Raw genomic sequence first — 52462 nt, 5'->3', positions numbered from 1 at the left:
AGCGCCACCCAGCCGCGCTGCTCCAGCGGTTTCAGCGCGCGGTACAGCGTGGTGCGGTCCATCACCAGCTTTTCCGCCAGCCGCATCAGCTCCGGCTGCCCCTCGCGGGCGATGTGGCGCAGCACGGAAAACTGCACGATGGACATGAAGCTCCCCGCCAGCGCCTCGTCATAAAGCCGGGTGACGGCGCGCGAGGCCTTGCGCAAAGCGGTGCAGGCGCAGATCGGGTCGAGGATCAGCTCGTCGGTATGATGCATATGCATCAATTACCATATTCGCCCGCCGCGTCAATTTTTTCACCGGACATGAAAAAGGCGGCGGGAGCTGGAGGCCCCCCGCCGCCTGCACCGCATGCGCGACCTTACGCGGAGCGGTAGAGCTTGGTCATCACGAACTCACGATGGCCCAGCGCCTCGGCCGCCGTCAGCCGCCCATTCGCCACCCGCCCGATCATCCCGATCAGCGCATCGCCCGCCTGGTCGATGGTCATCTCCCGGCGCAGAATCCCCGACACGTCGAGATCCACATGCTCGGACATGGTGCGCACCGTGCGCGGGTTGCCGGTAATCTTGATGACAGGCACGATGGGATTGCCGATGACATTGCCCTGCCCGGTCGGGAAGGTATGGATCACGTAACCACCCGCCGCCATCAGCGTGATGCATTCCGCCGCCGCCGAGGAGGTATCCATATAATACAGCCCCGGGCCTTTCGCCGGTGCTTCCGCCGGCTGCAGCGCGTCGATGAACTTGCACTCATGGCCGATCTTTTCCAGATTGCCGAGCGCCTTTTCCTCGATGGTGGTGAGGCCACCGAGAATATTGCCCTTGGTCGGCTGGCTGTCAGAGAGGTCGTCGGTCTTGTGCGCCTCGATCACCTCCTCCTGGTAGGCTTTCCACATCTTGTACCATTTTTCCTCGATCTCCGGGGAGATGGCCCGCTTGCGCGCCAGATGCTCCGCCCCGGTGATCTCGGAGGTTTCGCCGAACACGCCGTAAATCCCTTGCGGGATCAGCTTGTCATACATATTGCCGACGGTCGGGCAGGAAGCCAGGCCGGTGGTGGTGTCGCTCTCACCGCATTTGGTGGAGACCCAGAGATCCTTCACCTCCACCGGCTCGCGCTGCAATTCCGAGGCCCATTGCACGAACTCCTTGGCCTTGCGGGAGACGGCGGCGATGGTGTTGATATCGCCATGCTGCTCGATCCAGTAGCCTTCCACCGGCTTGCCGGTCTTGGCGATGCCGTCGACCACCACCTTGGTCCAGGACGGCTCGATGCCGACGACGATCACCGCGGCGACATTCGGGTTGCTCCCGGTGCCGATCAGCGTGCGAAAATGCACCGCCAGATCCTCGCCAAACTGCAAACGCCCATAGGCATGCGGGATCGCCAGCGTGCCTTTGATATTGTTCGCCACCGCTTCGCAGACGGCGTTGGAGAGATCATCCAGCGGCAGGATCACGACATGGTTGCGCACGCCCACGCGGCCATTCTCACGGCGCCAGCCGGTCAGTTTCATTTCGCTCATCACAATATTCCTTACCAGCGCTTGGTCTTCAGATTCTGCGTATGCACATGCCCGCCCTTTTTGGCCGGGCCGATCATCTTGCCGATATCCTCGCCATATTTGATCGCGGTATCGCCGGCGCTGAGATCCTTCAGCGCCACCTTGTGCCCGATCGGCACATCGTCGATCGCGGTCAGACGAAAGGAGGAATTATCCAGCGTCACCACGCACAGCATATCCGTGCCGGCCTTCAGATCCTCCACTACCACAACGCCGACATTATCCTCCGGATTGTGAACCAGTAACTGCGGTATGCTCATCAGCCTGTTTCCTCTTTTTTGGTAATTCTTCTATCTTATACAAGACTCAGCCTGTCAAGCCTTTGGCGTGACGCCGCCAGCGCGCACCGGCCCTGCGCCGCCGGAATAATTGTATCTTTATACATATAGCTTTATTCTGCGCCTCTGACCTCATCTTGACGGACCCCATGGCGACACTCCCGGCGAAGGCCGAACAAAGCACCTCCTTCCAGCCGCTCTACGCGCAGGTCTACGCGCTGATGACCGAGCGCATCGGCTCCGGCCAATGGCAGCCCGGCGCGCTGCTGCCCAACGAGTTCCAGCTCGCCGCCGAATTCAAGGTCAGCCAGGGCACGGTGCGCAAGGCGCTGATGGCGCTAGAAGCGAACAAACTGATCGTCCGCCGCCAGGGCCACGGCACCTATGTGGCCCGGCACACCGCCCAGCAGGCCTTATTCCAGTTCTTCCGCATCGTCGATCTCGACGGCACCCGCCTCACCCCGGCCAGCCGCGCCTTCGCGCAGAAGAGCGCCAAGGCGACGCGCGCCCAGGCGCAGGCGCTGGGGCTGAAACCCGGCGCCGCCCTGCACAGCATCACCCGTGTGCGCTCCTTCGAGGAGGATGCGGCGATTTTCGAAACCATCATGGTGCCGGCGGCATTGATGCCGGGGCTCTCGGTGATCCTGAACCAGGAAATGCCGGAGGAAATGTATGTGATCTACCAGCAGCATTTCGGCATCACCATCACCCGCGCGGACGAAACATTGGCGGCGGTGGCGGCCGACGCGCAGGATGCGGCGCATCTGCAGGTGCCGGAGGGCACGCCGCTGCTGGAAATCACCCGCATCGCCTCGGACCTCAACGGCAAGAAGGTGGAGCTGCGCGTCAGCCGCTGCAAAACCAGCGCCTACCGTTACGCGGCGGAGATCACCTGAGGCCGACGCCGATAATTTTTGCTAAACCCCGGCCAGCTCTTTCCGGCGCCGTTCCAGCTCCTCGCTATAGCGGCGCAGCGCATATTGCTCCGAAAGCACGCCGATGACCTTGCGGCTCGCCGCATTCTCCAGCACCACCAGCGCATCGGCCTCCGCGCGCTCAAACAGCGCCAGCGCCTCCTTCACGCTCATCCCCGGCAGCAGATACGCATCGCGGTGATGCAGAAACCCCTCCAGCCCCGCCCCGTCCAGATTGGCCGCATGCAGCTCCGCCGGCAGCACGATGCCGCTATATTTGCCCTGCGCATCCAGCACCACCAGCCGCTTCACCTCGCCGGGGGCGGCCTCCCGGCGCAGCACCTCCGGCTCCGCCTCATGCACCATCCGCACATCGCCGCTGCGCATCAGCCGGCCCACCGTGAGGCTGGCGATCCAGCCAATATCCGCGCCGCTGCGGATCGGCGTGCCGCGCAGATGGAACCGCCAGGTGGAGAAGGAATAGCCGAACACACGCTTGACCGTGATCGAGGCCGCGATCGCCGCCGCCAGCACGCAGATGGTGATGGAAAACTGCCCGGTGCTCTCCAGCGCCAGGAAGGTCATCGTCATCGGCCCGCCGACGATGGCCACCGCCATCGCGCTCATCCCCACCACCGCGTAGAACCCCACCGGCATCGCCGCCAGCCCGGGCACCACCAGCGCCACATCGGCAAACAACTTCCCGAACAGCGAACCCAGAAACAGCGAGGCGAAGAACAAGCCGCCGCGAAACCCGGCGCCGATGGAAATCGAGGACGCCACCGCCTTGCCCAGAAACAGCACCAGCGCCGTCAGCAATGGCAACGACAGCCCGATCTGCGCATGCAGCGCCGCATGGCCGGAACTCAGCGTCGCCGGCGAGACCATGCCCAGCGGCCCGAGCAGCAGCCCGCCCACCACCGGGCGCAGCCAGACCGGCATTTTCGAGCGCCGGAACCCGGCCTCGATCGCCGTCACCCCGCGCATGATCGCAATCGCCACCATCCCGGCGGAAATCCCGACCAGGATCGCCATCGGGTAGGCGGAAAGCGGCAGCATTTGCGGCAGCGCCACATTCAGCGGGGCTGAGCCGGCATGCAGCTGCCCAGTTACCAGCGTGCCGGCCAGCGCCGCGATGATGATGAACGGCAGTGTTGCCAGCGAATAATTCGCCAGGATCAGCTCCACCCCGTAAAACACCCCGCAAAGCGGCGCGCTGAAGGCCCCGCCGATCGCCGCCGCCGCCCCGCACCCCACCAGCAGCCGCAAATCCGAGCGCCGCAGCCGCAGCTTCGCCCCGCCCCATGAGGCAAGGCCAGCGCCCAGCTGCGCATAGCCCGCCTCCAGCCCCACCGAGCCGCCAATACCGTTGGACCAGACCGTCTGCACCGCGACGATGACGCTATCGCGCAGCGACATCCGCCCGCCATAAAGCGCGTTCGCCTCGACCGGATCGATGATGCCTTTCGGGCGGAATTTCGCCACCAGCCAGGCGCCAAGCCCCAGCACCAGCCCGCCGAGCACCGGTACCGCCAGCAGCCGCGCCGTCTCCACATAGGGCGCATCGGACAGCCCCTGCCCCGCCGGCAGGTTGAACAGCAGGCGATGCAGCGCATGGGTGACGCCGTTCATCGCCGCCACCCCGGCCCCGGCTAGCCCGCCGACCAGCGCCGCGAACCCCGCCAGCCATAATTCATCCACCCGCACCAGCAGCCGCACACGCTGCCAGGCAGCGTCCAGCCTGGGAAAATGCGCGGTCTTAACGTCCGTAATAGAGGGTTGCGACATGGGTGGCTTCGGCAAAGAACAGCCAGCGCTCTATGAACAGCCCCATGGCCGTCAGCAGCGTGGCGAGGATGATGAGCGGCGCCGGCACCAGCCCCAGCCCGGCCAGCAGCGCCAGCAAGGAAGGCAGCAGGAAGGCGGTGGCAAGGGTGATGCGGCGCAGCTTGGCGGCATGTTTGCGGGCGATCTGATAGCCCATCTCACGCAGCACGTAGTTTTCGGTGAAATGCGGCGCATCCAGCGGCCGCACCTCGCCATATCGGGTCAGCCCGGTGGCGCTGGCCAGCGTGGCCAGCGGTTTCTGGGTGTCGATGAAGCGCCAATAGGCCAGCTTGGCCGCCGCCGCGAGCAGCCCGGCCAGCAGCACCAGCAGCCCGGCCAACCCGGCCTGCCCAGTCCAGCAGGCCAGCAGCAGCGCCATCAGCATGGCGCCGGAGAACAAGGCCAGCAGCATATAGTTCGGCGCGGTATGCTTGTTGTTCCACTGCCGGATCGGCTTCAGGCTGGCATAGATCATCGCCGTGCAATAGACCGTGACCAGCCCCAGCGCCCCGGCGATTAGGCCGATGATCACCGTCACCGGCCCCGGCCCCATCACCCACCACAAAACCGCAAAGCCAAGAGCCGGCGGAAAGGTGACCAGCGACGCCACCCCCTCGCGCGACAGCCAGGAGGAGCGCCATTGGCTGAAAGCCCGCCAGGCCCGCTCCGGCCGCCCGAGATGCAGCATGGAGGCGATGAGCCCCGACGCCGCGAAGCCGAGCGCCACCACCACTCCCACCGGCATGAACCAGCGCGAGCCCGGCAGCAGCCCGAGCAGCGCGAATACCGCGAGCCAGGCCAGCAGCCCATAGCCAAAGCCGGTCAAGGTGGTGAGCAGCAGAACCGAAGCGGCAGGCTTCATCGGGAGAGCACCTTGTCCAGCAGTCGCAACAGCTTGTTGCCGCCCTCGGCGGCGCGCTCGCGCGGCGCGGTTTGGATCTGCGCCTGGCGCGGCGGCAGATATCTGTTCACCGGCTTATAGCCCAGCTCCGGCATCAGCTCGACGCCGCCGCGCTGCGCCACCAGCTTGGAAACCTTGCTCTCCGGGTCATTGAAATCGCCAAAATGCCGGGCCCGCGAGGGGCAGGTGGCGACACAGGCCGGCTCGCGCTCTTCCGCGGGCAAGGTCTCGTTATAGATGCGGTCGATGCAGAGCGTGCATTTTTTCATCACCCCGGCCAGCTCATCGAATTCCCGCGCCCCGTAGGGGCAGGCCCAGGAGCACAGCTTGCAGCCGATGCATTTATCCATATCCACCAGCACGATGCCGTCTTCCACCCGCTTATAGGAGGCGCCGGTGGGGCAGACGGTGACGCATTGCGGATTTTCACAATGCAGGCAGGAGCGCGGAAAATTCACCGTGCGGCTGGCCTCGCCACACCCCGCCTCGTAGGAATGGATGCGATTGAACCAGACGCCATCAGGCTCCTTGCCGTAGGGGTCGTAATCGGGCAGCGGCGCGGCATGGCCGCCGGTATTCCATTCCTTGCAATTCACCGCGCAGGCATGGCAGCCGACACAAGTATCCAGATCGATCACCAGGCCGAGCTTCTTTGCCGCCGGATCCGGGGTGGGTAGGCTGGTCATTCGGCGGCCTCCATCTTGGCGCCGTAGCGCAGATTTTCGGGGTTATGTACGGCAAAAGGGGCGTGCACTGTGCCGGGATGCGGCGCGGTCTGCCCTGCCTCGGCGGCGCTGGCCTTGCGCACCCGCACGGTGAGATCGAACCAAGCTGCCTGGCCGGTGACCGGGTCCGAGTTGGAGGCGCGATGCCCGCTTTCGTCCGCCGGCAGATATTCCGAAATCAGATGGTTGAGCAGAAATCCCCTCTCGGATTCAGGGGCTTTCTGATCCAGCGTCCAGGCGCCGGAGCGCTTGCCGATCGCATTCCAGGTCCACACAGAGTTCGGGTTCAGCCCCTCCATCAGCCGCGCCTGGCAGGTGAGCGCGCCGTTGCGGCTTTCCACCACCACCCAGTCCTCATCCGCGATCCCCAGCGCCCCGGCGGTCTCCCGGTTCATATAGAGCCGGTTTTCAGACATGATCTGCCGCAGCCAGGCATTTTGCGAACCCCAGGAATGGTACATCGCCATCGGCCGCTGGGTGAGCGCGTGCAGCGGGTACTCTTGCCGGTTCACCATCGTCGCCTCAATCGGCTCATACCAGATCGGCAACGGGTCCATCACCGCCTCCAGCCGGGCGCGCAGCCGCTCAGGGGGCTGATGCGCCCCGTGCCCCTGTGCGGCCAGACGGAATGTCTGCAGGATTTCGCAGTAGAGATGCAGCGTGATCTGTTCGTCCTTGTCGATCAGCCCCATCGCCTTGGCGGTGCTGAGATAGGCCTGGTTGGAATGTTTGAAGTAAAGCTGCTCATCGGGCAAATGATGCCGCCAGAAGCTGCCATTCTCGATATAGCGCTTGAGCTGGTCGCCATTCACCTCGCCCTTGCCGATGGCCTGCCCATCCGCGCCGCGGAATCCGGCCAGCGGGCCGATACCGGGCTTGCGCTGATGCCTCACCATGTAGTCAGCGTACGATGCATAAAGCGGCGCGCCGCCTTCATCAGCGAAATTCGGCAATTTCAGCCGTCCTGCAATGTCGATCAGCACATCCTGGAAGGGGCGCACATCGCGGTCGGGCTTGAGCACTGGAATCCGGATCGCATCCGCCGGCCCATGCGCCGAGCCAATCGGCCGGTCCAGCAGCGAGATGCAGTCATAGCGCTCAAGATAGGTCGTGTCCGGCAATACGATGTCCGCATAGGGCACGGTTTCGGAGAAGAACGCATCGGCCAGGATGAAAAATGGAATCCTGTAGCTGCCATCGGCGTTCTTGTCGGTGAGCATGCGCATCGCCTCACCCGGATTCATCGCCGAATTCCAGGCGACATTGGCCATATAGACCATCAGCGTGTCGATCGGATAACGATCCTGCTTATGCGCCTCGGCGATGGACATATGCATCATCCCGTGCACGCCCAGCGGCGCCTCCCAGGAAAACGCCCGGTCCAGCCGCAGCGCCTCGCCATTGTCATCCACCAGAAAATCCTGCGGCCCGGCGGGGAATCCCAAAGGCAGCCCGGCCAGCGCGCCGTTTTCCAAAAACGCCTTGCCCCCCGGCGCCGGCCCCGCCGGAATCGGCTTCGGGTAGGGCGATTTATAGCGCCAGGAGCCCGGCGTATCGACCGCGCCCAGCAGCATCTGCAGCATATGAACGGCGCGGCAGGTCTGAAACCCGTTGGAATGAGCGGAGATGCCGCGCATCGCATGGATCGCGACCGGACGCCCCAGCATCGTTTCATGCCGGCGGCCGGATGTATCCGTCCAGGGCACGTTCAGCGTCACTGGCTGGTTGAAGGCAATCTCCGCCAGCTCCGCCGCCAGCCTACGTATGGTGGCAGCCGGCACCCCGCAGCGCGCCGCCACCGCCTCCGGCGCGTAGGCGGCATCGCTATAGCGCGCCGCCAGCAGCGCGAAGGCGGGGCGCGCCGCGCGCCCCATCCGGCAATGTCACGCTGCCCAGCAAGGCCGGGTCCGCCCCCAGCGTCGAGGCTGGTTTGATCTGATGATCGGCCCGGTCCAGGCAGAGCGGCGCGCCGCTTTCATCACGCGCGAACAGCCCATCCTCCGCCGTGCCCGGCGCATCGATCACCAGATAATGCGCATTGGTATGGCGGATGAGAAACTCGGTATCAATCGCCCCTTCTTCCAACAGGCAATGCACCAAGGCCAACACGAACAGCCCATCCGTGCCCGGCGTGATGGCGACGAACTCATCCGCAATCGCCCCATAGCCGGTGCGCACCGGATTGATGGCGACGATCTTCGCCCCCCGCTCCTTCAACCTGCCAAGCCCCAGCTTGATCGGGTTGGAATCATGGTCCTCGGCGACGCCGATCAGCAGGAAGATTTTCGCATGCTCCCAATCCGGCTCGCCAAACTCCCAGAACGCGCCGCCAACGGAATAAAGCCCCGCCGCCGCCATGTTGACGGTGCAGAACCCGCCATGCGCCGCGAAATTCAGCGTGCCAAACATCTGCGCGAAATAGCCGGTGAGGGATTGCGACTGATCCCGCCCGGTGAAGAACGCGAACTGCTTGGGATCATTGGCGCGGATTTTGGCGAGGCGCGCGGTGATGATGGACAGCGCTTCCTCCCACTCGATCTCCTCGAACTCGCCCGCCCCGCGCTCGCCTACACGCTTCAGCGGTTTGCGCAGCCGCGCCGGGGAGAGCACATTCATGATCCCCGCCGAGCCCTTGGCGCAGAGCACGCCGCGATTGACCGGATGCGCGCGATTGCCCTCAATATAACGAAGCTTGCCGTCCTTCAGATGCACTTTGATGCCGCAGCGGCAGGCGCACATATAGCAGGTCGTCTGCGCCACGCTGTCGCCAACCGGCGCGGAATACTCGATGGTTTCTTGCTTCGACACCACTCACTCCCAACGGCCTACCCAACAAGAAGGCCCGCCACGCCAGGGGCGCAGCCGATTCAATACGCGATGATAGGTCAGCTTCCTTGTATTGAATAACAGATTATTTTTGCCAAACTCATAAAACGAATTTATGAATCAAGCCGCAAACCAGCCCTCCTGCACCACCAGCCCCTCGGCCTCGGCACGGCGGCGGTTTTCGCTGCGGCGTGCCCCCGGCAGGCGCACCCCATCCGTCAGCGCCTCGGCAAAAAGCCGCTCCATATGTGAGATGTTGCCGCCAAAGCTGATCGGGTTCAGCGCGATCAGCAGCTGCCCGGTGCCCGGCGGCGGGCCTTGCGCGTCCAGAAAAGAGCTGGCCTCATAGGCATAATGGCTGCCGGTCAGCCCGGCGGCCAGCGCCTCCACCATCAGCGCCAAGGCCGCGCCCTTGGCCCCGCCCAAAGGCAGCATCGAGCCCGCCAGCGCCACCGCCGGGTCCTCGGTTTCCTGCCCCTGCGCATCCAACGCCCAATCTTTGGGAATTTTCGTGCCCTTCTGCTTCGCCGCGACGATCTGCCCGCGCGCGACCTTGGAGAGGGAGAGATCGATCACCACCGGCGCGCCGCGCGGGCGCGGGAAGGCACAGGCGATCGGGTTGGTGCCAAGCAACGGCCGCCGCCCGCCCCACACCGCCATCGCCGCCGGGGTATTGGCAAACATCAAGGCCACAAGCCCGTGATTGGCCAAACGCTCAACCACCAGCCCCATCGCCCCGCAATGGCTGGAACGGGTGATCGAGGCCGCCGCGACGCCTTGACGGAAGGTGAGCGCCAGTAACTCGTCGATCGCCATGTCGATCGCCGGGTAGGCAAAGCCGTTCGCGGCATCGAGGCTCACCCCGCTGCCGGTGCGCTGCTTCACCGCCGGGCGGGCCTGGCCGTCGATCTTGCCGCATTTCGCCTGCGCCGCGTAAAACGGCAAACGCATCAGCCCATGCCCGGCCAGCCCGTCCGCCTCCGCCAGCACCAAGGCATTGGCGACAGAACCCGCATTTTCCGGTGCGGTATCATTCGCCACCAGCATGGCCTCGGCCTTCTGCTTGGCCTCGGTGATGGAGAGTTTCAACATGCGTCAACCAATCTTCAAAGCGTTGAGAACAATCTCGGCAATCTTCCCGGAGACGCGGACATTTGATTCCATCGTCACCCCGGCAATATGCGGTGTTAGAATCAGATTCGGCACGCCAGCGAACAAGGCGCCATGGGGGCCATCCAGCGGCTCATGCTCGAACACATCCAGAGCCGCCCCGCCCAGCGCGCCGGCTTTCAACGCCGCCACCAGGGCCGCCTCATCCACCACCCCGCCCCGGGCCGCGTTGATCAGCACGGCATGGCTCTGCATCAAAGCGAGTTTTCCGGCATCGATCATATGGCGCGTCTGCGGTGTCAGCGGCACATGCAAGCTCACCACGTCACAGCTTGCGAACAAGTCCTCCAGGCTCATGCGCTGCGCCGTCCCCCAGGCCGCATGCCCCTCCGGCAATAACGGATCGTAAGCGGCGATGCGCATCCCCAAAGCCGCCAGCCGCGCCGCCGCCTGCCGCGCCGTGCCGCCGAACCCCACCATGCCCGCGCGCCGGCCGGAAATCTCCCGGCCGATCATCGCCTCACGCGGCCACAGCCCGGCCGCCACCTCGACACTGCGCAGAAAGCCGCGCCGCAACAGGCTCAGCGTGGCGCAGGCGACATATTCGGCGACGGCATCGTCATTCGCCCCCGTCGCCGGATAGACCGCGATCTTGCGCGCCTTGCAGGCCTCAAGATCGATATTATCGAGCCCGACGCCCAGCCGCCCGACCAGCTCCAGCTTCGGCGCCTGCGCCAACAGCGCGCCGCGCACCTGGGTGCGGTTTCTCACAATCAGCGCCTGGCAATCTTCCAACGCCGCCGCCAGCGCCTCGGGCTGATCGACCAGGTCAGGGCGATACAGCACCTGCCCCCGCGCCGCCAAGGCGCGCACCGCCTCGTCATCCATGAATTCGGTTATGACAATCTGCGCCATGCCGCCTACGCGCTCCAGTCCATGATCAATCTCCTCATTTAAGACACAGGGTTTTTCAGGCTATCCGGCAAATCCCGGGCCAGCGCGCCGCGCGGGGCGGCAATGACCTGGCGCCGGCGCCGGTGGTAGGCCGCGCCGAAGAACTCATCCAGAAAGCTGGAGGGCACTGGCTGCGTCGTCAGGCTGACGATGAAGAAGGTGACGCAATTGGCCAGCAAGGCGACGAAGCCGGCATTATAGCCCAGCACCGGATCATGGTGGGAGAGCAGGAAATACAAGCTCAACCCCCAGCCGACCACCAATCCCGCCGCCACCCCCGCCCCGGTGGCGCGCCGCCAGAGCAGCCCACCAATGATCACCGCCGGCACCAGCTGGGCGATGAAATCATAGGCCACCAGCAGCACCGTGACGATCAACGAGTGCGCCACCACCGCCAGAATCAACGCCGCGAAGGTGACGACGAACACCAGCCAGCGGGTCATGTTGAACATCTGCCGGTCGGTCGTCTGCGGCACCAGCTTGGCATAGACGTTGCGCGCCAGCATGGTGCAGCTCATCATGATGATCGGTCCGGCCGGGACGATGGCGGAAAGCACCGCCGCCAGCGCAAAGATCGCCAGCGCCCAGGGCGGGAAGATCTGCTGGGCCAGGCGCAGCACCACCTCATTGCCGCCCACCTTCTGTGTGGCGAAAATCAGCACCGCGGCAAAGCCGATGGTGATCACGGCAACTTTCACCAGCTGGTAGAAGGGCATGAACACCGCCTGCAGCTTCAGCGTGCGCGGCCCCTTGGCGGAAAAGGCGACATTGAACCATTGCGGCCACATCCACTGACCAAAGCCGGTCAGGATCACCGTGGTCCAGAACCAGGACAGGGTCAGCTTATGCGTCGGCCCCGGCATGGTGAGATGCGATGGAATCTTCTGCATCATCTGGCTGAACATATCGCCGAAGCCGCCAAAATAGCGGTAGGGAATGGTGAAGAACAGCACCGCGATGGCGCCGAACATCAGCAGATCCTTGATCACCGACTGCCAGGCATTGCCCCTGATGCCGCCAAAGAACACCGCCAGCGACAGCACCGAGAAGCCGATAATGTCGGCGGAGAGAATGTTGAGCCGGTGATTTGTCAGCACGCTGAGCACCGCCCCCAGCCCCTCGATATTCAGATCGATATAGGCGATCATGATGATCGCGGCGCAGAAGGAGACGATGATGCCCAGCCACTCATTCTGGTAGCGCCCGGCGATGAAGTCGGACTGCGTGACATAGCCGAATTTGCGCCCCAGCAGACCGATCGCCGGCAGCAGCATGAAGCCCAGCGCGTAGCCGACATCGTTGGTGGCGACATTATAGAACACGCCACCACCTTTGCTGTAGGCAAAGCCGGCGAGGCCGAGGAAGGTGAAGGCGGTGTAGATTTCCGTGCCGAGCAGAAACCAGGTGAGCCAGGGGCCCATCTGCCGGTCATTGACCAGCCAGCCTTCCATGGTGGTGGAGGCCTGGCGCCCGCCGCGAATGCCAACCCAGGTGACCAGCAGCACGCCGAGCCCGACGATACCGAGGATGAAAACCATATCGGACATCGCGCTCACTCCGTCAAATTGGAAAGTTCGTCGTCATCGCCAGGGTTTTCCGCCCGGTCGATCAGATAAAGCGCACCCAGGATCACCGGATTCAACAGCGGCACCAGGACGAACCAGAAATAAAGCGGCGGCATCCCCAGGATGGCGGGTGAGGCCGCGTTGAAGCCGAAGGCCGGGCCCAGCGTATACAGGCCGATAATCACCAGGACCGCAACAACCCATGCCAGCATCGACATTCGCATTGTTTCCCCCGAAATTTGTGTTCGATTTTTATATCTTATATAAGACTATACGGAGCCCGCGCCGCTTTTGTCAAGCGCGCGACCCGCGGGCGGCAAAATCGCAGGAAAAATGGGGGATGGGATGAAGTCTGGCCAATCTGGCGCGGATCTGCTGGTGAAAACATTACAGCTGGCGGGCGTGGAAAAAATTGTCTCGCTGTCAGGCAATCATATCATGCCGATCTATGACGCGCTGCGCGATACCGATATCGCGCTCTACCATGTTCGCCATGAAGGCGCGGCGGTGCATATGGCCGAGGGCTATGCGCGGCTTTCCGGCAAAATCGGGGTGGCGATGGTGACCGGCGGGCCGGGCCATGCCAACGCCATCGGCGCGCTCTACACCGCGCGGCAGAGCGAGACGCCGCTGCTGCTGCTCTCCGGCCATGCGCCGCTGCGTGAACTGGGGCGCGGGGCGTTCCAGGAAATGGACCAGGCCGGGCTGGCCGCGCCTTTATGCAAGGCCTCCTGGATGGTCGGCTCCGCTGAGGCGCTGGCGCAGGATGTGGGCCGCGCCATCGCCATCGCCCAATCCGGCCGGCCGGGGCCGGTGCATCTCAGCCTGCCCAGCGATGTGCTGGAAGCCACCGCCGCCACCGCCCCGCAGGTCCCCGCTCTGCCGACGCCAACCGGATTGAGCGAGACCGCGCTGGCGGCGCTGCGCGCGGCGCTGGCCAGCGCCCGCCGGCCGCTTTTCCTGCTGCCCCCAGCCCTCTGCACCCCGGCCGGGCAGGCGATGACGGCGCAGCTGCGCGCGCAGGGCTTCATCTGCCTACCGATGGAAAGCCCGCGCGGCGTCAACGACCCCGCCTTGGGCGCGGTGCAGGCTTTGCTGGCGGCCGCGGACTGCATCGTCTCGCTCGGAAAATTGGTCGATTTCACCTTGAAATTCGGCAATCTCGGCGCGGCGGAGTGGATCGTGATCGACCCTGACGAAGCGATGCTGGCCCGCGCCCGCGCGGCGCTGGGCGAGCGGCTGCGTCTGGGCGTGGTCGCGGATATACCGGCCGTGCTGGGCCAGCTCGCGCGGATCAAGCCGCAAAGCGCGCCAGGCTGGGTGGAGCGCGCGCACAGCGCCCTCACCCGCCGCGCCGCGCCGCCGCCCGCAACCGGCCTGAATAGTTTCTCGATGTGCCAGGCGCTGGCCGCCTTCATGCGGACCTTGGACAACCCGGTTTTCATCTGCGATGGCGGTGAGATCGGCCAATGGGCGCAGGCGGCGATCGACGTGCCGGCGCGGATCATCAACGGCGTCGCCGGGGCCATCGGCAGCGCCCTGCCCTTCGCCCTCGGCGCCAAGGCCGCCGCACCGGAACGGCCCGTGCTGGCGGTGATGGGCGATGGCACCTTCGGCTTTCACATGGCGGAGTTCGAAACCGCGCTGCGGCACAAACTGCCCTTCATCGCGGTGATCGGCAATGATGCGCGCTGGAATGCGGAATATCAGATCCAGGCGCGCGATTACGGGGCGGGGCGCGCCCATGGCTGCGACTTGCTGCCGGGCACGCGCTATGATGCGGCGGTGGCGGCTTTGGGCGGGCATGGGGAGCTGGTGACACGGGAAGAGGAGATCGCCCCGGCGCTGGCGCGGGCTTTTGCCAGCAACAAGCCGGCTTGCGTGAATATCATCATCGCCGGGCTGGCCGCGCCGATGCTGCATTAATCGTAGCGCTATTATTTTTTGAAACACTTACATAAAGCTACCTAAAAAGCGCATGGAGCCATGCTGCACCGCGACATTGACCGGCTAAAATCGTAACGCTACGAGACGGCAGCCTCTAACCCGCCTGGTTCCATGCCGCATCTCCAGCTTGCCCTTGTCGCGTTCTCCGCCTTCCTCGGCGCCACCACCCAGCGCGTCACCGGGCTGGGTTTTGCGCTGGTCGCCTCGCCGCTGCTGATTCTGGTGCTGGGGCCGTTCCAGGGGGTGCTGCTGGCCAACCTGCTGACGCTGGTGCTCAATGCCGTAGTACTGGCCGGCACCTGGCGGGCGGCGGAGCCGCGCCGGCTGGCGCTGCTGGTGCCGGCGGCTTTGGTCGCGGTGCAGCTGGGCGCGCCGGTGGCGCGGCTCATCCCCGCCGCCTGGCTGCTCACCATCATCGGCACGCTGGTGTTTCTGGCGCTGCTGAGCGTGCTGCTGCTCAAGAACGTGGCGCTGTTCAAGGGCAAGGCCGGGGCGCTGGCGGCAGGCGCGCTGAGCGGCTTCATGAATGTCACCGCCGGGGTCGGCGGGCCGGCGATCACGCTCTACGCCGTCGGCACCGCCTGGGACCAGGCGAAGTTCGTCGCCTCGATGCAGGTCTATTTCGGGGCCCTCAACCTGGCCTCGGTGGCGGAGAAAGGCCTGCCGCATCTGCCGCTGGCGGCGGTGCCGCTGCTGGGCGTGGCGCTGCTCACCGGGCTGGGGCTCGGGCAGATCCTGAACCGTCGCATCCCGGCCAGGCAGGCGCGCCAGGGCGTGTTGTTTCTCGCTTTGGCCGGTTCCGGCGCCACCATCGTCAAAGGCGCGCTGCTGCTCGCTCACTAACCCCGCGTTCCAACCGTAGGCCCAAACGCCTCTCAGCTGGTGCCGCGTCGCACCAGCTCGAACCCGACATCCACGGTTTTCTGCGCCACCGTCTCGCCATTCAGCGCCGCCAGCGCGAGCCGCGCCACCTCCTGGCCGATCCGCTCGCCCGGCGGACGGATGGTGGAGAGCGCCGGATAGGTTGCCGCGGCAAAAGGCAAATCCCCGAAGCCGATGATCTTCAGCCGCTCCGGCACCGCGATGCCGCGCTTCTGGCACTCGAACAGCACGCCGAGCGCGATCCAGTCATTCGAGCAGACCACCCCGTCGATTTTCGGGTCGCGCTCCAGCAGCTCCGCCAGCAACGCCTCGCCCACCGCCACCGAGGCCGGCTGCGGGGCGATCGCCTGGCGGGCACTCGCCCCCTCCTGCTGCAAGGCGGCGATGACTCCGCTGCCGCGCTGGGCGGCGCGCCGGTCCTCCTGCAGCCGGGCGCCGATGAAGGCGACATTCTTGCACCCGGCCGCGCGCAGATGCCGCGCCGCCGCCGCCCCCACGGCGCGATGGTCGAACCCCACCAGCATGTCCAGCGGGTTGGCGCCCAGCTCCCACATCTCGATCACCGGGGTGCCGCGCGAGAGCGCCATCTGCCGGGTGCCCCGGCTATGCTCCAGCCCGGTGAGCACCAACGCCGCCGGCGACCAGGCGAGCGAGGCGCGCACCAGCGCCTCCTCCCGCGCCGGATCATATTCATTATGGCCGAGCAGCAGCTGCACCCCGGCCTGCGCCAGCGCCGCCTGCAGCGCATCCGCGGTGGCGGCGAAGAAGGCGTTGCGCAGCGAGGGCACGATCAAACTGACCACCCGCGTCGCCGCCGCCGCCGCCAGCCCCCCAGCCATCATGTTCGGCACATAGCCCAGCCGCTCGATGGCGGCGGTGATCTTGGCGCCGGTCTTGCCCTTCACCAGATCCGGCTTGCGCAGGAACAGCGAGACGGTGGAGGTGGCGCAACCCGCCAGCCGCGCCACATCCTGCATGGTGACGCTGTCGGTCTTGCGGCGAAGGCGGGGGGCGGATTTGTCTGTCGGTGAGGCCATACGCAACACATATCATCGGAAACCGGATGGCAGGCAACCATGCCGAATGGTTGACAATCCCGGAATCGTAGCGCTACGATTTTGTGGAATAGAGGATAACGCCAATATGACTTCCCCCTATGAAGACGTCACATACCGCTCCCTGCGCGGGGCGGGGGTGCTGATCACCGGCGGCGCTTCGGGCATCGGCGCCGCGATGGTCGAGGCTTTCACCGCCCAAGGGGCGCGGGTGGCGTTTCTCGATATTGACGAGGCGGCCGGTACGAAGCTGGCCCAGAGCCAGGCCGGCAGCGCCTTCCACGCCGTCGATCTGACTGATATCGCAGCGCTACGGAATTGCATCGACAGCATCGAGGCGACGCGCGGGCCGATCGATGTGCTGATCAACAACGCCGCGCGCGATAAAAGGCAGGATTTCTGGTCCTACGAGCCGCAGGATTGGAAGGACGCGCTCGCGGTCAATCTGGACCATCAATTCTTCGCCACCCAGGCCGTCGCCCGGCATATGCGCGCGCGTGGCCAGGGGGCGGTGATCATGACCGGCTCGGTCTCCTGGATGCGCGGGCGGCCGGGCATGGCCGGCTATACCTCCTCGAAAGCCGCGATCAACGGCCTCACCCGCACCCTGGCGCGCGAGCTGGGGCCGGCGGGGATCCGGGTGAACTGCATCGTCCCCGGCGCGATTTTGACCGAGCGCCAGCAGGCGCTCTGGCTCACCCCGGAGCTGGACCAGCAATTCAAGGATCTGCAGGCGCTGAAATTCCGGCTGGATGCGACGCATGTGGCGCGCATGGCGCTGTTTCTGGCCTCGGCCGAATCCGGCGGCTGCACGGGGGCGAATTTCCTGGTCGATGCCGGGCTGACGGCGAATTGAGGGGGCGCGGATGACCGAGACAAAATTGCGATCCGCCCGCTGGTATGAGGGCACCGACATACGCGGCTTCGCGCACCGCCAGCGCAGCCAGCAGATGGGGCTGCGCCGCGAGGAGTTTTTAGGCAAGCCGGTGATTGCCATCATCAACACCTGGAGCGAGCTGAGCCCCTGCCATATCCATCTGCGTGAGCGCGCCGAGGCGGTGAAGCGCGGCGTCTGGCAGGCCGGAGGCTATCCGGTGGAGCTGCCGGCCCTCTCGCTCGGCGAGGTGCTGGTGAAGCCGACCACCATGCTCTACCGCAACATGCTGGCGATGGAGGTGGAGGAGCTGCTGCGCTCGCTGCCGGTGGATGGCGCGGTGCTGATGGGCGGCTGCGACAAGACCACGCCGGGGCTGCTGATGGGGGCGATCTCGATGGATCTGCCGGCGATCTATTGCCCGGCCGGATTCATGTCCAACGGGCGCTGGCGGGGGCAGAGTGTCGGGGCCGGCACCCATACCAAGACCTTCTGGGACGAGAAGCGCGTCGGCAAGATCACCGAGGATGACTGGATCGAGCTGGAATCGAAGATGACCCGCTCGATCGGCACCTGCAACACGATGGGCACGGCGAGCACGATGACCGCCATCGCCGAGGCGATGGGCATGACGCTGCCCGGCGCCTCCTCCCTCCCCGCCGCGGATTCCGGCCATACCCGCATGGCGGCCGAATGCGGAGCGCGGGCGGTGGAGATGGTGCGCGAGGATTTGCGGCCCTCGCAGATCATCACCGCGGATGCGGTGATGAACGGGGTGAGCGCCTGCATGGCGCTGGGCGGCTCGACCAATGCGGCGATCCATACCATCGCCATGGCCAGGCGGGCCGGGGTGGCGCTGACGCTCGATGACCTCGGCGCGGTGGCGGCGAAAATCCCTGTCTGCGCCAACATCTTTCCATCGGGTGGTTATCTGATGGAGGATTTCTTCTTCGCCGGCGGGCTGCCGGCACTGCTGGCCAAGCTGGGCGATGCGATCATCCCCGGCTGCATGACTGTGAACGGGCGCACGCTGGATGAAAATATCGCAGGTGCCCGCTGCTGGGATGATGATGTGATCCGCGATCTGGACAAGGCCGTGGTGCCGCTTGCGAAAGGCTCCAGCCTGGCGGTGCTGCGCGGCAATCTCTGCCCGGATGGGGCGGTGATGAAAAGTTCCGCGGCCAGCCCGCATCTTCTGCAGCATACCGGCCCGGCCGTGGTGTTCGACAACCCGGCCGAGATGGCGGCGAAGCTGGATGATCCGGCGGTGGAGATCACCAAGGACAGCGTGCTGGTGCTGCGCAATGCCGGGCCGATCGGCGCGCCGGGGATGCCGGAATGGGGCAATCTGCCGATGCCCAAGCGGCTGCTGGAGCAAGGGGTGAAGGACATGGTGCGCATCTGCGACGGGCGGATGAGCGGCACCCATTACGGCACCTGCGTGCTGCATGTGGCGCCGGAATCCGCTGTTGGCGGGCCGCTGGCGCTGCTGAAAACCGGCGACATGGTGGCGCTGGATGTGCCAGCCGGGACGCTGAACATGCTGGTGGACGAGGCGGAGATTGCGGCAAGGCGCGCGGCCTGGGTGAAGCCGCCGGAACGCTTCGCGCGTTCTTATGCCCGGCTTTATGAACGCAGCGTCAGCCAGGCGCCGGAGGGGTGTGATTTCGATTTTCTGAGTGGAACCGAGAAGATTCCGGAACCGCCGATTTTCTGAAGGAGAGATCTATGGAAAACCAGTTTCGCGCGGCGCTTTCGCGCGGCGTGCCGTTGGGAACCTGGCTGATGAGCGGTACCCCCGCCACCGCCGAGGCGCTGGGCCATGCCGGGTTCGATTTTCTGGTGCTGGATCTGGAGCATGTGCCGGTGGATGCGCCGCAGGCGATCGAGCATTTGCGCGCCATCGGTAACACCAAGGCGGCCCCGGTGGTGCGGCTGCCCTGGAATGATCTGGTCTGGATCAAGCGGATTCTGGATGCGGGCGGGCAGACCATCATGGTGCCGTTCGTGCAGAATGCCGAGGAAGCGAAGCGGGCGGTGGCGGCGGCGCGCTATGCGCCGGAGGGGATACGCGGTGTGGCCGCCGTGCATCGCGCCAGCCAGTATGGGGCGGATGCGACGTATCTGCGCAACGCCAATGCGCAAACCTACGTGATCGTGCAGTTGGAAACGCCGGAGGCGGTGGCGGCGGCGCCTGAGATTGCGGCGGTGAAGGGGGTGGATGCGCTGTTCCTGGGGCCGGGGGATCTCTCGGCGGCGATGGGGCATATGGGGCAGATCGGCCATGAGGCGGTGCAGGCGAAAATCGCCGCGGCGGCGCGGGCGGCGAAGCAGGCCGGCAAGCCGATTGGCATTGTCGGGCCGAACCCGGAGATGGTGCAAAAATTTCTGAGCTATGGCTATGATTACGCCGCGATCGCTTCGGATATGGGGATGATGACCGGGCGGGCGAATGAGTTTCTCGGCGCGCTGAGAGGGCACGCCAAGCGCGAGACCACAGGCCCTTATTGATAAAAGTTTTTGGGGGTGTGGGGGCTTTTTTCAAAAAGCTCCCACGTCTTTCGCCGCTTTTTTGAAAAAAAGCGGCGCCAAAAAACTTTTATAACTTCGCGCAGGTGCCGAAGAGCGGTTCGTGCGCGCTGCCCGCGCGGTAATAGACCGGCGGCTCGCCGTAGGGTGTGGCGACGCTGACGGTTTGCCCCCCCACATGGCGGCTGCCGGACCAGAGATGCACCCAGTCCGCGCCCTTCGGCAGATAGACATCCATCGTGAAACTCTGCGCGCTGATCACCGGGGCCACCAACAGATCCTCACCCAGCAGATAGCTGGTCTGGCTTTCATAATAGGCCGGGTCATCCTCGAAATGCAGGAAGAGCGGACGCTGCATCGGCAGCCCTGCCTCGGCCGCGACGGCGCGGCGATAAGGCGCCAATGCGGCGAAGATCCGCGTCATCCGGACGAAATGCGCCAGCACCTGCGCGTCTTCGTCAATCTGTAGATTTTCTCGCGGACGGTTGCCCTCATGGCTGCGCATCACCGCGGTGAAGGCCGCCATTTCGCTCCAGCGCATCAGCAGATCCGCATCGCGCACATTGCCGAACAGGCTGGTATAGCCACCAATATCGCTGTGATGATACGGGTTGCCGAGCAGGCCAGAGGAGAGCGCGCCGCAGATCACCGTCTGCAGCCCGTCATGCCGGGAGAAATCCACGCATTGATCGCCCGCCCAGAGCAGCCGGTTATGCGCCTGGATGCCGGTGAAGCCGGCACGCATGAAGAACAGCACCTCATCGGTTTTGCCGCGCAGGGCAAGGGCTTTTTCATTCACCTGCGCCCATAGCACCGGCCAGAGATTATGCGCCTCCAACCCCGGCAGGCCACTGGCCAGCACCGCATCCGTCGGCAGATATTCGCCGAAATCCGCCATCCAGCCGCCAAGACCGAGATCCAGCATCTCATTGCCGATCACCTTGTCGGCGAACCAGTCCGCCGCCTGCGGATTGGTGAAATCCAGGATGCCGCAATCGAATTCGCCGAAATCCATGACATACACGGCGCCTTCGGCGTTGCGCACGAGATAGTTATGCGCCTTCGCCTCGGGATAGAGCATGCCATCCACGGCGAGGTAGGGGTTGATATAGCCGAGGAAGCGCACGCCCTGCTCGCGCAGCGCCGCGATTTTTTCGCGCAGGCCGGGATAGCGCTTGTCATTCGCCCGCCAGTCCCAGAACAGCCGGGTGCCGAAGCTGGTTTCGCGCACGCCGCACCAATCCTCGCACCAGAGCCCGACGATCTTGGCGCCGGCCTCGGCAAACGCATTCATCCGGGTGAAGCTTTTCTCGCCCTCTTTCAGGCCGAGAATGGCGCCGTCATGCACCCAGTCCGGCAGGGCGGGCGGCTGGCCGAAGCGCTGCGCCATCTGGCGGACCAGACCGATATAGGTCGGGCTTTCGAAAAACTCCACGCTCTCGGGAATCGCCCAGGCTTCCAGCTCGTGGAACTCCGCGTGCCGGAAATCGAAGGCGCAATAGGCGGTGGTCTGCAGATGCGCGGCGTAGCGGCGCGAGGAGAGAAAAGTTGGCTGCGGGTAGTTGGTGTTGTAGTAATCCCCGCCGGCCTGGCCGGTGACATCGGCCTGGAAGGTGATCGGGCTGGTCTTGTCGCGGCCGACGCCGGGTTCGGAGGTGAAGAGCGGGAAATGCCGGCCCTTCATGTCGAAATAGGACATCTGCTCGCCCCCACCCCAGAGCTTTTCGCCGAGCCGCGCCGGCAGGCGGAGCCAGATGCGGTTCAGCGTTTCGTCATGCGCGGTGAAGGCGATGCGGGCCTGGTCCTTGGTGATTTCGAAGCTGAGCGAGAGCAGTGCGGCGGCGTGGGCGCCTGGGGCGAAATCCGCGACGATGCGGCCCGAAACTTCGCGCACGACACAATGGCTCAGCGCCTGACGTTCGCTGACATAATCCTCGATCTTGAAATTGCCGCGATAGCAGGCGATCTCCGGCTGGCCGCGCCCGACGAACAGGCAAGGCGCCCCCGGCCGGTGGGCGAACAGCAGGCCCGCCGCGCCAGAAAGCGAAAATCCAGAGGCGTCATGGTCAAGTTTCAGCAAAACAAATATCCTTCAGCCGTTCAATGATGCGCGATGCTGGGGATCGCCTCGCCCAGCAACTCATCCTCCATCTCGATGCGCTCGAGGCTCTTGCGCGCGGTCTCCTTCAGAATGAAGATGGTGAACAGCAGGGCCAGCACGCAGCCGCCGATGAACACGCCGAACACCAGCAGCGAACTCGTCGCCAGCAGCAGCGGAAAGGAGAAGGAGACAGCGAAATTCGAGGCCCAGTTGCAGAGCGTGGAAACCCCCATGCCAGCCCCGCGGGCACGCAGCGGCAGCACTTCCGGCATGATCACCCAGACCAGCGGGCCCCAGCTGAAGGAGAAGGCCATCTTGTACACCGCCAGCGCGGTGACGGCGATGACATGGCCGGCGAGCGTGAAGGCGAGCGCGGTTTGCATGATGATGCCAATGGCGGCCAGGCTCATCCCCATCACGATGGCGCCGGCGATGAGCAGCGGCCGCCGGCCAGCCTTGTCCACCAGGCGCGAGGCGGTGAGGGTTGCCAGGATCGCCAAAAATTGCAGGCAGGCGGTGGTGAGAATGGCGCTTGAGGCGCCGAAGCCGATATTCTTCAAAATCGTCGGGGCGTAATAGATCACGGTGTTGATGCCGACGATCTGCTGCAGCACCGCCAGCGCGCAGGCCACCGCCAGCGGGCCGAGCAAGGCGCGGTCAGAGAACAAAGCCGCCAGCCCGACATGGCTGCTGGTGTGGGCCACTTTGCGGATCTCGGCCAGCTCCTGCGCGGCGCGCTCGGGCGGGCGGGATTGGCGCAGCACCGCCAGCGCTTCATCAAAGCGGCCACGATGGGCAAGCCAGCGCGGCGAATCCGGCGCGAAACACATGCCGATGATCAGCAGCAGCGACGGGATCACCGCGACGCCGAACATCCAGCGCCAGGCGCCATCGGCGGAAAAGCCATAATCGACGAAATAGGAGATCAGGATGCCGGTGGTGCCGGTCATCGGCGCCAGCGTGGCGAGCTGGCCGCGCGCCTCCGCCGGGGCGATTTCGCTGACATAGAGCATCACCTGCGCCGAGGCCGCGCCGACCGCGAGGCCGATGAAAAACCGTGCCGCCACCAGCATTTCAAAGCCGGTGCTGAGTGCCGCGCCCAGCGCGCCGAAGGTGAACAACACCCCCGCCGCGATCAGCAACCGGCGATGGCCGAAGCGTTCCACCAGCATGCCGGAGCCGATCGCCCCCAGCGTGGCACCGGCGAGCAGGATGCTGACCACCCAGGCGGTCATCGCCGGGGTCAGCGCCATTTCCTTTTTGATGAACAGCAACGCCCCGGCGATGACGCCGGTATCGTAGCCGAACAGCAGGAATCCCAACGCGCCGAGCGCGATGGCGTAGCGGATCATTTTCCGGTGCGAGGCCGCCATCCCGGCCATCTCTGTCTGAGTCATTATGTTTCCCCCTCAGCCTGCCGGCACAGCCTGTCCTGGCCAGCAAGCCGTTTGTTCTGGGCAACTTCGTAGCGCTATTATTTTTGCTCGTCAAACCAAATCGACGTCGGGGAAACGCCGGAATACGTCAGAGTCTTGTCTGTTTTTTTCATATATTTTTGTCAATCTTCTTCGCTGGACAGGCCGTTTTGAAAGTGATAGCCAATTTCGTAGCGCTACGAATTAAGCGCCCCGCGCGATGGCGCGACGAAAAACGATCCGAGGGAGCAGACAAGATGAAACGCGTTTCACGCAAAGCCTTGAAGGCGGGTACGCTGGCCGCCTGGGCGCTCACCGCCGCCAGTGCCGCGGCCCAGGTGCCGGGGCCGGGTAATTTCACCCCCGCCAACCCCAACAGCACGCTGGCGAAGCTCGGGCAGAGATTGCTGAATAACGGCATTTATCTGCGCTCGAACTACACGGGCGACGCGGCGGGGAATGTCAGCGGCGGCCATAAGCAAGGGGCGGATTATGCCGATGAGCTCAATCTCGGCGCGGATATCAATATGCAGACGCTGGCGGGGATTCCCGGCGGGGCGCTGCATGTCACCGTCACCGGGCGCACCGGGCGGGATATTTCCATCGACACGGTGGGCAACAACGTGCTCGCCAACCAGATTTATGGCGGCCAGGGGATCAGGCTTTCCGAACTGACCTGGGACCAGAGCCTGCTGCAGGGGCGGCTGGATATCATCGCCGGGCGGATGAATGATGCGATTTTCGGCACCTCGCCGATCAACTGCAATTTCATGACCAACGCTTTTTGCGGCCATGTCGATTCGATGTTCCGCGCCGTCGGGCTGGTCGCCTACCCGTACGCGACCTGGGGGCAGCGCACCACGATCAAGCTCAACCGCACGCTCAACCTGATGATCGGCACCTCCGAGGTGAATCCGAAACAATCCGCCTATGGCCGGAATGATCTGAATTTCACCTTGCAGAACGATACCGGCGTGGTGGTGCCGGTGGAGCTGGATTACACGACGAATTTCCAGCAGAGCGCCTACCCCACCGCGATTCAGTTGGGCGGCTACTGGGACAGCTCGAAATATAACGACCCCGCCTACAATACAGCCGGCCAGCCTTTGGCCAGCGCCGGCGGCAAGGCGGCGACGCATTGGGGCCGCACCGGGGTCTATGCCTTCTTCAACCAGGTGGTCTATCGGCCGGATCTCTCCAGCACCCGCAATCTGCGGATTTTCGGCGGCTTCACCCATAGCCTGGATACGCCTGAGGAAATCCAGTGGGGCGGGGATGTCGGCGCGCTCTATACCGGGCCCTTCGCCAGCCGGCCTTATGATACGATCGGCCTGCTTGGCACGGTAATGCATTTCGGCGGGCGCGAGCTGACCTACCTGAAGCAGGAGCGCGCCCTGGCCGGCGGCAGCGGCACCCCGGCGGCGAATGAATATATTTTCGAGGTCAATTACGGCATCCAGGCGAATGACTGGCTGCGGGTGCTGCCGAATGTGCAATATGTGCTAAACCCGGATAACCTCGCTCATCCGAAACAGGCCAGCGCCACACCCAATGCGTTGATTTTCGGTGTGCAGCTATCCGTCAATCTGGTCCGGCTCGCCGGGCTACCGCAAAAGGTGTTCTCGCATTGATTTCACGCTTCGCCCCCCTGCCCGGCACACAAGGCACGCTCACGGAAAGCCCGGTCTGGGATGCGCGGCGCCAGGCGCTGCTCTGGTGCGACATTCCGGAAGGGTTGATCCATGAGCTGACGCTGGGCAGCGGGGCGCGGCGGGTTTGGCAATTGCCGGGGCCGGTGGGGAGTTTCGGCCTGGCGCAAGGCGAGGCGCTGGTGGTGGCCTGCCGGCACGACATCATTCTGCTGGAGCGCGATAGCGGCGCGCAAAGCGTGCTGGCGCGGCTGCCGCCAGACCCGCGCACCCGCGCCAATGACGGCAAGATCGGCCCGGATGGCGCTTTCTGGGTCGGCACCATGGATGACACGCCGGCGAAGGAGCCGATTGGCGCCCTGTATCGCGTCACGCCGGAGGGGCGGGTGGAATGCCGGGTGGAAGGGCTCGTCACCTCCAACGGGCTGGCCTGGTCCGCGGATGGGCGGGTGCTGTTCCATTCCGATTCGCGCGCCCGCAAGCTGGATGTTTATGATTTCGATCCGGCGGACGGGGCGCTGCGCAATGGCGTCCGGCTGCGGGAGTTCGAAGACGAGACCGGCCGACCCGATGGCGCGGCGATGGATGTGCAGGGGCATTATTGGAGCGCCGGGGTTTCGGCCGGGCGGCTGAATGTGCTGACGCGTGAGGGGGGGCTGGTGCAGAGCCTAGCCGCCCCCGTCCCCGCCCCCACCATGCCCTGCTTCGGCGGGCCGGATATGAAAACCTTGTTCCTCACCTCGCTGCGCCATGGATTGTCCGAGGCGCAGCTGGCGGCGGCTCCGGGCGCGGGCGGGCTGTTCCAGGCCCAGGCGGAGGTGGCGGGCGTGCCGGTGGGGCGCTTCGGCGGCTGACCCCTCGACATACTCACCCGGAGTATATTAGGGTAGCGCGCCATGCCGCACCACCCTGAGGAAAAGCGCAAAATTCTCGCCCGCATCCGCCGCGTTCAGGGGCAGATGACGGCGCTGGCGGGCGCGCTGGAGGAGGGGGCGGAGTGCGCGCCCATCCTGCAACAGCTCGCCGCCGTGCGCGGGGCGGTGAATGGCATCATGGTGAGCGTGCTGGAGAGCCATCTGCGCGAGGAATTCGCGGCCCTTGGCGACCCGCCGCCTGAACCGCCGGAGCCCGTGATGGCCCTGCTGCGCTCTTATCTCCGCTAGAAACCCGGAAGGATCCCCGCCGATGAAATCCCGCGCCGCCGTCGCCTTTGCCGCCGGACAGCCTCTGCAGATCGTGGAAATCGACGTCGCCCCGCCCAAGGCCGGCGAGGTGCTGGTGAAGATCACCCATACCGGCGTCTGCCATACCGATGCCTTCACCCTCTCCGGCGAAGATCCGGAAGGGCTGTTTCCGGCCGTGCTGGGGCATGAGGGGGCGGGGATTGTGGTCGAGGTCGGCGAAGGTGTGACCAGCGTGGCGCCGGGCGACCATGTGATCCCGCTTTACACCGCTGAATGTGGGGAGTGCCTGTTTTGCAAGAGCGGCAAGACCAATCTCTGCACCGCGGTGCGCGCCACCCAGGGCAAGGGGGTGATGCCGGATGGCACCACGCGCTTCAGCTATAATGGCCAGCCGATCTATCATTATATGGGCTGCTCGACCTTCAGCGAATATACCGTCGTCGCCGAGGTTTCACTGGCCAAGATCAACCCCGGCGCCAATCCCGAGCAGGTCTGCCTGCTGGGCTGCGGTGTCACCACCGGGCTGGGGGCGGTGAAGAATACCGCCAAGGTGCAGGAGGGCGATTCTGTCGCGGTGTTCGGGCTGGGCGGCATCGGGCTGGCGGTGATCCAGGGCGCGAAGCTGGCCAAGGCCGGGCGCATCATCGCCATCGACATGAATCCCGGCAAGTTCGAGCTGGCGAAACAGTTCGGCGCCACTGACTGCGTGAACCCGAAGGATCATGACAAGCCGATCCAGCAGGTGATCATCGAGATGACCGGCTGGGGGGTGGATCACAGCTTCGAGTGCATCGGCAATGTGAATGTGATGCGGGCGGCGCTGGAATGCGCGCATCGCGGCTGGGGGCAGTCGGTGATCATCGGCGTGGCCGGGGCCGGACAGGAGATTTCCACCCGGCCCTTCCAGCTCGTCACCGGGCGGCGCTGGCTGGGCACGGCCTTTGGCGGGGTGAAGGGGCGCTCGCAGCTGCCGGGAATGGTGGAGGAGGCGATGGAAGGCAAGATCCAGCTGGCGCCGTTTGTGACGCATAGGATGGGGCTGGCGGAGATCAATCAGGCGTTCGATCTCATGCATGAGGGGAAGTCGATCCGGTCGGTGGTGCGCTTCTCCTGCGAGGAAGTTTGACGGGTTTTGTGGGGACTTTTTGAAAAAAGTCCCCACAAACCCAAAAACTTATGCGATTCAGGCGGCGGTGAGGCCGGAGCCCATCATGCCGCCATCGATGGCGAGCACATGGCCGGTGACGTAGCCGGCATCGTCCGAGCACAGGAAGACCGCGCCGCCGGTCATTTCCTCCGGGCTGGCATAGCGCGCCATCGGGGTGCGCTCGATCCAGCGCTTGCGGATGAAATCATTATGCATCTTGGCCACCAGCGGGGTTTCCACCGGGCCGGGGGAGAGCACGTTGACGCGCACATTCTGCGCCGCCAGATCCACCGCCATCACCTTGCTCAACACCACCACGCCGCCTTTCGAGGCGCCGTAGGCGGAGCGGCCGACATTGCCGGTCATGCCCGAGACGCTGGCAATGTTGCAGATGGCACCACCGCCAGTTTTCACCATCGCCCGCGCCGCCGCCTGGCCGACGATGAAGGTGCCGCGCAGATTGACCGCGATGATCTTGTCAAACAGCTCCAGCGGGGTGTCGAGGAAGGGAATGTCATTGCCAATGCCGGCGGAGTTCACCACGCAATCCAGCCGGCCATATTTGGCGATGATCTTGTCGATGCCGCTTTGCGTGCTGGCCTCATCCGCGACATTCATCTGCAGCGGCGCCATGTTCGAGTCATCGAGTTCGGTGGCCTCCGTGCTGAGATCAGCGGCGATGACCTGCGCGCCTTCGCGCACGAAACGCTCGGCGATGGCAAGGCCGATGCCCGAGAGCCCGCCCGTGACCAGCGCGATTTTTCCTTGCAACATTCCAGCCATATTCAATTTGCTCCGATGAGACAGGTGGTCAACCATGGCACCATGGCGACGATGACGATGCCGACGAGCAGCGCGCCCATATAAGGCCAGATGCGCCGCAGCCCGGCGTCAGGATTGATTTTTCCGATGGCGCAGGCGGCATAATAGCCAACGCCGAAGGGCGGGGAGAACAGCCCCAGCCCCATCGCCAGCACGATGGTGATGGCGTAATGCACCTCATTCACGCCGATGGATTGCGCGACGGGAAACAGCAGCGGCCCGAACAGCACCACGGCGGGAATCCCCTCCAGCACGCTGCCCAGCACCAGGAAGGCGAGGATGGAGACGACCATGAAGCCAACGCGCCCACCCGGCACCGCCTGCATCGCCACTGTCAAACTCTGCGAGAAACCCGATTGCGTCAGCGCCCAGCCCATCGCGCTGGCGGCGCCGATGATGAACAGGATGGCGCCGCTGAGCGAGGCGGTTTCGATCAGCAGCGGATAGATGCGCCGCCAGTCGAAACTGCGATAGACGAAGATCCCGACCAGCACCGCGTAGGCGATGCCGATGGTGGAAACCTCCGTTGCCGTGGCAACACCATCCACCACCGCGAAACGGATGACGAAGGGCAGAGCGAGTGCCGGCAGCGCCACCCAGAAGCGGCGGAGCTTTTCCTTGTTGGGGATTTTTTCGGCCATCTCCGGCTTGTCGCCGCCTGAGCGCCACCAGGCGATGACGCCGAGCGCCAGGGCCAGCACGAGTGCGGGGATGAGGCCGCCGGCGAACAAGGCCGCGATGGAAACGCCCGTGGCGGAGCCTATGGCGATGAGAACGATTGAGGGCGGCACGGTCTCGCTCATCGCCGCCGCGCTGGCCAGAACTGAGACCATCTCGCCCTCATTCATGCCGCGCTTTTTCATCTCCGGAAACAAGACCGGCGCCACCGCCGCCATGTCCGCCGCCTTGGCGCCGGAAATGCCGGAGACGAGATAGATGGCGCCGAGCAGAACATAGCTCAGCCCGCCGCGCACGGAGCCGAGAATGGCGGTGAGGAAGGCGATCATCGCCCGCGCCATTCCGGACATTTCCAAAAGTCCGCCCAGGAAGACGAACAAAGGCACCGCGAGCAGGATGAGCGAACTCATGCCCTGATCCATGGTGCTGAGCATGACACTGGGCGGGGCGGCGTTGGTGGTGAGCAGGAAGCTGATCGTCGCCATGCCGAAGGAGAAGCCGACCGGCACACCCGCCAGCACGCCAAGCCCGAGCAAGCCAACGAAAAACAAGACAAGATTCCAGTTGCCGATGCCGATGATCAATGACTGCCCGGCCCATAGCAAGACGGCGATGGCGCCTAACAGCACCACCGCCAGCCCCAACGCGCGTAGGCTACCGCGCCCCAGGCGGATGACCGCCTGCAGCAGCATCAACATCGCGGCGACAGGGATGGCGCTGGTGCGGATCATGTCCGACAGGCCGAGTGCCGGCGAGAGGATCGGCGCCTGGTTGTTGGCGTAGCTCCAGGAGGGCGGGATCATCAGCAACAGGAACAAGGACGTGGCCGCCAGCGCGAAGCCTTCGAGGAAGGCGGCGACGCGGGGCGGGGCGCGATTGACGATCGCGGTCATGCGCATATGCTGGCCGCGCTGCAACGCGATGACCGCGCCCAGCATCGCCAGCCAGAGAAACAAAATGCCCGCCAGCTCATCGGCCCAGACCAGCGGGCTGTCGAGCACGAAGCGATAAAAGACGCTGGCCGAGAGAATGAGAATCTCGACCAGGGCGAGGATGGCGGCGGGAATTTCCACCGCCACCCGCAGCCAGCGTTCCGCCATCTTCCAGACGGAATGCCCGCTATCTTCCAGCGCGCGCGCCTGCATATGCGACAGGCCGCTCATCCCAACGGTCCGGTGTAGCTTTCCAGCAGCGACCAGGGCTGAGCGCCGAACTGGCCTTTCCAGTATTTATAGAAACCGGCCTGCGCGAGCGCGTCACGGAAGGCGGCGGGATCGGTATTGTTGAAGACCAGCCCTTGCTTGGCGAGGCTGCTCTGCAGGCTGGAATTCAGCGCCGCCACATCCACACGCTGGCGCAAGGCCGCCGCGTTGAGCTCCTTGCGCACGATCGCCTGGAAATCCGCCGGCAGCTTGTTGAAGGCCGCCGGGTTGGCGAGCAGCCAGAAACCGTCCCACATATGATTGGTGAGGGAGCAATATTTTTGCACCTCATAAAGCTTCGCGGAATTGATGATAGCGAGCGGGTTTTCCTGCGCATCGACAATCTTGGTCTGCAGCGAGGTATAGACCTCGTTGAAGCTGATCGTCGTCGGCGCGGCGTCGAAATCCTTGAACATCGAGGTCCAGAGGGCGGCGGGCGGAACCCGGATGCGCAGCGCTTTCAGATCCGCCGGGGTGTTGATGGGGCGGTTGCTGGTGGTGATCTGGCGGAAGCCGTTATCGAAGATGTTTTCGAAGGCAATCAGGCCGCGCTTGGAAATTTCACCGCGCACATACTCGCCCAGCTTGCCATCCATCGCGGCGAAGGCGGTTTTCTCGTCCTTGAAGGCAAAACCTACGCCGTTGATGGCGGAGGCGGGCACCAGCGTGGATAGGATCAGTGGCGACAGGGTAAAAAACTGGATGGCGCCGGAGCGCACTTCGGAGAGCATCACCGGATCAGTGCCCAGCGTGCTGTTGGGAAACAGAGTGATGTCCAGCTTGCCGGCGGTCTGTTGCTTGATATTCGCCAGGGCTTCGCTGATTCGCACATTCAGCGGATGGGTCGGCGGCAGGTTGGTGGCCAGCTTATAGGAAAAATCCGCGGCGCGCGCCGGGCGCGACATCACCGAGACCAGCGGCAGAGCGGCGGCACCGGCAACAGCGGCGCGGCGCGACAATTTTATCATTCTCATTTCCTCCATTTATTTTTTGAAAGATCGTGTCGTCAGATCACCATGACGAAATTTAATGCGCCAACCAACCCTGGCGCCGAGACATTTTCGCTCAAAGGTTCATATTGTGAAACTTAAAATCTCCCGTGTGTATTATTTGGCGGAAACATAAGACATAGACATTATAAAAGCAAATATCTAAAATCAGATTCAGGGAAAGGTCCACAATATGGATTTGATTTTACAACTCGATCAGACGCGGCATTGCCGATGAGGCGCGCCAAGGAGGCTGGACCCGCGCGGCAGGAGGGGGGCGGCACGCAGAGTCTGCAGCGCGCGCTGGCTGTACTGCGGCTGGTGGCGAGCCATTCCGGGCGGGGGATTCGGTTGGCGGACGTGGTCGAGCGATCGGGCCTGACCAAGCCGACGGCGCATCGTTTGCTGCAGGCGCTGGAGCAGGAGGGGTTTCTCGCCCAGGATGTGGCGAGCCGGCTTTATCATCTCGGTCCGGAAGCCTACGTGATTGGAACACTTGCCGGTGATCGCTATGGGTTTCGCCGCGCGGCGCTGCCCAGCCTGGCACGGCTGGCGGCTGCATCGGAAGATACCGCCTTCCTGACAATACGGCGGGATCTGCATGGCGTGTGCCTGCATCGCGAAGAGGGGAGCTTTCCGATCCGCTCTTACGTGTTGCAGGCGGGGGACCGGCATCCGCTTGGCGTAGGCGCCGGGAGCCTGGCCATTCTCGCCGCCCTGCCCTGCGATGAAGCCGAGGAGCTGATCGAGCGCAATAGCGAGGAGTTGCAGGCGCGCTATCCGGGCTTTCCGCCCTCGCTGCTGCGCCAACGCGTGGAGGAGGCGCGCATTGAGGGGCATGCGTTCAATCCTGGCCAGCTTTATGCCGGCAGCTGGGCGGTCGGCGTGGCGGTGATGGAGCGCAATGGGCAATGCGAAGGCGCGCTGTCCATCGCCGCGATCGAGAACCGGCTGCAGCCGGATCGGCGCACCTACCTGGTGCGACTGCTGCAGCAGGAGGTGGCGAAATTGACCGAATTGCAGGAACGCCCGGCGGGAGCGACCAATATCGTCGCGCAGGCCCGCAGATTGACGGCGAATTAGAAAAACCGAGAAGTGAACAAGACCATGTCAGACTCGTGCATTGTGGGCTGGGCCCATACGGAATTCGGAAAGCTGGCCGATCCCGATGTTGAAAGCCTGATCGAGCGTGTGGCCGCGGCCGCGATCGCGGATGCCGGGCTGGAGGCGCAGGAGATTGACGGCGTGTTTGTCGGTCTGTTCAATAACGGCTTTTCCAAACAGGATTTTCCTAGCTCGCTGAGCATGCAGAGCGTGCCGGGGCTGCGCTTCAAGCCGGCGTCGCGTTATGAGAATGCCTGCGCCTCGGGCTCCGCGGCACTTTATGCGGCACGCGATTTCATCGCCGCCAGGCGCGGGCGGTTGGCGTTGGTGATCGGCGTGGAGAAGATGACCACCCTACCCGGCCCGCAGATTGGCGATGTGCTGTTGGGCGCCTCCTACCGCAAGGAAGAGGGTGAGATTCCCGGTGGGTTCGCCGGTGTGTTCGGGCGCATCGCGGAGAATTATTTTCAGCGCTTCGGCGACCAATCCGACGCGTTGGCGATGATCGCGGCGAAGAACCACAAGAATGGCGTGGATAATCCCTACGCACAGATGCGCAAGGATCTCGGCTTTGAATTCTGCCGCCAGGAATCAGAGAAGAATCCGTATGTGGCGGGGCCGTTGAAGCGTACGGATTGCTCGTTGGTCAGCGATGGCGCGGCGGCGTTGATTCTGGCAGATGCAGAGACCGCGGCCGCCATGGCGAAATCGGTGAAATTCCGTGCGGGCGTGCAGGTGAATGATTATCTGCCGCTCTCGCGCCGGGACCCTACACGCTTTGAAGGCGGGGCCGCGGCCTGGAGCCGGGCGCTGGCGGAGGCGAAGCTGGCACTCAGCGATCTCTCTTTCGTGGAGACGCATGATTGCTTCACCATTGCCGAGCTGATCGAGTATGAGGCGATGGGTCTTGCCCCGCACGGCCAGGGGGCGCGCGTGATCAAGGACGGCGTGACCCAGCCTGGCGGTAGGCTGCCGGTGAACCGCTCCGGCGGGTTGAAGGCCAAGGGCCATCCGGTAGGTGCCACAGGCGTTTCCATGCATGTGATCAGCGCCATGCAGCTCACCGGCCAAGCCGGTGCGATGCAACTGCCGAAGGCGGAGTTGGCGGGGGTTTTCAATATGGGCGGCGCCGCTGTCGCCAATTACGTCTCGATTCTGGAGCGGCAGAAATGAATGTGATGTCCTCCATCGAGGCGGCGCCGCGCGGTGGAGTGGCGCCGTGCAGCAAGCGGGTGATGAATCTCTCGCATTTTCTGCGCCAGGCCGGGCGCCGGCATGGCGATGAAATCGGCTTCGTGCATGGCGCGCAGCATCTGACCTGGGCGCAGCTGGAGGTGCGGGTGGATGCGATGGCGCTGGCGCTGGCCGCGCGCGGTGTGGTGAAAGGCGACCGAATTCTGGTGCAGTCCAGGAACTGCAACCAGCTTTTCGAATCCATGTTCGCCTGTTTTCGCATCGGCGCGGTCTGGGTGCCGACCAATTACCGGCAAAGCCCGGCGGAGGTGGCCTACCTGGCGGAAGCCAGCGGCGCAAGCGTGATGATCTGCCAGGACGCCTTCCCCGCCCACGCGCAGGCGGTGCAGGAGGCGGTAGGCGGGCTCAAGCATCTGATCACCATTGGCGAGGGAGGCGAGAGCTACGAAGCGTTGGTGGCTGAACATCTCGGCCAGACCTGCGCGTTGGCGGATGTCACCTATGATGATCCGTGCTGGTTCTTCTTCACTTCCGGCACCACCGGGCGGCCGAAGGCGGGGGTACTGACGCATGGGCAGATGGGGTTTGTGATCACCAACCATCTTTGCGATCTGATGCCCGGCACCACGCATGAGGATGCCTCGCTGGTGGTGGCCCCGCTTTCGCACGGGGCGGGGATTCATCAGCTGGTGCAGGTGGCCCGCGCGGTGAAAACCGTGCTGCCCGCCAGCGACAAACTGGACCCGGACGAGGTCTGGGAGCTGGTGGCACGCTGGAAGATCACCAACATGTTCACGGTGCCGACCATCGTGAAGCTGCTGACCGAGCATAAGGCGGTGGATGAACATGATCATTCCTCGCTGCGCTATGTGATCTATGCCGGGGCGCCGATGTACCGGGAGGATCAGAAATTCGCCCTACGTAAACTTGGCCGCGTGCTGGTGCAGTATTTCGGGCTGGGCGAGGTGACCGGTAACATCACCGTGCTGCCGCCTTCCTTGCACGAGCCGGAGGATCATGCGGGGGCGCGCATCGGCACGTGCGGCATCGAGCGCACGGGCATGCAGGTTTCCATTCAGGACGAGCAGGGCAAGGAGATGCAGCCGGGCGAGACCGGAGAAATCTGCGTCTGCGGGCTCGCAGTGTTTGCCGGCTATTACAATAATCCCGAGGCCAATGCGAAAGCTTTCCGCAATGGCTGGTTTCGCACCGGGGATCTCGGCCATCTCGACCGGCAAGGGTTTCTGTTCATCACCGGCCGCGCTTCGGACATGTATATTTCCGGCGGCTCCAATGTGTATCCGCGCGAGGTGGAGGAGCTGCTGCTCACCCATCCGGCGGTGGCGGAGGTGGCGATTGTCGGCGTGCCGGACCGGATGTGGGGCGAGGTCGGCGTGGCGGTGCTGGTGACGCGCCCTGGCGCCAGCATCAGCGAAGCGGAGGTGATGGCGTTTCTGGACGGCAAGATCGCCCGCTACAAGATGCCCAAGCAGGTTTTCTTCTGGGATGAGCTGCCGAAATCCGGCTATGGCAAGATCACCAAGAAGATCGTCCGCGACGAGCTTTATGCCAGGGGCTGCCTGACGCAGGATGCCCCGTCTTCCGTATCCGCATGAGGAGATGAGCATGGCCCCCGCGCGCCTACACACCCCAGCGCCGCGTGCACGCACGATGATCCATCCCGGGCCGTTCAACCCGGTGCGGATTCAGAGCCAGCACGCGACGCATGGGCGCCATATACGCCTGGCGCTGGCGCCGGGGTTGAGCCTGTATGAGGGGCTGGTGAAGCCGTTGGCTGAGCTTGGCATCACCAGCGCCTCGATGACGATTCTGGGCGGCTATGCGGCGCGGCTGGAATATTGCGTCGCCCCGCCTGATAAGAGCAAGCGCGCGTTGATTGCCTACTCGACGCCGATTCCGCTGGGAGAGACCTACATCGTTTTCGGCAACGCGACGCTGGGGTTCGATGCCGCGGGGAAGCCGCTGGTGCATTGCCATGCGGCGATGCGCACCGACACGGGCGCGGTGCAAGGCGGGCATATCATCACCGAGGAGACGATCATCGGCCCCTGGCAGATTCCAGTGCTGGTGACCTCGCTGGAAGGCTTCGAGCTGCGCCAGACATTCGATCCGGAGATCAATATTTCCGTTCTCAAGCCGTTGAGGGAGCAAATGATATGAGCCAAGCCGTTGCTGAAAGCGGTGCGATGGGGCGGGTGGCGTATGCGCGCATCGCCCCGAATGAGGATCTGGTGCAGGGGGTGGAGAAGCTCTGCCTCGCCGAGGGGTTTCGCAATGCCTTCGTGCGCGGGGCGCTGGGGAGTTTGGTGGATGCGTGTCTGGGATTGCGCGATGGCGGCACGCAGCTGATCAAGGGCCCGGCGGTGGAGATTGTCAGTCTCGCGGGTGAGGTGCGCAGCACGGAGGATGGCGGGCTGCAGGCGGCGCTGACCGGCGTGGTGGCGGACCCGCAGGGACAAGTCTATGGCGGGCCGTTCATTGCCGGGGGCAACCCGATCTGCATGACGTTTGAGGTGACGCTGGAAGAATGGCTGCCTGAGGACTAAAAGTTTTTTGGTGCCGCTTTTTTTCAAAAAAGCGGCGAAAACGTTTGGGGTGTTGGCAACGAACGTGCCAACGCCCCAAACGTTTCTGGGGACTTTTTGAAAAAAGTCCCCAGACCCCCAAAAACTTTTGCTACCCGCCCTTCGGCTTGTACCCATCCGTCAGCGTCTTCAGGAACGCAACGATATCATTCACTTCCGCATCGCTCAGCGCCGGGGCGTCGCCCAGCTCGCGGTTCAGCGGCGGATCGGTCCTGTCGATATTCGCCTGATATTTCGCAGGCAGATCGTTGAATTTTTCCACCTTGCCGTCGGGGCCGGTGGGATAGATCCTGCCGGGCGCGACATCGCGTAGGTTATAGAACTCCACCACATCATGCAGATTATGGTAGACGCCGTTATGGAAAAACACCTTCCGCGTGGCGCTGTTGCGTAGCGTCGGGGTGAGGAACATGCCGCAATATTGCGTCAGGCTTTTCAAATCCTCGCGGATCGGCCCGCACAGCCCCATATCGAAATAATCCTGGTTGGCGTTGGCCGGGATGTGCGGGTTGCGCGGCACGCCGAGTGCTTCGTACTGGGTGTCAGTGAACAGAGGCGGGCGATGGTCGGGTGTGGGCTGATCAAGATGACAGGCGGCGCAATCGCCCTTGGCCGGGTCGTTGAACAGCTGGTAGCCGCGCATTTCCGCCTGGCTCATGCGGGCTTTGCCTTCCAGCCAATAATCATATTTGCTGGTGAAAGAATGGAAATCCTGGTCCTCCATCTCATAGCGCGCGATCGCGAACAGCGCCTCGGCAACCACGAAACGGGGGTTCTGGAAAATATCATCGCCGAACAAGGCGGTGAATTGCGCGGCGTAGGGGCTGGCCTGCAGCTTGGCGGCGATGGTGGCGTCGCTGCCGCCATCCATCTCGAAGGGGCTGGTGAGCGGGCCCTTCGCCTGCGCCATCAGCGTATCGGCGCGGCCATCCCAGAACAGCCCGCCCATCGGCACGAGATTGGCGGCGGCGCTGGCGGTGCTTTGCGCGGTCTTGGTGGCACGGGTGGCGGTGGCGGCGGCCGCGGCGAGCTGCGGCAAGGTGGCCGGGGTGTCGGTCTCGCCCTGCTCCGGGCCGATGGAGAAATTCGCCTGGGTGCTCAGATAATCCAGCGAGGGCACGGCGCGCAGGCCGGGGCTTTTCATCTCCGGGCCGCCATAGACCACGGGGCTGGCGCTCGGCGGGCCGTAATGGTTTTGCGGGTCGTGGCAGGAGGCGCAGGAGAGCTGGCCGGAGGCGGAGAGACTTTTATCGAAGAACAGGTTCTGGCCGAGCTGGGCCATGGCCGAATATTGCGCTGGCGCAACCGGGCGGACGAGCTGGATCGGGGCCGGGTTCCGGCCCTGCGCCAGCGCGAAACTGGCCAGCGGGGCGGAGGCCCAGTCGCTCAGCGGGAAGGGGCCGGAGAGGACCCATCCCGCGAAGATGCAGAGACAAAGGGCTGCGAGAAGCAGCAGGCTAGACCAGAGACGCATCTCGCAGGCACCCAGTGATGGTTATTCGGCGTGCGCGGCGGTGCCGGTATCGGCATCCAGCAGCATCACGTCGCTTCCCTTCGGCGCGGTCTTGAAATCGAACATATCCATGATCGAGCCGGCATTGGCATCGAAGGAGCCGCCGCCCAGGCGCGCGCCGCCCAGCCAGTTATCCTCGATGAATTTCACCACCGAAGCCTGGTTGATCAGCTGATGGGCGATGAAGCCTTTCTTCGCGTAGGGCGAGATCACCATGAAGGGGATGCGCGTGCCGGGGCCGCAGAGCCCGTGCACCGGCTTGCCGGCCAGGCCCATCGGCTCGGTGCCGGACCCGCAGACCTTCTTGCCGTTCAGCGCGTCCATCGGGCTGAAGGAGGAGGTGGTCGGGGTCACGAAGGCATGGTCGTACCAGCCATCGGAATCATCATAGGTGATGATGATGGCGGTGTTCTTCCAATCCGGCTGCTGCATCAGGAAGTTGATGACCTTGACCACGCCCTCCTGCTCGTCCAGCGGATCGGAATAGCCAGCATGGGCGTCCTGGGCCGCGATCAGCTTCAGGTAGGAGACGGCCGGGTAGACACCCTTGCTGACCGCTGCCTCGAAATCCTTCAGATCATATTCATGGTTGGCCGGATCGGGGCTGCCGGAGGGCGCGAAGCTGTAGCCGATATCGTCCAGCGCCGCCGGGCGGGCGTGGGTGTAGTTGGCGGTGGAGGCGTAATACTGGAACCAGTTATGGTGCGGGATATAGTCCGCGGTGGGGGCATCGACCGCGGTGGCGAAGCTGGAACGCTTGCAGCCGGTGGTGCCGTTGGGGTTGGTGAGGCCGAGATCGAAGCCGCCCATGAAGCCGCCCCAGGTGATCTTCTTCTGGTTCAGCAGATCGCCGATATTCTGGCCATCCATCTTGAAGGTGACGGTCTTGCTGGAGCAGACATCGTAGGCGGGGTCGATATCGCCATCATCGGTGAAGCCGCCCTGCCCGTCCGGGTTCAGGTTCGGGGAGGTGCCGACCACCGGCACCGCGCCGTTGGTCTGGCCGGAGACCACCGCCAGCGCGCCGGGGGTGGAGGGGCCGTAAGTGTCGGTCCAGGCATTGTCGCTCATCGCGTAGTGCTGGGCGTAATTCCAGAGGGCGGTGACGGTGTTGCCGTCGAAATAGCCCATCACCTGGCCCTTGGTGCCGAAGGCGCCGGCGCCGCCGGCGCTGGCCTTGCCGGTATATTTGGGGAACAGGTCCATCTTGCCGTTATCGTAGGCTTCCTGCTCGGGCTTGTAGGCGTGGTTCTGGTCGGCGGTGGCGGCCTGGGTGCGGTCCAGCCGGAACGGGTTGGCGGCACCGGCGCCGTTTTCCTTGTTGGTGAAGTTCGGGTTGTTGTTCAGCAGATTGGCAGTGACCAAATTATCAACCTTCTGGCCGTGCAGGCTGCCATGGAAGGCGGGCTCGCCGGCCGGGTTGGCGGCCTTCGGGTAGGTGGCGAAATAATGGTCGAAGGAGACGTTTTCGCCATAGATGATGACCAGATGCTTGATCGGCGTCGCGGTCGGTAGCGTGTCGGTGTAATGGGTCGCGGCGCTGGCGGAGGCCGGCGCGGTGGCGCCGAGGCTGGCGGTCTGCGCCGCCGCGGGGGTGATCGACGAGACCATCATGGAGGCGCACAAAAGAGCCCGGCGGATATTCATGGTTCACCTGCTTTGCAATATGACGAACTTACGGACTGTTAATCCGAAGCGGCGTGGTAATCCCGGCAGGCCAGTCTGCGTGTGACGTATTTATGATTTGTGACAGCCGGGCCGCGTTATGGCCCGGTCTGTCACAATCGTCTCAGAGAGTGTTTCAAAAGTCGCTCTGGTGAGTCGCCAAGTGGTGATTTGCGAGCACCGGAGCGGAGCGTACTTAAGGTACGTGAGCACCGGAGTGCAGCAAATCGCCGCTTGGCGGCCGCCAGAGTGGCTTTTGAAACAGCCTCTCAGCTATGCAGGCCGGGGGCTTCCTGGCCGGTGCGGGCGACATATTCGCTATAGCCGCCATCGTAGAAATGCACGCCCTCTTCCGTCAGCTCCAGCACCCGGTTGGAGAGGGCGGAGAGGAAATGCCGGTCATGCGAGACGAACAGCATCGTGCCCTCGTAATTGGCCAAGGCGGTGATCAGCATTTCCTTGGTGGCGAGGTCGAGATGGTTGGTCGGCTCGTCCAGCACCAGGAAATTCGGCGGGTCGAACAGCATCATCGCCATCACCAGCCGGGCTTTTTCGCCGCCGGAGAGCACGCGCACGCGCTTTTCCACCTCATCGCCGGAGAAGCCGAAGGCGCCCGCGAGGTTGCGCAGCACGCCCTGCCCGGCCTGCGGGAAGGCGGCATCCAGCGCCTCGAATATGGTGGCGGTGCCGTCCAGCAAATCCATCGCGTGCTGGGCGAAATAGCCCATCTTCACGCTGCCGCCGAGGGTGACGGTGCCGGCATCCGGCGCGGTGCTGCCGGTGACGAGCTTCAACAGCGTGGATTTGCCGGCGCCGTTGATGCCGAGCACGCAAGCCCGCTCCTTGCGGCGGATCAGCAAATCCAGATTGTCGTAGATCACCTTGGAGCCGTAAGCCTTTGAAACACCTCGCAGATTGGCGACATCCTCGCCCGAGCGCGGGGCCGGCTTGAATTCGAACTCGATGGTCTGGCGGCGCTTGGGCGGCTCCACCCGGTCGATCTTGTCCAGCTTCTTCACCCGGCTCTGCACCTGGGCGGCGTGGCTGGCGCGGGCCTTGAAGCGCTCGATGAAGGCGATCTCCTTGGCCAGCATCGCCTGCTGGCGCTCAAACTGCGCCTGCTGGTGCTTCTCGTTCAGCGCCGCCTGGCGGGCATAGAATTCGTAATCGCCGGAGAAGCTGGTCAGCGCCCCGGCATCGATCTCGATGACCTTGTTGATCACCCGGTTCATGAATTCGCGGTCGTGCGAGGTCATCAGCAAGGCGCCGTCATAGCCGGCGAGGAATTGCTCCAGCCAGATCAGGCTTTCCAGATCCAGATGGTTGGAGGGCTCATCGAGCAGCATCACGTCCGGGCGCATCAGCAGGATGCGGGCCAGGGCGACGCGCATTTTCCAGCCGCCGGAGAGGCGGGCGACATCGCCGTCCATCATCTCCTGGGAGAAGCCGAGCCCGTGCAGCACCTCGCGGGCCTTGGCGTCCAACGCGTAGCCGCCCAGCTCCTCGAAGCGGGACTGGACCTCGCCGAAGCGCTCCAGGATCTCTTCCATCTGCTCGAACTTGTCCGGGTCGGCGAGGTCGGCCTCCAGCTGGGCGAGCTCGGCGGCGACGCTGCTCACCGGCCCGGCGCCGTCCATCACCTCGGCGACGGCGCTGCGCCCGGCCATCTCGCCCACATCCTGGCTGAACAGCCCGATGGAGATGCCCTTATCGACCAGGATATGGCCTTCATCGGGCTGCTCCTGACCGGTGATGAGGCGGAACAGGGTGGATTTGCCCGCCCCGTTGGGGCCCACCAGGCCGATCTTCTCGCCACGCTGCAGGGCGGCCGAGGCCTCGATGAAGATCAGGCGGGCGCCGTTCTGCTTGCTGATATTGTCCAGGCGGATCATGAAACCTCGGTGGTGGTCGGTGGTCGGATGGGCGGCTGGCTCTTACCCCAATGCTGCTCTGCCGCAAACCGCCCTTGCGCCGGCGGCTCTTATGCGCTTGAACCCGGCTCCCTCAGCGTTCACCCCAAGGCTCCCGCATGTCCCGCATCTTCGGCATCGATTTCGGCACCACCAATTCCGTGGTGGCGGAGCTGGCGGCGGATGGGCACGTGAGCAGCCGGGTGTTCACCCAGGACGGGATGAGCTTCGAGACCTTCCGCAGCGTGCTCTGCTTCTGGCAGGAGGAGACCAAAGGCCGCCCGGCTTTGCGCCATGCCGCCGGCCCGGCGGCGGTGGAGACCTATCTGGAGGATCCGCTGGAGGCCCGGCTGATCATGTCCATGAAGACCTATCTGGCGCAGAAGAGCTTTACCCAGACGCAGATTTTCGGCCGCTCCTTCACGCTGGAGGAGATGATCGCGCTGTTTTTGAAGGCGCTGCTGGGGGCGGATAAAGAGGCGCGGATCGTCGCCGGGCGGCCGGTGCGCTTTGCCGGAGAGTTCGCGGATGATGCGTTCGGCGAGGCGCGGCTGCGCGCCGCCTTCGCCGCCGCCGGGCTGCCCGAGATCGAGACCGCTTATGAGCCGGAGGCGGCGGGGTATCGCTTCATTCGCGCTCTGGCGCGCCCGGCGCATGTGCTGGTGGGGGATTTCGGCGGCGGCACGTCCGATTTCTCGATTTTGCGCTTCACCCCGGGGGCGGAGATGCCGATTGTGACGCTGGCCAATACCGGGGTGGGGATTGCCGGGGACAGTCTGGATTACCGGATCATCGACAACGCGATCTCGCCGCTTCTGGGCAAGGGCGATGAGTACCGGGTGCCGATGGGCAAGGATATGCCGATCCCGATCGAGTATTTCACCAGCTTCGCCAATTGGCACAAGCTCTCCTTGATGCGCAGCCCGAGGGTGCTGCGGGATATCGAGGAGGTGGCGAAGCTGGCGCATAAGCCGCAGAAGCTGCGCAACCTGCTGAGCCTGATCAAGGATGAGAGCGGGTATCATCTGTATCAGGCGGTGAGCCGGGCGAAGGCGGCGCTTTCGCGCGAGGCGGGGACCAGGCTGCGCTTTGAGCATGAGGATTTCACCCTGGACCAGGAGATCGCGCGTGAGGAGTTCGAGGGCTGGATCGCGCCGGAGCTGGGCAAATTGGATACGTGCATTCAGGCGGTGCTGGACCAGGCGGGGATGCAGGCGGGCGAGATCGACCGGGTGTTTCTGACTGGGGGCACCTCGTTCGTGCCGGCGGTGCACGGCTTGTTTGAAACACGCTTCGGGGCGGAAAAGATGTCCGCCGGCGGCGAGTTTGTCTCTGTGGCTGAGGGGCTGGCGCTGATCGGCAGAGACCGCCAGGGCTGAGGTCATAAAAGCTTGGTAATTATATACTTGGCTAAGTTAGCCTTATAAATTCGCTCGACCGACAAATTGAGTTATGACAGTTATCTCTCATGCGGGATAGAATTCTATCGGAAATAAGGCGAATTTCTCAGGAAAATGGCGGAAAGCCGCCAGGGAAGAACTTGTTTGAAACCGAAACGGGCATAACGGAGGGGATATGGAGGGGTAGACTTTGGGCAAAGTGGAGCGACGCTATTATTGAAGCAGGCTTTGAGCCAAATGTTGTGCAACCTCGCCTTGATCCGAATTTTTTCTTCACGAAGCTTGCAAAGGCGTGTCTACATTATGGGAAAATGCCTTCCTTCGCAGAAATTGGTATGTTCGGAAAAATCGACCCTGAATTTCCGTCGCGAACGACATTTGAGAAAAAATATGGTTCAAAGTCGGCTCTCATTGAGCGATTTAATTCATGGCTGAGAGAGACGGGGGAGTTTCCCGAAGTCCTAACTCTTATCGCCAGCATCACTATACCGCCACGACCTGACACACCTACTTCAGAGGGGTATGTTTACCTCATCCAATCAGGCGGATTTTACAAAATAGGGCGCAGCGACGATATCGAAAGACGAATAAAGGAAATAAGGATCGCGCTTCCAGATACGGCTAAGATCATCCACAACATCAAAACGGATGATCCCGCTGGTATTGAAGCGTATTGGCATCGTCGCTTCGCTAGTCGCAGAGCTAACGGAGAATGGTTTAAACTGTCCTCAGCAGAAATATCAGCGTTCAAAAAGCGCAAGTATCAATAGGTTTAGCTTAGCCAAGTATATAGTTACCAAAGCTTTTGGGTGCAGGCGCCACAAAACTTTTATTTATCTATGTAAATCGCCCGGAAATCATTCACGTTGGTATGGGTCGGCCCGGTGACGATGGCCGCATCCACCGCCTGGAAAAACCCGTGCCCGTCATGGCGCTTCAGCGCCTTCGCCGCATCCACCCCACGCGCCAGCGTGCCCGGCCGCCAGAGCGCGCCGGCGATTTCCTCGATGCCGTCGATGCCGTCCGTATCCGCCGCCAAAGCGGTGATCGCCGGATGGTCCTGCACCGCCAGGCCGAAGGCCAGCAGGAATTCCACATTGCGCCCGCCGCGCCCGGTCTCCTCGCCCTTGCGCAAGGTCACCGTAGTCTCGCCGCCGGAGAGCAACACGCAGGGCGGCGCGAAAGGCTGGCCGCGCGTGGCCACCTGCAGCGCAATGGCCGCCAGCACCGCGCCGGTATCCTTGGCCTCGCCCTCGATCCGGTCGCTCAGAATATGCGCCTTCACCCCCAACGCCTCGATCCGCTGTGCCGCCGCCTCAAGCGCTGCTTGCGGGGTGACGATCATGCGGGTTTCCACCTGCGCCAGCCGGGCATCGCCGGGCTTCACGCTCTCCGCCTCGGGGCGCTCCAGCGCCGCCTGGATGGAGGCGGGCAGCTCGATCTTGTAATGCGCCAGGATCGCCTTGGCGTCGGCGATGGTGGAGGCGTCCGCCACCACCGGGCCGGAGGCGATGGCCGCGGCGTCGTCTCCCGGCACGTCCGACATCAGCAGCCCCAGCACCGGGGCCGGATTCGCCGCCGCCGCCAGCCGGCCGCCCTGGCTGCGCGAGAGATGCCGGCGCACGCAGTTGAATTCGGAGATATTGGCGCCGCAGGCGAGCAGATCCTGATACAGAGCCTGGATCTCCGCCAGCGAGATGCCGGGCAGCGGCAAAGTCAGCAGCGCCGAGCCGCCGCCGGAGACCAAGGCCAGCAGCAGATCATCCGGCCCCAGCCCTTCGGCGATGTCCAGGCAGCGCTGGGCGGCTTCCAGCCCGGCCGCGTCCGGCACCGGGTGCGCGGCTTCCACCACCTCGATCCATTGCGTCGGCAGCGCATGGCCATAGCGTGTCACCACCAGCCCTTCCAGCGGGGCGCCGTAATGCGCCTCCACCGCCTGGGCCATGGACGCGGCGGCCTTGCCCGCCCCCAGCACCACCAGCCGGCCGCGCGGGCGCGGCGGCAGATGCGCGGCCAGGCTCAGCTTCGGGTCGGCGGCGTCCAGAGCGGCCTGGAAGGCCGCGCGCAGCAGCGCTTCCGGGGCCATCACGCCACCAGATTCCGCGGGATGCCAGCCAGGAAGGCCTCGATATTGCCGATCAGCTGCTCCGCCAGAGCCTGCATCGCCTCTTCCGAGGCCCAGGCGACATGCGGGGTGAGGATGAAATTCGGCAGCTCCATCAGCCCGAGCAGCGCATTATCCGGGTGCGGCGGCTCGGGGCTGGTGACATCGAACCCCGCCCCGGCGATCTGGCCGCTGCGCAGCGCCACCGCCAGCGCCGCCTCATCCACCAGCCCGCCCCGGCCGGTATTGATCAGCAGCGGCTTGCGGGCCATCTGCGCGAATTCGGCGGCACCGAGCAGGTTGCGGGTGAGCGGGGTGAGCGGGCAGTGCAGCGTGATCACGTCCGCCTGGGCCAGGAAGTCCGCGAACGGGGTGTAGCCCGGCTTGGCCTCCGGCTCGCCCTTGCGGCCGGCATAGATGATGTTCATGCCGAAGGCGTCGCCCAGCTTGGCCACCGCCCCGCCCAGCGCGCCGCCGCCGATGATGCCCAAAGTGGAGCCGGCGAGGTCGCGGATCGGGTAGTCGAAATAGCAGAACTGGCCGCTCTCCTGCCAGCGCCCGGCGGCGACCGAGTTATGGTAGGCCAACAGGCTTCGGCGCAACGCCAGCAGCAGCGCGAAAGTATGCTCGGGCACGGTGTTCACCGCATAGCCGCGAATATTGGTGACGGCGATGTCGCGGGCGGCGCAGACGGGGAGATCGACAATATCCGTGCCCGTCGCCGCCACCGCGATCAGCCGCAGCTTCGTCGCGGTGGCCAGGCTTTCGGCGCGCACCGGCACCTTGTTGGTGATCACGATATCGGCGTCAGCAATGCGCGCCGCGACCGCGCTGGCCGGGGTGGCATCATAGCTCACCAGCTCATGCGGCTGGGTCAGGCCGGGCAGCTTCACGCTGGGCCCCAGCGTGCCGCGATCCAGAAACACCACCCGCAATTTATCGTTGGACAAGGCCACTCCCCTTCTTGTTTCGCGCCGGCGCACCCTCAACGCACCAGCGCCAGAGTGATCCAGGGTACCGCCGCGATCAAGAGCAGCCCGGCGAACAGCGCCCCGACATAAGGCCAGATACGCTTCAGCCCGGCATCGGGGCTGATCCGCGCGATCGAGCAGGCGGCGTAATAGCCGAGGCCGAAAGGCGGGGCGAACAGGCCCAGACCCATCGAGAGCACCACCACCATGGCGTAATGCACCTCGCTGATGCCGAGCGATTTCGCCACCGGGAAGAGCAGCGGCCCGAACAGCACCATGGCGGGAATCCCCTCCAGCACGCTGCCCAGCACCACCATCACGATGATCGAGACCAGCAGGAAGCCATAGCGCCCGCCCGGCACGGACTGCATGAAATGCGCCACCGCCATGGAGAAATTGGACTGGGTCAGGGCCCAGCCCATCGCCGTGGCGGCGCCGATGATGAACATGATGGCGCCGGCCAGAGAGGCGGTTTGCACCAGCATCGGGAACAGCCGGTGCCATTCGAAATGCCGGTAGATCAGCAGCCCCGCCAGCACCGCATAGGCGATGCCTATGGTGGAGACCTCGGTGGCGGTGGCGATGCCGTCCACCACCGCGAAGCGGATGACGAAGGGCAGCGCCAGAGCCGGAATGGCGATGGCGAATTTGCGCCAGACCGCCCGCGCGGGCGGCCGCGCCGGCGCATTCGCCTGCGGTTTGGTGCGGAGGCGCGCCACCAAGGCCAGCGCCAGCGCCAGCACCACGCCCGGCAGCAGCCCGCCGGCGAACAAAGCCGAGATCGAGACGCCGGTGACGGAACCGATGATGATCAGCACGATGGAAGGCGGGATGGTCTCGGCCATGGCGCCGGAGGTGGCGAGCAGCGAGACGATCTCGCCCTCATCGATGCCGCGGCGCTTCATCTCCGGCACCAGCACCGGGGCGACAGCGGCGAGATCCGCCGTCTTCGCGCCGGAAATGCCGGAGACCAGCAGCACCGCGCCGAGCAGCACGTAATTCAGCCCGCCGCGCACATGCCCCAGCGCCGCCGCCAGGAATTCGACAATGACATGCGCCATGCGGGTGGTAACCAGTAGATGGCCGAGCAGGATGAAGAGCGGCACTGCCAGCAGGATCATCGCGCTCATGCCCTGATCCATCGAGCCTGGCACCACCGCCAGCGGCGCGCCGCCGGTGGTGAGCAGATAGGCCACCGTGCACAGCCCGAAACAGAAGGCGATGGGCACGCCCGCCAGCACGCAGAAGGCCAGCAGCCCGACGAAGAACACCAGCAGATTCCAGTTGCCGATACTGCCCAGCAGCGGCGCGGCGGCGGCGAACAGCAGCGCGCCGCAGACCAGCACGGCGGCGGCCACCACCAGCTCCCGCCAGCCATAACGCGCCAGGCGCAGCAGGCAGACCAGCAGCATCAGCCCCGCCCCCACCGGCATCGCCCCGGCGCGGAAACTATCCGGCAGGCCCAGAGCCGGGGTTTGCACATACCATTGATTGGCCGCGTACTGGCAGGCGGGGCCGATCAGCAGCGCCAGCATCAGCGCCGGGGCCGCCACCCCGATGGCGTTCATCCGCGCCCGCCAGACCGGCGGCAGACGCGAGACCAAAGTGGTCATGCGCATATGGTCCTGCCGGCGCAGCGCATTCGCCGCGCCGAACATGGTCAGCCACAGGAACATCAGCCCGATGATCTCATCGCTCCAGACCAGCGGGGTGTTGAAGACCGAGCGTGCGATGACGCTGACCAGAATCAGCGCCACTTCCGCCAGGACCAGCACCGCGCAGGGAATATCGATGACCCAGCCGAGCAGCCGGTCTGCCTTGCGCAGCAGATGATGGCCGATCTCGGCTTCGGCTTCGATATGGCTGGCCGGCGCGGGCTGTCCCATCTTCATGGCGCTGGCCGACATCAGCCCAGTGTCCCGGACACGCTCTCCAGCAGGGACCAGGCCTGGTCGCCGAACTTGGCCTTCCAGTGCGGGTAGAAATCGGTCTTGGCCAAAGCGGTGCGGAAATTCGCCTTGTCGACATCGAGGAATTGCAGCCCCTTGGCGGACATGTCCGCCTGCAGGGATTTGCTCAGCGCGGCAATGTCCGTGCGTTCATCCTTGCCGGCCTGGTCGAACTCATGGATCACCATCGCCTTCATCTCCGCTGGCAGCCTGTTCAGCGCCGCCGGGTTGCCGAGGATGAGATAGCCATCCCAGACATGGCCGGTGAGGCTGCAATATTTCTGCACCTCGTAGAGCTTGGCGGTGGCGATGATCGGCAGCGGGTTTTCCTGGCCATCGACCAGATGCGTCTGCAAGGCGGTATAGACCTCGGAGAAATCGATCGGCGTCGGGCTGGCGCCGAGGGCCGCGAAGAGCGAGGTGAGGATCGGCGCGGGGGGCACGCGGATCTTGAAATTTTTCAGATCCTCCGGAGTCTTGATCGGCTTGGTCGAGGTGGTGATCTGGCGGAAACCATTATCCCAGCTGCGGCCGATCATGGTCAGCCCGGCCTTGTCGATGGACTGGCCGATATATTTGCCCAGAGCCCCATCCATCGCCTGCCAGACCTGGTCATAGCCGTTGAAGGCGAAGCCGGTATTCACCACGCCGGCGGCGGGGACATAGGTGGCCAGGACGGAAGAAGCCATGTTGATGAACTGCACGCCGCCGATGCGCACCTGCGAGATCAGCTGCGCATCGGTGCCGAGCTGGGCGGCGGGGAACAGGTCGATCTTGATGCGGCCATCGCTGTTCTTGGCGATGCGGTCGATCGCCTCCTGGGCGCGCTTGTTCACCGGATGCGAGGGGGCCTGGCCGGTGGCCATCTTGTAGGTGAATTCGGCGGCCTGGGCGCGGCGGGTGAGAATGCCGAACAGCGGCAGTGCGGCGCCACCGGCCAAGGCGGTGCGGCGGGTGAGCGTGAGCGCGTTATTGTTCTTCGTCATGGTCTGCATCCTCCAATGGTCGCTCGGTTTTTGTGCTTTTGAAGCTTGTATTTTTGAATACTCTTGGATCGAAACGCGGCCGGCGCGGCCCGTCGAAGCTTTGAAATCCGGGGCCTCCCGCCGAATGGGAGGCCCCGGCCAGGCGCGGCCGGTTGGACAGACCAGGCCGCGCGAGAGGGTTACAGCCAGCCCTTGATCTGCCGCGCCACCGCCTCGGCGGAAATGCCGTAGCGTTCATGCAGCGTCGGCAGCGCGCCAGCATCGAGGAACTCATCCGGCAGCGCGATCTGGCGGAAAACCGGATTGATGCCGTTGCGCAGCAGCAGCCCCGCCACCGCCTCGCCCAGCCCGCCGACGATGCTGTGATTCTCGGCAACCACGACGATGCGGCCGGGCTTGGCGGCCTCCTCGATAATCTTCGCCTCATCCAGTGGCTTGATCGTCGGCACATGCAGCACCGCCGCTCCCACCTTGTCCTTGGCCAGCAGATCGGCGGCTTCCAGCGCGCGCATGGTCATGAAGCCGGAGGAAATCACCAGCGCCTCGGCGCCGTCGCGCAGCAGCGCCGCCTTGCCGATCTGGAATTTATAGCCGTACTCATCCAGCACCAGCGGCACATTGCCGCGCAGCAGACGCATATAGACAGGGCCTTGATGCGCCGCGATCGCCGGCACCGCCTGCTCGATCTCATGCGCGTCGCACGGGTCGATGATGGTGAGGTTGGGGCAGCCGCGGAAGATGGCGATATCCTCCGTCGCCTGATGGCTCGGGCCGTAGCCGGTGGTCAGGCCGGGCAGCGCGCAGATGATTTTGACGTTGAGCTTTTCCTCGGCGATGGCAAGGCAGATGAAATCATAGGCGCGGCGCGCGGCGAACACCGCGTAGGTGGTGGCGAACGGGATCGCGCCTTCGCGCGCCAGCCCGGCGGCGGTGCTCATCAGAAGCTGCTCGGCCATGCCCATCTGGTAGAAACGCTCCGGAAAAGCCTTCGCGAAAATATGCAGATCGGTATATTTCGCGAGATCCGCCGAGAGCCCGACAATATCCGGATTCTGCGCGGCCAGGGCGGTCAGCGCATTGCCGAACGGGGCCGGCTTGGTGCGCTGGCCGGGGGCGGCCAGCGAGGCGATCATCGCCGAGGTGGTCAGGCGCGGCTTCGGCGCCGCGGTGGTGCTGCTCATGCGGGCTTCCCCTGGTCCAGAATTTCGAGCGCCTTCTGCCATTCATCCGCGTCAACGCGCAGAAAATGGTTCATCTCGCGCTCTTCGAGGAATTTCACCCCTTTCGCCATCTTGGTGTCACAGATGATGATGCGCGGCTTCGGTTCGCCAAGATTGCGTGCCGCATCGAAGGCTTTCACCACCGCGTCGATATCGTTGCCATCAACACGCTCGACATGCCAGCCGAAGGCGGTGAAGCGATCATGCAGCGGCTCGCGGCTGGACATGGCGGAGGACGGGCCATCGGCCTGCTGGTCGTTCACATCGACGATGGCGACGAGATTATCCAGCTTCCAATGGCTGGCGGCCATCGCCGCCTCCCAGGTCGAGCCCTCATTCAGCTCGCCATCCGAGAACAGGTTATAGACGAAGTTTTTCGAACTCTTCCGCTTCAGACCGAGGCAGAAGCCGACGGCGATGCCCAGACCATGGCCGAGCGAGCCACCGGTGATCTCCATCCCCGGCGTGTAGGCGGCCATGCCGGACATTGGCAGGCGGCTATCATCGGTGCCGTAGGTTTCCAGCTCATCCTCGGGGATCACCCCGGCCTCGATCAGCGCCGCGTAGAGGGCGATGGCGTAATGGCCGATGGAGAGCAGGAAACGGTCGCGCCCTTCCCACTCGGGGTCTTCCGGGCGGTAGGTGAGCGCGTGGAAATAGGCCACCGCCAGCACATCGGCGATGCCGAGCGCCTGGGCGATATAGCCCTGGCCCTGCACCTCGCCCATCCGCAGCGCATTGCGCCTTATGCGCCAGGCGCGGGTGGGCAGGGAAACATTGGAGATCTGGTTCAATGGATGAGCATCCCGCCGTTAACGTCGATCACCGCCCCGGTGATGTAGGAGGAGATATCGGAGGCCAGGAACAGGAAGGCGCCGGCGACATCCTTGGCCTCGCCCAGACGGTTGAGCGGGATGCCTTTCAGGATGTCGGTGCGCATCTGATCCGTTAGCTTGCCGCCGGTGATCTCGGTCTGGATCAGGCCGGGGGTGACGCTGTTGACGCGAATGCCATCCGGCCCCAGCTCACGCGCCATCGCCTTGGCGAGGCCGAGCACCCCGGCTTTGGCGGCGGAATAATGCGGGCCGCCGAAAATGCCGCCGCCGCGCTGGGCGGAGACCGAGGACATGCAGGCAATAGAGCCCTGCTTGCGCGCACGCATATGCGGGATGAAGGCCTGGCTGAGATAGAGCACGCCGGTGAGATTCACATCCATCACCTTCTGCCAGTTCTCGCCGCCGATCTCCATCAGCTTCAAGGGCTGGGTGATGCCGGCATTATTGATGAGAATGTCCGCCTGGCCGAACACCTCCAGCACACGCTTGGCCGCCGCCTGGCAGGCCTGCGCATCCGTCACGTCGCAGGCGACACCCAGATGCGCGCCTTCAGGTACGGCCGGCAGGGTGGCGGCCGCTTCGGCGGCGGCTTCTTCGGTGAGGTCGAGAATCGCGATCCGCGCGCCCTGGCTGGCGAAAAGCCGCGCCGTGGCCAGGCCGATGCCGGCCTTGCTGGCCGCGCCCGAGATGATCGCCGTCTTGCCGCTGAGCAGCATGGTTCCTCCAATTTGGTTTTGTAAGGCTGAAGCTGCGCCGATACCGGGCCGCCGACAAACGCGATCTTTACATCCATGGATGAATTTGGTTCACATATAAAATGCTCAACAAAATCCCCCTTCCGGCGCTCAGAGCCTTTGAATCCGCCGGGCGGCTGGGCTCGTTCACCGCCGCGGCGGATGAGCTGGGCTTCACGCCGAGCGCGGTGAGCCACGCCATCCGCAATCTGGAAGCGGCGCTGGGGGTGAAGCTGTTCATCCGCCGCACCCGGGCGGTGGAGCTGAGCATGGAGGGGGCGGCGCTGATGCGCGCGGTGGAGCGCGGCTTTGAGGAGCTGCGCCGGGGGCTGGAGACGGTCTCGCGCCGCACCCCGGCTTCGCTGCGGCTGCATTGCGCGCCGAGCTTCGCCGCCCAGTTCCTGGCGCCGCGTTTGCCGCATTTTCTCAACGCGCATCCGGGCATCGAGGTGCGGCTGGCGGCTGGCACCGATTATACCCGCTTCACCGCCGATGAGTTCGACGCCGATATCACTTACGGCCCGGTGACGCTGCCGGGGGTGGAGATGATCCCGCTCGGGCCGGAGACAGTGACACCGCTTTGCGCCCCGCCTCTGGCGGCGCGGATCACCAGCATCGCGGATCTTGGCGAGCAGACGCTGATCCAGAGCGACAATAAGCAGGTGCGCTGGCCGGACTGGTTCGCCGGCAACGGCCTGCCGGCCCCGCCGCTACGGGGCTTGCGCTTCGACCGCAGCTTCCTGGCGATCGCGGCGGCGGTGGAGGGGCATGGGGTGGCGTTGGAATCAACCTTGCTGGCGGCGAAGGAGCTGGCCACGGGCAAGCTGGTGGCGCCATTGGCCGGGTGCTCGCGGAGTATTTCCTATGTCGGGCATCATTTCGTGTATCCGACGCGGCGGAAGAGTGCGCCGATGATCAGGGTTTTTTTGAATTGGCTGAATTCGGCGCTGGCTGAGGTGGAAAAAGGCTGAAAATCTAAATTTGCAAAAGTTTTTGGGGGTGTGGGGACTTTTTTCAAAAAGTCCCCACGAAGGTTTGGGGTGTTGACGACGCCGTTGCCTACGCCCCGGCGTTTTTGCCGCTTTTTTGAAAAAAAGCGGCACCAAAAAACTTTTGCACATTTAAC

General features: G+C 64.3%; 46 protein-coding genes. 18 read left to right on the top strand and 28 right to left on the bottom strand.

Features of this window, described 5'->3' with window-relative positions; all coding sequences use genetic code 11:
* From MXAZACID_RS15865 to MXAZACID_RS15855, 3 genes are all read right to left on the bottom strand, one after another.
* Positions 1-257, bottom strand: a 257-nt coding sequence (locus tag MXAZACID_RS15865; RefSeq protein ID WP_205619836.1) for a MarR family winged helix-turn-helix transcriptional regulator, incomplete at its 3' end; no start/stop codon positions are given.
* Between the two features lie 104 nt (positions 258-361).
* A complete protein-coding gene (locus tag MXAZACID_RS15860) occupies positions 362-1531 on the bottom strand; it encodes a UxaA family hydrolase (RefSeq protein WP_008495518.1) in 1170 nt (389 codons plus the stop codon).
* An 11-nt stretch (positions 1532-1542) separates the two neighbouring features.
* On the bottom strand, positions 1543-1830 hold the full coding sequence (locus MXAZACID_RS15855) for a UxaA family hydrolase (RefSeq protein WP_008495517.1): 288 nt from the start codon (positions 1828-1830) through the stop codon (positions 1543-1545).
* A 167-nt stretch (positions 1831-1997) separates the two neighbouring features.
* Between MXAZACID_RS15855 and MXAZACID_RS15850 the strand changes: the two genes are divergently transcribed.
* Complete coding sequence (locus MXAZACID_RS15850) at positions 1998-2744, top strand: GntR family transcriptional regulator (protein ID WP_008495516.1); 747 nt, start codon at positions 1998-2000, stop codon at positions 2742-2744.
* Between the two features lie 21 nt (positions 2745-2765).
* Here MXAZACID_RS15850 and MXAZACID_RS15845 read toward each other — a convergent pair whose 3' ends face one another.
* The 9 genes from MXAZACID_RS15845 to MXAZACID_RS15810 all read right to left on the bottom strand — a co-directional run bounded on the left by MXAZACID_RS15845 (position 2766) and on the right by MXAZACID_RS15810 (position 12882).
* Positions 2766-4550, bottom strand: a complete 1785-nt coding sequence (locus MXAZACID_RS15845; protein WP_039885578.1) for a chloride channel protein — start codon at positions 4548-4550, stop codon at positions 2766-2768.
* Positions 4522-5451: a DmsC/YnfH family molybdoenzyme membrane anchor subunit gene (locus tag MXAZACID_RS15840; protein WP_008495514.1), complete on the bottom strand. Its 930-nt coding sequence runs from the start codon at positions 5449-5451 to the stop codon at positions 4522-4524. The genes MXAZACID_RS15845 and MXAZACID_RS15840 overlap by 29 nt, the downstream gene beginning before the upstream one ends.
* Positions 5448-6176: a 4Fe-4S dicluster domain-containing protein gene (locus tag MXAZACID_RS15835; RefSeq protein WP_008495513.1), complete on the bottom strand. Its 729-nt coding sequence runs from the start codon at positions 6174-6176 to the stop codon at positions 5448-5450. Before MXAZACID_RS15835 ends, MXAZACID_RS15840 begins: the two co-directional genes overlap by 4 nt.
* Positions 6173-8089 (bottom strand): molybdopterin oxidoreductase family protein, encoded by a 1917-nt coding sequence (locus MXAZACID_RS15830; protein ID WP_240376710.1) that lies wholly within the window; start codon positions 8087-8089, stop codon positions 6173-6175. Before MXAZACID_RS15830 ends, MXAZACID_RS15835 begins: the two co-directional genes overlap by 4 nt.
* A complete protein-coding gene (locus MXAZACID_RS20235) occupies positions 8040-9023 on the bottom strand; it encodes a molybdopterin-dependent oxidoreductase (protein WP_240376708.1) in 984 nt (327 codons plus the stop codon). The genes MXAZACID_RS15830 and MXAZACID_RS20235 overlap by 50 nt, the downstream gene beginning before the upstream one ends.
* Positions 9024-9161: 138 nt before the next feature.
* The gene (locus MXAZACID_RS15825; protein ID WP_008495512.1) at positions 9162-10133 is read right to left on the bottom strand and encodes an Ldh family oxidoreductase; all 972 of its coding nucleotides are present in this window, start codon (positions 10131-10133) and stop codon (positions 9162-9164) included.
* A gap of 3 nt (positions 10134-10136) precedes the next feature.
* Positions 10137-11066: a hydroxyacid dehydrogenase gene (locus tag MXAZACID_RS15820; protein ID WP_008495511.1), complete on the bottom strand. Its 930-nt coding sequence runs from the start codon at positions 11064-11066 to the stop codon at positions 10137-10139.
* A 38-nt stretch (positions 11067-11104) separates the two neighbouring features.
* Positions 11105-12652, bottom strand: a complete 1548-nt coding sequence (locus MXAZACID_RS15815; protein ID WP_008495510.1) for a sodium:solute symporter — start codon at positions 12650-12652, stop codon at positions 11105-11107.
* Positions 12653-12657: 5 nt separating this feature from the next.
* Positions 12658-12882, bottom strand: coding sequence for a hypothetical protein (locus MXAZACID_RS15810; protein WP_205619835.1), 225 nt, complete (start codon positions 12880-12882; stop codon positions 12658-12660).
* A gap of 133 nt (positions 12883-13015) precedes the next feature.
* Here MXAZACID_RS15810 and MXAZACID_RS15805 point away from each other — a divergent pair, with 133 nt between their 5' ends.
* Both MXAZACID_RS15805 and MXAZACID_RS15800 read left to right on the top strand, forming a co-directional pair.
* Complete coding sequence (locus MXAZACID_RS15805) at positions 13016-14596, top strand: thiamine pyrophosphate-binding protein (RefSeq protein WP_008495508.1); 1581 nt, start codon at positions 13016-13018, stop codon at positions 14594-14596.
* 132 nt (positions 14597-14728) lie between these two features.
* Positions 14729-15460: a TSUP family transporter gene (locus tag MXAZACID_RS15800; protein WP_008495507.1), complete on the top strand. Its 732-nt coding sequence runs from the start codon at positions 14729-14731 to the stop codon at positions 15458-15460.
* A gap of 32 nt (positions 15461-15492) precedes the next feature.
* Here MXAZACID_RS15800 and MXAZACID_RS15795 read toward each other — a convergent pair whose 3' ends face one another.
* Positions 15493-16536, bottom strand: coding sequence for a LacI family DNA-binding transcriptional regulator (locus tag MXAZACID_RS15795; protein WP_008495506.1), 1044 nt, complete (start codon positions 16534-16536; stop codon positions 15493-15495).
* Between the two features lie 106 nt (positions 16537-16642).
* Here MXAZACID_RS15795 and MXAZACID_RS15790 point away from each other — a divergent pair, with 106 nt between their 5' ends.
* Genes MXAZACID_RS15790 through MXAZACID_RS15780 form a run of 3 tightly spaced genes read left to right on the top strand, consistent with a single transcriptional unit; the run spans position 16643 to position 19939 of the window.
* A complete protein-coding gene (locus MXAZACID_RS15790) occupies positions 16643-17410 on the top strand; it encodes an SDR family NAD(P)-dependent oxidoreductase (RefSeq protein ID WP_008495505.1) in 768 nt (255 codons plus the stop codon).
* A 10-nt stretch (positions 17411-17420) separates the two neighbouring features.
* Positions 17421-19145, top strand: a complete 1725-nt coding sequence (araD, locus tag MXAZACID_RS15785) for an L-arabinonate dehydratase (RefSeq protein ID WP_008495504.1) — start codon at positions 17421-17423, stop codon at positions 19143-19145.
* A gap of 11 nt (positions 19146-19156) precedes the next feature.
* A complete protein-coding gene (locus MXAZACID_RS15780; protein WP_008495503.1) occupies positions 19157-19939 on the top strand; it encodes an HpcH/HpaI aldolase/citrate lyase family protein in 783 nt (260 codons plus the stop codon).
* A gap of 88 nt (positions 19940-20027) precedes the next feature.
* Here MXAZACID_RS15780 and MXAZACID_RS15775 read toward each other — a convergent pair whose 3' ends face one another.
* Together MXAZACID_RS15775 and MXAZACID_RS15770 are read right to left on the bottom strand one after the other, a co-directional pair.
* Positions 20028-22037, bottom strand: a complete 2010-nt coding sequence (locus tag MXAZACID_RS15775) for an alpha-glucosidase (RefSeq protein WP_008495502.1) — start codon at positions 22035-22037, stop codon at positions 20028-20030.
* Positions 22038-22057: 20 nt separating this feature from the next.
* A complete protein-coding gene (locus MXAZACID_RS15770; RefSeq protein WP_083878842.1) occupies positions 22058-23455 on the bottom strand; it encodes a sugar porter family MFS transporter in 1398 nt (465 codons plus the stop codon).
* A gap of 275 nt (positions 23456-23730) precedes the next feature.
* On the opposite strand from MXAZACID_RS15770, the gene MXAZACID_RS15765 reads away from it, so the two are divergent.
* Genes MXAZACID_RS15765 through MXAZACID_RS15750 form a run of 4 tightly spaced genes read left to right on the top strand, consistent with a single transcriptional unit; the run spans position 23731 to position 27432 of the window.
* Complete coding sequence (locus tag MXAZACID_RS15765; protein WP_008495500.1) at positions 23731-25104, top strand: carbohydrate porin; 1374 nt, start codon at positions 23731-23733, stop codon at positions 25102-25104.
* Positions 25101-25976 (top strand): SMP-30/gluconolactonase/LRE family protein, encoded by an 876-nt coding sequence (locus tag MXAZACID_RS15760; protein ID WP_008495499.1) that lies wholly within the window; start codon positions 25101-25103, stop codon positions 25974-25976. The genes MXAZACID_RS15765 and MXAZACID_RS15760 overlap by 4 nt, the downstream gene beginning before the upstream one ends.
* A gap of 42 nt (positions 25977-26018) precedes the next feature.
* A complete protein-coding gene (locus tag MXAZACID_RS15755; protein WP_008495497.1) occupies positions 26019-26285 on the top strand; it encodes a metal-sensing transcriptional repressor in 267 nt (88 codons plus the stop codon).
* 22 nt (positions 26286-26307) lie between these two features.
* Positions 26308-27432 carry an S-(hydroxymethyl)glutathione dehydrogenase/class III alcohol dehydrogenase gene (locus MXAZACID_RS15750; protein WP_008495496.1) on the top strand — a complete coding sequence of 375 codons (1125 nt, stop codon included), beginning with the start codon at positions 26308-26310 and terminating at the stop codon, positions 27430-27432.
* A 57-nt stretch (positions 27433-27489) separates the two neighbouring features.
* Here MXAZACID_RS15750 and MXAZACID_RS15745 read toward each other — a convergent pair whose 3' ends face one another.
* Genes MXAZACID_RS15745 through MXAZACID_RS15735 form a run of 3 tightly spaced genes read right to left on the bottom strand, consistent with a single transcriptional unit; the run spans position 27490 to position 31123 of the window.
* Positions 27490-28227, bottom strand: coding sequence for an SDR family NAD(P)-dependent oxidoreductase (locus MXAZACID_RS15745; protein WP_008495495.1), 738 nt, complete (start codon positions 28225-28227; stop codon positions 27490-27492).
* Positions 28228-28238: 11 nt separating this feature from the next.
* Positions 28239-30116 (bottom strand): TRAP transporter large permease subunit, encoded by a 1878-nt coding sequence (locus MXAZACID_RS15740; RefSeq protein ID WP_008495494.1) that lies wholly within the window; start codon positions 30114-30116, stop codon positions 28239-28241.
* Positions 30113-31123, bottom strand: a complete 1011-nt coding sequence (locus MXAZACID_RS15735; RefSeq protein ID WP_008495493.1) for a TRAP transporter substrate-binding protein — start codon at positions 31121-31123, stop codon at positions 30113-30115. The genes MXAZACID_RS15740 and MXAZACID_RS15735 overlap by 4 nt, the downstream gene beginning before the upstream one ends.
* Before the next feature lie 255 nt (positions 31124-31378).
* Between MXAZACID_RS15735 and MXAZACID_RS15730 the strand changes: the two genes are divergently transcribed.
* Genes MXAZACID_RS15730 through MXAZACID_RS15710 form a run of 5 tightly spaced genes read left to right on the top strand, consistent with a single transcriptional unit; the run spans position 31379 to position 36009 of the window.
* Entirely contained in the window at positions 31379-32227 is an 849-nt protein-coding gene (locus MXAZACID_RS15730) for an IclR family transcriptional regulator (RefSeq protein WP_008495492.1), read from the top strand.
* 24 nt (positions 32228-32251) lie between these two features.
* The gene (locus MXAZACID_RS15725) at positions 32252-33421 is read left to right on the top strand and encodes an acetyl-CoA acetyltransferase (protein ID WP_008495491.1); all 1170 of its coding nucleotides are present in this window, start codon (positions 32252-32254) and stop codon (positions 33419-33421) included.
* A complete protein-coding gene (locus MXAZACID_RS15720) occupies positions 33418-35058 on the top strand; it encodes an acyl-CoA synthetase (protein ID WP_008495490.1) in 1641 nt (546 codons plus the stop codon). The genes MXAZACID_RS15725 and MXAZACID_RS15720 overlap by 4 nt, the downstream gene beginning before the upstream one ends.
* Before the next feature lie 10 nt (positions 35059-35068).
* A complete protein-coding gene (locus MXAZACID_RS15715; protein ID WP_039885670.1) occupies positions 35069-35623 on the top strand; it encodes a PPC domain-containing DNA-binding protein in 555 nt (184 codons plus the stop codon).
* The gene (locus MXAZACID_RS15710; RefSeq protein WP_039885575.1) at positions 35620-36009 is read left to right on the top strand and encodes a PPC domain-containing DNA-binding protein; all 390 of its coding nucleotides are present in this window, start codon (positions 35620-35622) and stop codon (positions 36007-36009) included. Before MXAZACID_RS15715 ends, MXAZACID_RS15710 begins: the two co-directional genes overlap by 4 nt.
* A gap of 130 nt (positions 36010-36139) precedes the next feature.
* On the opposite strand, the gene MXAZACID_RS15705 is transcribed toward MXAZACID_RS15710, so the two are convergent.
* The 3 genes from MXAZACID_RS15705 to abc-f all read right to left on the bottom strand — a co-directional run bounded on the left by MXAZACID_RS15705 (position 36140) and on the right by abc-f (position 41118).
* Positions 36140-37522 carry a cytochrome-c peroxidase gene (locus MXAZACID_RS15705; protein ID WP_008495487.1) on the bottom strand — a complete coding sequence of 461 codons (1383 nt, stop codon included), beginning with the start codon at positions 37520-37522 and terminating at the stop codon, positions 36140-36142.
* A 21-nt stretch (positions 37523-37543) separates the two neighbouring features.
* Positions 37544-39208, bottom strand: coding sequence for a phospholipase C (locus MXAZACID_RS15700; protein ID WP_008495485.1), 1665 nt, complete (start codon positions 39206-39208; stop codon positions 37544-37546).
* A 287-nt stretch (positions 39209-39495) separates the two neighbouring features.
* Positions 39496-41118: a ribosomal protection-like ABC-F family protein gene (gene abc-f / locus MXAZACID_RS15695; RefSeq protein ID WP_008495484.1), complete on the bottom strand. Its 1623-nt coding sequence runs from the start codon at positions 41116-41118 to the stop codon at positions 39496-39498.
* 137 nt (positions 41119-41255) lie between these two features.
* Between abc-f and MXAZACID_RS15690 the strand changes: the two genes are divergently transcribed.
* Both MXAZACID_RS15690 and MXAZACID_RS18440 read left to right on the top strand, forming a co-directional pair.
* Positions 41256-42515 (top strand): Hsp70 family protein, encoded by a 1260-nt coding sequence (locus tag MXAZACID_RS15690; RefSeq protein ID WP_008495483.1) that lies wholly within the window; start codon positions 41256-41258, stop codon positions 42513-42515.
* An 89-nt stretch (positions 42516-42604) separates the two neighbouring features.
* On the top strand, positions 42605-43306 hold the full coding sequence (locus MXAZACID_RS18440) for a GIY-YIG nuclease family protein (RefSeq protein ID WP_083878839.1): 702 nt from the start codon (positions 42605-42607) through the stop codon (positions 43304-43306).
* Positions 43307-43365: 59 nt separating this feature from the next.
* Here MXAZACID_RS18440 and MXAZACID_RS15685 read toward each other — a convergent pair whose 3' ends face one another.
* From MXAZACID_RS15685 to MXAZACID_RS15655, 7 genes are all read right to left on the bottom strand, one after another.
* Complete coding sequence (locus MXAZACID_RS15685; RefSeq protein ID WP_008495482.1) at positions 43366-44622, bottom strand: glycerate kinase; 1257 nt, start codon at positions 44620-44622, stop codon at positions 43366-43368.
* Positions 44622-45596, bottom strand: coding sequence for a D-2-hydroxyacid dehydrogenase (locus MXAZACID_RS15680; protein ID WP_371137079.1), 975 nt, complete (start codon positions 45594-45596; stop codon positions 44622-44624). The genes MXAZACID_RS15685 and MXAZACID_RS15680 overlap by 1 nt, the downstream gene beginning before the upstream one ends.
* Positions 45597-45625: 29 nt before the next feature.
* Complete coding sequence (locus tag MXAZACID_RS15675) at positions 45626-47497, bottom strand: TRAP transporter large permease subunit (RefSeq protein ID WP_144052847.1); 1872 nt, start codon at positions 47495-47497, stop codon at positions 45626-45628.
* A gap of 20 nt (positions 47498-47517) precedes the next feature.
* On the bottom strand, positions 47518-48546 hold the full coding sequence (locus MXAZACID_RS15670) for a TRAP transporter substrate-binding protein (protein ID WP_008495478.1): 1029 nt from the start codon (positions 48544-48546) through the stop codon (positions 47518-47520).
* A 179-nt stretch (positions 48547-48725) separates the two neighbouring features.
* Positions 48726-49727 carry a transketolase family protein gene (locus tag MXAZACID_RS15665; protein ID WP_008495477.1) on the bottom strand — a complete coding sequence of 334 codons (1002 nt, stop codon included), beginning with the start codon at positions 49725-49727 and terminating at the stop codon, positions 48726-48728.
* A complete protein-coding gene (locus MXAZACID_RS15660) occupies positions 49724-50560 on the bottom strand; it encodes a transketolase (protein WP_008495476.1) in 837 nt (278 codons plus the stop codon). Before MXAZACID_RS15660 ends, MXAZACID_RS15665 begins: the two co-directional genes overlap by 4 nt.
* The gene (locus tag MXAZACID_RS15655) at positions 50557-51318 is read right to left on the bottom strand and encodes an SDR family NAD(P)-dependent oxidoreductase (RefSeq protein ID WP_008495475.1); all 762 of its coding nucleotides are present in this window, start codon (positions 51316-51318) and stop codon (positions 50557-50559) included. Before MXAZACID_RS15655 ends, MXAZACID_RS15660 begins: the two co-directional genes overlap by 4 nt.
* Positions 51319-51419: 101 nt before the next feature.
* On the opposite strand from MXAZACID_RS15655, the gene MXAZACID_RS15650 reads away from it, so the two are divergent.
* Entirely contained in the window at positions 51420-52307 is an 888-nt protein-coding gene (locus MXAZACID_RS15650; protein WP_008495474.1) for a LysR substrate-binding domain-containing protein, read from the top strand.
* Positions 52308-52462 lie beyond the last annotated feature (155 nt).

The organism is Acidocella sp. MX-AZ02, assembly GCF_000306035.1.
In the GTDB taxonomy this organism is placed as follows: Bacteria; Pseudomonadota; Alphaproteobacteria; order Acetobacterales; family Acetobacteraceae; genus Acidocella; species Acidocella facilis.
This window is presented reverse-complemented; position numbering and strand designations above follow the sequence as displayed.

Excerpts from the sequence above, each read along its gene's own strand:
- araD (WP_008495504.1), top strand. The coding sequence starts at position 17,421 with ATGACCGAGACAAAATTGCGATCCGCCCGCTGGTATGAGGGCACCGAC.
- MXAZACID_RS15715 (WP_039885670.1), top strand. The coding sequence starts at position 35,069 with ATGGCCCCCGCGCGCCTACACACCCCAGCGCCGCGTGCACGCACGATG.
- MXAZACID_RS15860 (WP_008495518.1), bottom strand. The coding sequence starts at position 1,531 with ATGAGCGAAATGAAACTGACCGGCTGGCGCCGTGAGAATGGCCGCGTG.
- MXAZACID_RS15750 (WP_008495496.1), top strand. The coding sequence starts at position 26,308 with ATGAAATCCCGCGCCGCCGTCGCCTTTGCCGCCGGACAGCCTCTGCAG.
- abc-f (WP_008495484.1), bottom strand. The coding sequence starts at position 41,118 with ATGATCCGCCTGGACAATATCAGCAAGCAGAACGGCGCCCGCCTGATC.
- MXAZACID_RS15655 (WP_008495475.1), bottom strand. The coding sequence starts at position 51,318 with ATGCTGCTCAGCGGCAAGACGGCGATCATCTCGGGCGCGGCCAGCAAG.
- MXAZACID_RS15770 (WP_083878842.1), bottom strand. The coding sequence starts at position 23,455 with ATGACTCAGACAGAGATGGCCGGGATGGCGGCCTCGCACCGGAAAATG.
- MXAZACID_RS15650 (WP_008495474.1), top strand. The coding sequence starts at position 51,420 with ATGCTCAACAAAATCCCCCTTCCGGCGCTCAGAGCCTTTGAATCCGCC.
- MXAZACID_RS15740 (WP_008495494.1), bottom strand. The coding sequence starts at position 30,116 with ATGAGCGGCCTGTCGCATATGCAGGCGCGCGCGCTGGAAGATAGCGGG.
- MXAZACID_RS15705 (WP_008495487.1), bottom strand. The coding sequence starts at position 37,522 with ATGCGTCTCTGGTCTAGCCTGCTGCTTCTCGCAGCCCTTTGTCTCTGC.
- MXAZACID_RS15810 (WP_205619835.1), bottom strand. The coding sequence starts at position 12,882 with ATGCTGGCATGGGTTGTTGCGGTCCTGGTGATTATCGGCCTGTATACG.
- MXAZACID_RS15855 (WP_008495517.1), bottom strand. The coding sequence starts at position 1,830 with ATGAGCATACCGCAGTTACTGGTTCACAATCCGGAGGATAATGTCGGC.
- MXAZACID_RS15805 (WP_008495508.1), top strand. The coding sequence starts at position 13,016 with ATGAAGTCTGGCCAATCTGGCGCGGATCTGCTGGTGAAAACATTACAG.
- MXAZACID_RS15745 (WP_008495495.1), bottom strand. The coding sequence starts at position 28,227 with ATGTTGCAAGGAAAAATCGCGCTGGTCACGGGCGGGCTCTCGGGCATC.
- MXAZACID_RS15690 (WP_008495483.1), top strand. The coding sequence starts at position 41,256 with ATGTCCCGCATCTTCGGCATCGATTTCGGCACCACCAATTCCGTGGTG.
- MXAZACID_RS15735 (WP_008495493.1), bottom strand. The coding sequence starts at position 31,123 with ATGATAAAATTGTCGCGCCGCGCCGCTGTTGCCGGTGCCGCCGCTCTG.
- MXAZACID_RS15835 (WP_008495513.1), bottom strand. The coding sequence starts at position 6,176 with ATGACCAGCCTACCCACCCCGGATCCGGCGGCAAAGAAGCTCGGCCTG.
- MXAZACID_RS15795 (WP_008495506.1), bottom strand. The coding sequence starts at position 16,536 with ATGGCCTCACCGACAGACAAATCCGCCCCCCGCCTTCGCCGCAAGACC.
- MXAZACID_RS15700 (WP_008495485.1), bottom strand. The coding sequence starts at position 39,208 with ATGAATATCCGCCGGGCTCTTTTGTGCGCCTCCATGATGGTCTCGTCG.
- MXAZACID_RS15725 (WP_008495491.1), top strand. The coding sequence starts at position 32,252 with ATGTCAGACTCGTGCATTGTGGGCTGGGCCCATACGGAATTCGGAAAG.
- MXAZACID_RS15665 (WP_008495477.1), bottom strand. The coding sequence starts at position 49,727 with ATGAGCAGCACCACCGCGGCGCCGAAGCCGCGCCTGACCACCTCGGCG.
- MXAZACID_RS15850 (WP_008495516.1), top strand. The coding sequence starts at position 1,998 with ATGGCGACACTCCCGGCGAAGGCCGAACAAAGCACCTCCTTCCAGCCG.
- MXAZACID_RS15670 (WP_008495478.1), bottom strand. The coding sequence starts at position 48,546 with ATGACGAAGAACAATAACGCGCTCACGCTCACCCGCCGCACCGCCTTG.
- MXAZACID_RS15685 (WP_008495482.1), bottom strand. The coding sequence starts at position 44,622 with ATGGCCCCGGAAGCGCTGCTGCGCGCGGCCTTCCAGGCCGCTCTGGAC.
- MXAZACID_RS18440 (WP_083878839.1), top strand. The coding sequence starts at position 42,605 with ATGCGGGATAGAATTCTATCGGAAATAAGGCGAATTTCTCAGGAAAAT.
- MXAZACID_RS15755 (WP_008495497.1), top strand. The coding sequence starts at position 26,019 with ATGCCGCACCACCCTGAGGAAAAGCGCAAAATTCTCGCCCGCATCCGC.
- MXAZACID_RS15830 (WP_240376710.1), bottom strand. The coding sequence starts at position 8,089 with ATGGGGCGCGCGGCGCGCCCCGCCTTCGCGCTGCTGGCGGCGCGCTAT.
- MXAZACID_RS15730 (WP_008495492.1), top strand. The coding sequence starts at position 31,379 with ATGAGGCGCGCCAAGGAGGCTGGACCCGCGCGGCAGGAGGGGGGCGGC.
- MXAZACID_RS15720 (WP_008495490.1), top strand. The coding sequence starts at position 33,418 with ATGAATGTGATGTCCTCCATCGAGGCGGCGCCGCGCGGTGGAGTGGCG.
- MXAZACID_RS15845 (WP_039885578.1), bottom strand. The coding sequence starts at position 4,550 with ATGTCGCAACCCTCTATTACGGACGTTAAGACCGCGCATTTTCCCAGG.
- MXAZACID_RS15780 (WP_008495503.1), top strand. The coding sequence starts at position 19,157 with ATGGAAAACCAGTTTCGCGCGGCGCTTTCGCGCGGCGTGCCGTTGGGA.
- MXAZACID_RS15815 (WP_008495510.1), bottom strand. The coding sequence starts at position 12,652 with ATGTCCGATATGGTTTTCATCCTCGGTATCGTCGGGCTCGGCGTGCTG.
- MXAZACID_RS15710 (WP_039885575.1), top strand. The coding sequence starts at position 35,620 with ATGAGCCAAGCCGTTGCTGAAAGCGGTGCGATGGGGCGGGTGGCGTAT.
- MXAZACID_RS15790 (WP_008495505.1), top strand. The coding sequence starts at position 16,643 with ATGACTTCCCCCTATGAAGACGTCACATACCGCTCCCTGCGCGGGGCG.
- MXAZACID_RS15825 (WP_008495512.1), bottom strand. The coding sequence starts at position 10,133 with ATGTTGAAACTCTCCATCACCGAGGCCAAGCAGAAGGCCGAGGCCATG.
- MXAZACID_RS15840 (WP_008495514.1), bottom strand. The coding sequence starts at position 5,451 with ATGAAGCCTGCCGCTTCGGTTCTGCTGCTCACCACCTTGACCGGCTTT.
- MXAZACID_RS15800 (WP_008495507.1), top strand. The coding sequence starts at position 14,729 with ATGCCGCATCTCCAGCTTGCCCTTGTCGCGTTCTCCGCCTTCCTCGGC.
- MXAZACID_RS15765 (WP_008495500.1), top strand. The coding sequence starts at position 23,731 with ATGAAACGCGTTTCACGCAAAGCCTTGAAGGCGGGTACGCTGGCCGCC.
- MXAZACID_RS15675 (WP_144052847.1), bottom strand. The coding sequence starts at position 47,497 with ATGGGACAGCCCGCGCCGGCCAGCCATATCGAAGCCGAAGCCGAGATC.
- MXAZACID_RS15820 (WP_008495511.1), bottom strand. The coding sequence starts at position 11,066 with ATGGCGCAGATTGTCATAACCGAATTCATGGATGACGAGGCGGTGCGC.